The sequence below is a fragment of the Desulfobacterales bacterium genome, from assembly GCA_030066985.1.
GTDB lineage: Bacteria > Desulfobacterota > Desulfobacteria > Desulfobacterales > JAHEIW01 > JAHEIW01.
In genome coordinates, this window is sequence record JASJAN010000033.1 from 1 (window position 1) to 57,671 (window position 57,671).

Here is a 57,671-nt window from a genome sequence, read left to right on the forward strand (position 1 = left end):
TATCTGGTGCGGTCTTTGTTGCCCGCTCACCCCAGCCTGCATTTGCATGCCCATTTTGCCCATTCGCCGGCTTCAGTGGCCATGTTTGCCAGTATACTCAGTGGGTTGCCGTTTAGTTTTACCGCCCATGCTAAGGACATCTATACATCTGATCCTAGACAGCTGCGAGAAAAAATGGCGTTGGCCCAATTTGTCATTACGTGCACCGAATACAACCGCCGTTATTTAAAGGCGCTGGTTGATGGGGCCCAACGCCCGGTTTACTGCGTTTATCATGGCATCGATACCGAGCTGTTTTCTCAGATCGCTGATCATTCAACCAAAGCCAAAGAACCATATCAACTCCTGACCGTGGCGCGTTTGATTGCCAAAAAGGGGCTGCCAACGGTTTATCAGGCGCTGAAGATTCTAAAGGATAAAGGGATTTCTTTTGAGCATACCCTCATCGGTGATGGTGAAGACCGCCTAAAAATTTTGGCCCTCATAAAAGATCTGGATCTGGTTGCCCAGACCCGCTGGTTGGGCACTCAGCCCCATGAAGTGGTACAGCAGCATTACCGTCAGGCGCATCTTTTCGTGCTGGGCTGTGAAGTGGCACCCAATGGTGATCGAGATGGCATTCCCAATGTCCTTTTTGAAAGTATGGCCATGGGGGTACCGGTAGTGGCGACTCACATATCGGCCATTCCCGAGCTTGTGGATCATGAAAAAACGGGCTTGCTGGTTGATCCCGGGGCCCCTGAGGAAATGGCCGGGGCCATGCGACGACTGCTGACCGATGCGGACCTCAGGCATAAAATGATACCTGCAGCGCAACAGCGGGTGGTGCGCGATTTTGACAACCGATCCCTGATAAAGGGCTTGGCCGAAATTTATCGTAAAGAAATCAAGTCCTTTTGTCACGTGGGCAATGCGGAATCGCCGGATATGCCCTAAGGCAGTTCGGTCAACACTTTTTAACCCTGATGCGTCCAGCATAGGTGACGTTACCGGTTCCATGCGGGATGCCGGCGATACCATCTGCGAAAAGACAAACCATGGCTTGACATCTAAGTCTTCGATTTCTATACTTTTTGAAATAGATTGATTCTGACCGCCAACAGATGTTGATAGTTGCCTGCGCCGATGAATTGGAGTGGACAGGAGGATAAATGAGGATTCTATCGCTATTTTATGGACATGATGCCAACTGTGTTCTGCTGGAAGACGGAGAGCCGGTTGTTGCATTAGAAAAAGAAAGATTAACCCGCATAAAACATGACCAGGGGGTCATGGATCTCGAACCGATCCTGGAAACATACGGCTGGTCACCTGACAGCATAGATGTGGTCGTGATCAACCCCCAAACAAGACCGACTTTAGAAGGCCGGCAATTCCAATGGGAAATAGAGGACAAAACCTATCAAGACAATCCGCAATATCTCAAAGAAGGCTGGGTCGGGCCGGTTGAATACCGCTACAGCCAGCATCGCATCCGGCTGTTTGGCCGCTGGTACAATGGCTATGCCGTAGACCATCACCTGGCCCATGTGGCCGGCGCTTTGTTTACCGCCCCGTTTGAAGAGGCCTGTTTGTTGACTGCAGACGGGGGAGGGGATTTTAAAATGTGCGCCCTGGCCTATGGCAGCGGTAACAAAATCCCGCTGATCGAATACGGCTGGGGATATGAGGGTCTCGGCCGCCTGCAGCTCAACATCGGCCGAACTTGGGCCTCCATCGGTGAGTATAATTTTGGAATGAAACGTCTGGAAGGCGCCGGTAAACTGATGGGCCTGGCCAGTTACGGCACCCCGCGGCAGGAGATCATTGACGTCTTAAGACAGCAAATGCTCTATCATCCGTTTTCACCGTATCCAAGGGATGAATCCGGAGAACTGAGGGTTGTGCAGTTTGATCCAAAAAGTCCATTTGCGCAGGACCTGTGTGCATCTTTACAGGCGCTGACCACCGAATATTACCTGGAGGCGGCTGCGCGCGTTAAATCGTGGCAACCTTCCAAGAATATTATTTTAACGGGCGGTTGCTCGATGAACTGCATCGCCAATACCGCGGTGCATAAAAGCGGGCTGTTTGAAGATACCTGGGTGCCGGCCCAGCCCCACGACGGCGGGCTCGGTCTGGGCCAAGCCCTGTTTGTCTGGCACCATGTTCTGAATCGACCGCGGGTGCCGAAGGCATGGAGCCCGTATCTGGGCACCGATGCCGGCGAGCTGGGCACCGATGTGATCCCGGATATGATTCGCTTTCTGGAAGACGGGAAAAGTGTCGGTCTATGCTATGGGCGCGCCGAATCAGGGCCGCGCGCCTTGGGGCATCGTAGCATTTTGCTTGATCCGCGAATCCCTGATGGAAAAGACCGTTTAAACGACCGTGTCAAGCATCGCGAGTGGTACCGTCCATTTGCACCGATGGTGCTCGGGGATTGGGGTGTGCCCAGCAAGTACATGTCTTATATAGTGCCGACCGATGCCGAGCAGGTTCCGGCGGTGACCCAGGTGGACGGCACCAGCCGGCCTCAGATTGTCGATGCCCGGGACGACACCTTCATCTATAAATTGCTGACGGCCTGGCGCGACAAGACGGGCTGCCCGCTTCTATTGAACACCTCATTTAACTGCCAGGAACCGCTGGTAGATACCATCGAGCAGGCCCGGGCAACCTGGAAGCGCACCGAACTGGATGTATTGGTCACTCCCGAAGGCATCGAAGTGGACAAAACCGACGCTCATGAACTGTCGTCGGAAGCCGCCTTCAATAATGCCTCCCTGCGGGCTTCATCCGGATGAACATTTGCTATTATACACCGTTTAAACCCCTTTCGCATGCCCATCCATCCGGTGATTTGGTCACCGCAACGGGCATTTTTTCTTTTCTGAATAAACAGGGGCATCGGGTGATTCCAATGAGTGATTTTCGGTGCCGCTGGATTTACTGGAAACCGTTGCGCTGGCTGCAGCTGCTGCAGGAGATCCGACGGGTGGTGCGAAAAAACGCCGCAACCGGCATGGACCTGTGGTTTACCTACCACAGCTATTACAAAGCCCCGGATCTTTTGGGAATGGCGGCTGCTCAACGGATGGATATCCCCTATGTTATATTTCAGGGTATTTATTCCACCAAACGACAGCGCGCCTGGAAAACCTGCCCCGGATTTTACCTGAACCGGCGCACGTTGTGCGCTGCACGACATATTTTCACCAATAAAAAGCGTGATTTGCTCAATTTGAAACGTCTTATACCCGAGCAAAAAATTACCTATATTGCACCGGGTCTGATACCGGATGATTTTTCCTTTGATGCCGCTGCCAGAGCAGAACTCAGGCGCGCATTGAATCTTGGTGACGACCCGGTGGTATTTACGGCCGCCATGTTCCGGCCGGATGTCAAAACCGAAGGCCTGACCTGGGTGATTCGGACCTGCGGTGAACTTTACCGGCAGGGCCATCCGCTGTGGCTGGTTATCGCCGGAGATGGTAAAGAAAAGGAAAAATTAAAACAGCTTGCCGATCAATATTTGCCGCAGCGCGTTCATTTTGTCGGCCGCATCGAGCGCAAAGAGATGTACCGCTATTACAGCGTCGGCGATCTGTTTGTTTTTCCAGGGATCCGGGAATCGTTGGGCATGGTTTTTCTTGAAGCGCAGGCCTGCGGGCTTCCGGTGGTGGCCTTTGAAAATGCCGGTGTTCCGGAAGCGGTTCAAAACGGAAAAACCGGATTGCTGGTGCCCATGTATGCCAGCGGCCCGTTTGCCGAAGCCATCAGCCGGCTCATAAAAGATGCCCAGCTGCGCCGTCAGATGGGCAATGCCGCGCAATCGTATGTTTGGCAAAATCATGATCTGAATAAAAACTACCAGAAAATGGAAGGCGTGCTGAAAACCCTGATTCAAGCCGCTGATCAAACCCATTGACCATGCGCCTGTGTCCGACCCACGGGCCTTTGCAGCAATTTATAATTAGGAAGCGATTTGCCCGTGTTGAATTGAATCGCTTGGAAAGCTAATATTTCATGGATAACCGTAGCATAACGCGTCTGGGGCTCATACGACATGCTGAAACTGCCTGGAATCGGGAAGGCAGGATTCAGGGTCATCAGGATTCACCGCTGACGGAAAAGGGAAAAAAGGATGCCGATCGCTGGGGTTTAGAGTTAAGCCGCATTCCCTGGGACCGTATGATTATCAGTGATCTGGGCCGTGCTATTGATACGGCTGCCATCATCAATCATCACCTGCAGGTTCCTTTTGAGGCCGATCCGCGGCTCAGGGAACAGGATTGGGGCGATTGGACTGCCAAACCGGCTGAGAAAATAAAAACTGAAGAATTGCCAAAGCTGGCTGAATCCCAAAGAAGCGGCTGGCAGTTTTGTCCGCCGCAAGGCGAGGATCGCATCAGTGTGTGGCAAAGAAGCCATAATGCCCTGGTGGATGCGGCCCGCAGATGGCCCGGCAGCGCCATTCTGGTAGTCACCCACGAAGGGGTCATTAGAAATGTGATTTATCGTCTGTGCAACCGGCCCTATGAACCCGGTGAAGCGTCACTGATTGAATCCCGGCATTTACACTGGCTGGTTATCCATAACAGCGGCCTGCAACTGGATCAGATCAACGCCCTGACGTTACCGAAATAATTGCAATACGAAATGGAAATTCTAACGATTCACGACATCCGTAAAGCCTATTTTGACCTGGATCTGGACGTCTACCAGCTGACCTTTGATGATGGCCTTTTTTCCCAGTATTATTATTTTCAATTGTTTAAAGATCATCCCGTAACGCTGACCTATTTTATTACCACATCATTCATAAAACCCGGTACCGCCAGGCCCGTTTTTGGCGGTCAGTATCTGCCCTATATCAAATCCAAAAAATATATGTTCCGCACCTTTGCCGAGGGCCGCTTTGATCACTTTATGAACCTGGCCGAATTGCAGAAAATCAGCCGGCAGCCAAATGTTGAAATCGGGGCCCACAGCCATTTTCATGATGTGATTCTAACCCGCACCCAGCCACATAAGCGCAAAGCATTAAGCCCCTGGAAGCTTGAACGTATTCCCGCCGCGAAAGCCATGGACCGTGAAGCGTTCAGCATCCGCTCCAAACTGGCGTTCAAAGGCTTTGAACTGGATGGTGAAAAAGTGATTATCAGATCCCAGACCGCCTGGGAGGATTATATCAAATATGATACCGAACTTTGTCTGCGCTGGTTTGATCAGAATTTAAACATGCAGCCCAAAAGCTACGGCTTTCCTTTCAATGAGTACAGCGACACATATGTTCGCATTTTGAAATCCTTTGGCTTCGAGCAGTTTTTTGCTGCCCGGCCCAAGAATAAAGCGGAAATTACCGGCCGAATTGATATTGATAGTTTAATTAAATAGTTATTTTCTCAGTGACGCAAACCGATTCAGAAGTTGAGCATACACGGTGTGTGCCGGTCATGTTATTTTCTGCTCCCACACAGCGGGATCTTGCACCTGATGTTAAAAAATTAAGGTGCTCAAAAGGCTGCGATTTGGCTTTTTTGTAGTAGTATTTAGTTGAAGTTGGTCCGGTTGTTTATTTCTGAAATAAAAAAGGTGAACCCAAATTAAAAGAATGGATAAGGGTTCAGGACAAGACGTCGATTTGATTTAAAAGCGGAGCGTACACGTAGTACGTGAGCATTTTAAATCAAATCGCAACGCAGTCCTGGGCCCTTAGACGCTTTTTTAATTTGGGTTCTAGGTGAAGGTTGTGTCCGCGTCACAATAGCTGAAACTAATCTTGCCGACACAGTCGTCCAGCACACTTTCTTTCTTTTTGGGATAAAACAAATACAGACGCTGCTGTTCTTTAATCAACGGCTGCAGGTCGGGGTGGCTTTCAAAATAACCCAGCAGGCTGGCCGGAAATTCAAGCCGGTCGGCGCTGAATTTTTGGGCGTAAAGCAAGGCCAGATAAACCGCTATGTCGCCGTCGGCGGGATTTTTGAAGGCAAAATCCAAAATTTTAACCCAGGTCCTGCCTTTTTTGGTCAAGACCGATAGAATCAAAAATCCTTTGAACGCGTTGCTATCCGTTGAGTAGATTTCCAGGGCAATATAGTCGAACAGCTCGCTGACCAGCGAAAAATAATAGGGCTCGGCTTCTGTCTGTTCATGGGCGGCCGATATCAGCCAGCGATATTTAAGCATCCAGTTAATGGCTTCGATGCCGCGGAAAAATCGAGGGCCGTTCATCTGTTTGCGGATCGTCGGCTCTGCCTGTCGGCTGATTTGCGCAACGCTTTTATGTTCAAAAGGGTCTTTTTGCGGATGTAAATCAGACAACAACCGGCGGTAAAGAATGTTTTTTGACTGCTGATAAAGCGCGTCTGCATTGCTGCCGGCATCCAATGATGCTTGCGCATCTTGTCGTATGTCTTCCAGTTTGCGAACTTTTTCCAGCCTTAACTGGTAGTAGGTCAGATGGCCGAGTTCTTTAAACCCGGCTTTCAGATAGGCTTGCTGCGCGCCTGCGGTCATCCGGGTGACCGGAAAATCGATGTTGAGCTTTTTGATTTCCTCTAAAAGACGGCCGGCAACACCTGTGCCGCGATAATCGGGAGACACGAAAAATGCGCTTGACCAGTGAATTCTTTTCAGCTCGTTATGGTGGGACAATAATCCGGGAAGCAAACCCTGGTAGCCGATGCAGTTGTTGTCATGCAGGGCCACCAATAAAGACACATCTTCGGGGCGGCCGTAAGGATTATTTAGCTGGGATAACGCACGGCGTCGGGATATGGGCACCCCTGTCTGGTATGGCGTTTGCTTGAGCGCCTGACGCGCAAAATGGTCGATGTGCTGAAGTTTTATTTTTTCTATTTTAATTTGATCTGCTTTCAATTATGGTTTTCCTTTAAACCCATCTAAACTTTTCAGGAATTTTCATCTAAAATGTCGTCCAAAGATCAGATAAGGGCCTCATTTTTATAGCAGAGTTTGCCGTATTTAGGAAGATGGAATAAAATGCCGATCTGAACCGCGCATCACCTGGGAGGTTAAGAAAGCGTTGCCGATGAAAATTTTCGTTTATTGTCAGCATGTCCTGGGAATCGGGCATCTGTTCAGGTCCCTGGAAATTTGTAAGGCTTTGAGCGCGCATCAGGTTGTGCTCATTACCGGCGGCCCGCCCATGGCGGTGGATCTTCCCAAACACGTCCGGTCGGTTCATCTGCCGGAGTTGCAGATGGACAGCGGCTTTAAAGGCCTATTAAGTTCCGATCAGCAGTTGTCCGTCGCGCAAATCATCGAGCGGCGCAAGCAGGATCTGTTTGCGCTTTTTGAAGCGGAAAAGCCGGATATTTTTTTAGTCGAGCTGTATCCTTTTGGGCGCAAAGCATTTCGCTTAGAGCTGGATCCCATTCTTGAGGCTATCTCTGAAAAAAGAGTGGCTCCCTGCAGGGTGATATGCAGCGTGCGCGATATCCTGGTTGAAAAGGAGGATCAGCGGCGACATGAAGACCGGGCGTTAAAAACGCTGAATCAATTTTTTGATGCCGTTCTGGTGCATTCGGATCCGAAACTGATTAAGTTAGAGGAGACCTTTTTCCGCAGCGATGATCTTAAGATTCCCATTGTTTATACCGGCTTCATTGCCCAGCCGTGCCCGACAGGGGCGCGCAAGAAAACCCGAGCCCAATTGGGTCTGGATGACAAGCAAAAATTGATCATCGCCAGTGCCGGCAGCGGCAGCGTCGGCAGCGTTCTGCTTGAGACGGTTGTCAAGGCATTTCAGCAACTGCCCGATAGCAATGGAAACTGCCTGCGGGTTTATACCGGCCCCTACATTCCCGAAGAGGACTTTGAATCATTGAGGTGCCAGGCGAGCAAACGGGTGTTTGTTGGAAGGTTTAACACGGAATTTTTGCCTTATCTGGCTGCCGCTGATCTGTCTGTCAGTATGGCCGGCTATAACACCAGTATGAATATTTTAGCAACCCGTGTTCGGGCGCTGGTATGGCCATTTTCTCAAAATCAGGAGCAGGTCATGCGGGCCGACAAGTTGGCCGCAATCGGTGCGTTAAATGTGATCAACCAGCAGGATTTAACACCCCAACGGCTGGGGCAATTGATGGATCGCAGCCTTGCTCAGAACTCGTCGGCGTCGTTTGATGTTGACTTAGACGGTGCTAACCACACGGCCCGGTGGCTTGAGCGGTTGGTTTCAGGCGAGCATTGACACAAACCGCTATTTTTTGCCCGCCTAATAGTGATATCATGTCAAATCAGTTAATTGAAAAAACAAAAACAACCCATTGGGTGCCCATTTTACTGCTGGCCTGTGTCAGCGCTGTTATTTATGCTAATTCGCTGTCGAATGGTTTTGTTTACGACGATTTGGGCACCATAGTGGAAAATGTGCACCTCAAGCGTTTCGACAATTATCTGTCTTCATTTTATAATTCATCCTATTTTAAGATATCCGGCGGGGAAGCCAGTTATCGACCGGTGGCGACGCTGTCCTACTATTTGCTTTACGCCGTTTTTGGTTTGAACCCATTTGGCTACCATTTGACCAGTGTGATCCTGCACATGCTAAATGTCGTTCTGGTTTATCTGATGGCCCATGTTATTCTGGAGCATAAAAGACCGGCTGCGATCGCCGGTTTGTTGTTTGCCTGTCACCCGGTCAACACCGAGGCGGTAAACAGTATTTCATACAATGAAGACCTCATTACCGCTTTTTTCTTTTTTCTGGCCCTGTTGTTATATATGAAGTTGAAGACTTCAGCACCCAGGCGCAATGTCTTTTTCTTTTTTTTAACACTGCTTTTTTTTCTGCTGGGGCTGCTGTCAAAAGAAATGGCCATAACCTTGCCGGTCATCGCTGTGGTTTATGATCTCACCCTCAGAAAACCTTTTTCGCAAAACCTAACCTTAAGGTGGGTGCTGCAGGTCGTCAAGGAACGCTTAATCTATTATTTGGGGTTTATGGGGATCAGTCTATTTTATTTATGGCTGCGGTTTTTTGCCATTTATAATCTGGAGGAAGTTGAAACCCAGATCTGGGGACGCTTGGTTGACCGGATTCTCTATTTGCCCGTTATCTTTTTTAAATACATCAAGCTGAGCCTGTTTCCGCTCAATTTAAATGCCGATTATGTGTTTGCCTATCCCACCCGGTTTTTTGATCTTTTACCCCTAATCGCTTTAATCATTGTGGCGGCTGTGGTGATTTTCAGCTTTTTCATGTTTAAAACCTCAAGGGCGACTTCATTCGGGATATGGTGGTTTTTTCTGACGCTATTTCCCGTATTTAATTTAATTCAAATCTATAATCCCTTTGCCGAGCGCTATTTGTATATCCCGTTATTCGGCTTCTGTGTGGTCCTATCCATTTTTCTGGAATATGGTTTAAATCGTCTTTCTTTTACGCGATCACCGCTGATAAGGATCGCCATCGTTGTGTGTCTGGTGGTGTTTTGGGCCATTATTACTGTTGACCGCAACAGGGACTGGAAGAATGGTTATAGCCTCTGGACCCAGACGCTTGAAGTTGAGCCCAACAGTGTCAGGGCACACGGTAATTTGGCCCGGGTCTACCAGGAAAAAGGTATGATCGAAGCCTCATTGCGGGAAGTGAAAAAAGTGATGGAACTAAATCCTAAAGATTATAAGGCACATTACAACCTGGGCGTCATTTTAGATAAACAGGGTTTTGTTTCCGAAGCGATTTCAGCCTATAACAAAACAATCGACATTAATCCGCGATTTAAAAATGCGCATTTTAACCTCGGCAATATGTATAAAAAGCAAAATATGCTTGCAGAAGCCGAGCGGGCATATCAAATAGTCGTTGAGCTCGATCCTGATGATATCGAAGCTCGCAATAATTTAGGGGTGATCTTTGCCATGCAGGGTGATTATGATTCTGCCGTAGTTGAATGGCAAAAAGTGATGGCATTGGACCCGCAAAACCGAGACGTGCAAGCCAATATCGAAAAGGCAAAGAAGCTCTTACATCAACAATAATGAAAATCATCTTATACTGCCAATATGTCTGGGGGATGGGGCATTTGTTCCGCAGCCTGGAGCTTGCCCGCGCGTTTTCCGAGCATCAGGTCATTTTGATTGCAGGAGGCCGCGAGGTTGATGTTGATCTACCCGAACACATTTCGCTTGTCCGCCTGCCCGGTTTATACATGGATGAGCAATTTACGACCCTGATGGCCGAAGATGCAGATCAATCCGTTGCGTCTGTTCAGCGCCAGCGCCGAGAAATTTTAATCTCTTTGTTCGAACAACACCAGCCCGATATTTTTATGATCGAGCTGTATCCCTTCGGGCGCTCGGTTTTTGGTTTTGAGCTTGAGCCCCTGCTGGACTCGATCCACCAAGGCTGCTTCGGTGATATAAAGGTGGTGTGCAGTCTGCGGGACATTCTGGTTGAAAAAAGAAAGCAGGAATTTTATGAAGAGCGGGTCATCAATTCACTGCACACCTATTTTCATCTGTTATTGGTACACTCGGATGACCAGCTGCTCAGCCTCGATGAGACCTTCAGTCGAATGGATGACATCCGCATCCCAACGGTGTATACCGGTTTTGTTTGTCCAAAAGCCGACCCGGTGGCCGGTCAGCACTTGCGACACGAGCTGGGTATCGGTCCGGATGATAAGCTCATTGTCGTCAGCGCCGGTGGCGGCCGATCCGGCTATGCGCTTTTGGACTGTGTTCTGGAAGCTTACCCCTTGTTAACCCAAAAAGAACCAATCAGAATTGAAATGTTTAGCGGTCCTTTCCGCGAACCCGAAGAGTTTAAGCGCCTAACGGCCAAAGCCGTCAATGGCATTCGTGTTCGCTACTATACCAAGCGGTTTTTAGACTATTTATCTGCAGCTGATCTCTCCGTCAGCCTGGCCGGCTACAACACCTGCATGAACATCATGGCCGCACGGGTTCCTGCACTGATTTTTCCGTACGCAAAGCAGCAGGAACAACCGTTGCGGGTTGCCAAAATAAATAAATATATACCCATGCAATCACTACATGACAAAGATATTGAACCCACGGTTCTCAGCCGCTATATTCAAGAAATGCTGCTCGAGCCCCGGCCCACCCAACAGATACCGATTAATCTGGATGGCGCGGAAAATACGGCTCAATATCTTATGACCTGGCTGGGCGGCCAATTTAAACCTTAACCATCGAGAAGCGTCACGTGGCAAAAAATCAGGACACTCCAATCGACGAATACATCGCGGCGCATACCGATGCGCTTTCGCCGCTGCTGACCCAGCTTTTAGAAGAGACAGAGGCCCTTACCGGTCGCTCGCGCTGGAGTATCGGTCAGGTTGAAGGCCGCTTGATGCAATTTCTGGTTAAAGCATCGGGAACCCGCTTAGCTGTTGAAATCGGTACATTTACCGGCTTTTCGGCCCTGATGATTGCCGAGGCCTTGCCCGCTGACGGCCACCTGGTGACCTGTGAGGCCAGCAGAACCTATGCGGAAATCGCTTTACGCTATTTTGCCCAAAGCCCCCATGGCCGCAAAATTCGCCTGGAGTTGAAGCCAGCCCTTGAAACATTGCAAAAAATTGCCGCTAACTCTGTCGATTTTGTTTTTATCGATGCGGATAAACCGTCCTATGGGGTTTATTTTGACGAAGCGCTGCGCATACTGCATTCTGGAGGCCTGATTTTTGTCGATAACATCTTCTGGCGCCATAAAATATTTAAGCGTCCCATTTCCAATGAAAATGCAAAGGCGATCGCTGCCTTTAATCAAAAGGTAATGAACACCGAAGGCATTGAAAAAGTAATGTTGAGTGTGCGCGATGGTATATATTTAATCCGCAAGAAGTAAGGCGCTGTGCATGCTTTCTGACGACATCCTTTATGGGCCAAGAGGTTGTTTTCAATAAAAAATCGTTGTATTTATCAGGAACCATTCCTATTTACTAAAAAAGTCTTTTATGATACAGCTACTGCCTATTATATATTAAATGCATCCGATTTATAAAATGCGTTTCCCTTGAATCGTGAGACGTGAAGTCACTGTCTTCTGTGACGATGGCGCAGATTCTAAAAAGCGAAATTAACCATTGCCAATTTGCCGGCAAGGGGTTAATTGTGTTCATTGCCACTTCACCGAGTTGAATCAATGTTAATCGATCACCTGTCGCTGTCTTGCCGGATAAAAGGTTGCAAACATGGCTGAGCAACAAATCCCTTTGACTGGTAAAAAATCTCCCCAAAGCGTTGACCGCCAGATTGCTCTGCCATTTGCCAAATCCCTTGAAATTTCACTAAAAAGCATAAAAGTCCGATTCTTCAGATCCCTGATCACCACCATGAGTCTGGTGCTGGCGGTTTCCTTTTTAAGCTTTGTGCGCGTCAGCAACGATGTGGCCAATGGGCTGCTGGCGACCCAGGAACCCCAAATGCGTCAGGCGGTTATTCGCGCCGGCTATGATATCGGGCCTGAAGATACAAATGTGGGTGCCAGCCCGAAACAGCGCTGGATTATCATCCTGTCGCTGATGGTTTGTGTGGTCGGCATCGTCAATGCGCAGCTTATGGCGGTAACCGAGCGATTTCGCGAAATTGGTACGATGAAATGCCTCGGGGCTCTGGATCGATTCATTTTACGACTGTTTATTCTCGAAGCCGGCATGCAGGGCCTGGCGGGTGCAGGTGCGGGTGCGCTGGCAGGGGCTCTGTTTGCCCTGATCGGCGCCTTGTTGCGATTTGGCCCGGCTGCTTTGAGCGCTGTATCCTGGGTGGCGGTGATGGTTTCATTTGCCATTGCTGTTGCGGTGGGGTGTATATTGAGTTTGATCGGTGTTTTTTACCCGGCGATTGTGGCCGCCAGAATGCAGCCGGTTGAGGCCATGCGGGTGGAGCAATAACAATTGGTGCACGGCACAAGGCCAAAGGCGCAGGGCTGAGGCATAACATAACGAGGCCTCAGACAAGACATAACATGCGCCCTGGGCCCTGTGCCGTGCGCCCTGTATGGAGTGTATTATGGCAGAATCAACCAATATCGTGCGTGTGACCGATGTCTTTAAAACGTTTCAACTGGGAAAAGTTGAGGTTGAGGCATTAAAGGGGGTAAATCTTGAGATTGCGCGCGGCAATTACATTTCAATTATGGGTCCCTCCGGATCCGGCAAAAGCACCCTTTTTAATATGATCGGCGGTCTAGATAAGCCGACTTCCGGTAAGGTATTTATCGATGAGGTGGATATCGCCCAACTGGATGCCTACGAATTGGCCTGGCTGCGCTGCCGCAAGATCGGCTATATTTTTCAAACCTTTAACATTATTCAGGTTATGACCGCCCTGGAAAATATAACTTTGCCAATGGTGTTTGCCGGGATGAACAATGACGCTGCGGTCGAAAAAGGATTGCAATTATTAGAGCTCGTGGGATTGGGTGACCGTTTCAGCCATAAACCCTTTGAACTTTCCGGCGGCCAGCAACAGCGCGTGGCCATTGCCAGAGCCCTGGCCAATGACCCCGCCATTATTCTGGCGGACGAGCCCACCGGCAACCTTGACCTGACCACCGGAGAAGAAATTATTGCCTTGCTGAAACGCTTGAGCCAGGATCGCAATGTGACGGTAATATCGGCAACCCATGATTTTAAGATGCTCAATGTGTCCGATCAGGTGGTCTGGATACGGGATGGCACCGTTGACAAAATTGAAGATCGCGAAGAGTTGTCAATTTCGATCGGCAAGATCGATACCCGTCATTAGCATTTAGCCGTTGGCCACTGTTCACTGGCTGCTGGCAGACTGCTCCTAGCATCGTGTTTTAGGCAATTAATACGAAAATTTATTGTACATGGATTTTCAGCAATATGTTTTTTAACTGCATATCAAAGAACCATAAACACACGAATCCTGCGCCGGGGACGGGAATGCCATATTCCAACAACCAGGCACAAGTAGCCAGCAGCCAGGAGCCAGCTGCCAGTAGCCAGCAGCCAGAGACGAGCGGCCGGAAGCCAGTTGCCAGCAGCCAGCGGCGAGCAGTAAAATGGTCTTTTGCATTTGTTATATTGCTTTGCAGCTTGCTGTGGATCCCCGCGGCAGATGCAGTGACCGAAAATAATTTGCCGGATGCCTTCAGCGACGTCATCAGCCGGCTTGCCGAGTTGAAAGATCGCAGCACGGGAACTGCCGGGAATGCGGCTGCAGCCCTTTATCTTAAAGAGAGATTTGAAAAACTGGGATACGAGAATGTGGGATCCTACCGATTTTCAGTGCCGGTCATTCAGCATTCCCAAAGCCAGTTAACCCTGCCAGACCAAAAACGCCCTGTTGAACTGAACCCCATCCTTGGCAATGCCGTGACGCCGCAAACGGTTGCCTCGCCCGGAGTTTCAGGCCCGCTGATTTATGCCGGTCGCGGTGAGCTGGCCGAATTAAACGGCAAACAAATCCCAAATTCAATCCTAATAATGGAATTGGATTCAGGAAAAAATTGGCTGAATGCTGCCAATTTAGGCGCGCGGGCAATCATTTACGTTGATCGTGGAAATTCAACCAAATCGCTATTTGAAGAAAAGTTTGAACTGTCTCCTTTGCAATTTCCGCGTTTCTGGGTGTCGCTGGCGCGCGCCAGGGAGGTGTTCGGCGATTTTGAAAAGACACCCAACGGTCAGATTGCGGCCGAAGCCCGACTGGTCTCCCAGACGCGCTGGCAATTGGTGAGTTCGGAAAATATTTACTGTTTTATCGACGGTGTTGACCGAAACCTAAAGGAGCGATTGGTCATGGTGGAGGCTTTTTACGACAGCACCGCCACCGTCGCTGGGCTATCGCCGGGTGCCGATGAAGCGGTGGGTATTGCCACCCTGCTTGAATTGGCACGCTTTTTAAAGAAACATCCGCCCAAACGATCCGTGCTGTTGATTGCCAGCAGCGGGCATGCCCAGACCCTGGCAGGTTTTCGCGAAATGATCTGGAGCATCTCCGCCAGGTCAAAAGACATGCGCAAATTGCAAAAATCATTTAAGGCGCTTGTCAAAGAAAAGCGCAAGACGCTTAAACTGTTAAAAAACTTTTCGGTCGATCCAGGGGCCAAAAACGAAGCCCTGGATGAGGAGACCGGCAAAATACTGAAAAACGCCATCGACCAACGCCTAAAAACAGAAGCCGACAGGGTGTCACGCCGCCTGATGCAGCTGCGGCTGGAGCAGGAGACCAGGGCCAGCGCAAAGCAAATTCAGAACCTGACCGATGAAAGACTGACGCTCAGGCGCCTGATGTGGAGTCCTGATTTTTCGGATTTGAACGCTGATGATCGCCAGGCACTTGCCGGACTCATTCCCAAAGCCATTAGCGACCAGAAGGCCATTTTATCCGATGTGCGCCGACACGCCAGAGAGATCGGTGACGCGCGTGCCTTTAGAAGCGCGGTAAGAGCCTATGACCTGGATGCAGCCCTATCTTTGCACCTGTCCAGTCGGGGCGACGGTTTCGGCGCCTTCAACTATGGGTGGGCTTTTCCGTTTAGGCCCCGGATTAACCGCACCGCGATTTACAGCACCTTAGATGAGGTCCTGAGCCAGGGGGCATCGCGAATAGAAAAAGAGCTGGGCATCGTCGGTATGTATAAAGATAGCTTGCGCCCCAGTCGTAAACGCTCATGGCAAAGCTATTTTCTTGACAAGCCGCCGCTGGGCGGAGAGCTGACCGCGCTGGGCGGCATCCACGGGCTGACCTTTGTGACCACCCATGATGCCAGAGCGCGCTGGGGGACACCGTATGATACCCCTGAAAATGTGGATACGGCTTTTGCCCTCAAACAAAGCGCAGTCGTCTGTCGGTTGATTAAGCATCTGGCGCAAGTCCCCAAACTGCATGATGAAATTTTTCCCCGCTTTGGCTATTCCGCAATTATCGGAAGGGCTAAATTTTTGCGGCACGGTGAACTGTTTGCCGATCAACCGGCACCGGGAACCGTGTTGCTTTGCTACCAGGGCCCGGCACGCTTTTATGTGATGGTTGATCATCTGGGCAGTTTTTACCTCAGGGGGTTAGCGGATAAAAAGCACAGTTATCATAAAATCATTTTTGAAGGCTATAAATTTGATCCTGCAAGCGGCAATATTGTCTGGACCATCGATAAAAAGAAAACCGGCAAAGTCGCTTATCGCGTGAAAATGTACCGGCGGTTAATGGAAACTGATCTGGTGATGTTTGCCAGCAACGGAATCACTTTTTTTAACCTGCTGGAACCCCGAACATTCCGTCATCTGAGCAAGGTCAAGATTATTGACGGGCGCCGCGAATCCGATCCGCTGCGCTGGTTTATGAGCCGGCTCGACACCTGGATTTCGGATTACACCAATGCATCAACCATATCGACCACCTTTCTGGAGCCGGGCACCCCGTTAAAGTTAACCCTGTCCGATACGGTGCTGCGCAATAAACTGGTTCTGACCAATGCCAGCAAGGATAAATCCACCGGTGTCGGATTTATGGTGGGCCAGACGCCCTTTTTGCACCGCACGGCTTACCGCGTGGCCAAAGACATGTGGACCCTTTTGGAGCCGCGCATATCCAATTTAGAAAAGCGCGGGATATTCAACGAGCGCATCCGCTCACTTCAGGAAGATGGCCTGGGAGCGTTACAGACCGCCCAAACGGCTTTCGAGGACAAATTATACGATCGGGCATCCGAGGCCAGTATGCGCTCGTGGGCACTGGCCACGCGGGTATATGAGGATGTGGAAAAAACCCAGAAAGACGTTCTTTACGGAGTGTTATTTTACATCGCTCTTTTTGTTCCGTTTGCTTTTTGTATGGAACGTCTTTTGTTTTGTTATGCCAATATTTACAAGCGCATTATTGCCTTTATCATCATTCTCGTATTGTTAATTGCGCTGATCTACAATGTGCATCCGGCCTTTCGCTTGGCCTACAGCCCCATGGTGGTCATACTCGCCTTTTTCATCATGGGGTTATCTTTAATGGTGACGCTGATCATCTTTTTCCGTTTTGAAGGCGAAATGACCCAGCTGCAAACCCGCGCCAAACTGATCCAGTCTGAAGAACTCGGGCGCTGGAAAGCCTTTGTTGCGGCCTTTCTGCTGGGTGTTAGCAATTTGAGACGGCGACGTTTGCGGACTGCACTAACCTGCGCAACCCTGATTATTTTAACGTTTACCATTATGAGCTTTACGGCCGTCAAGTCCATGCGGCACCATGCCCGGCTGCTGTATGAACCGACGGCACCCTATAAGGGATTTTTGTTAAAAAATGTCAACTGGCGCGATTTGCCCCCTCAGGCTTTCGAATCCATCAGCAATAATTTCGCCCAAAAAGGAACCAGCGTTCCGCGGGTCTGGCTGGAGGATGCGGACAGAACGCGCACGACGCGAATTCCGGTTTATTACAATGGCCGATCCTTTGAAGCCCAGGGGCTGGTCGGTCTTTCACATCTGGAGCCGGATGTTTCAGGTCTCGACAAAATTTTGATTGGCGGGCGCTGGCTGGCTGAAAATGAACTCAACACCATCCTGTTGCCCGAACGCATGGCTCGGAGCCTGGGTATCGATGCGCAAAATCCGCAGGGGGCTGTGATTACCATGTGGGGTATGCCCTTTGAAGTTGTGGGCGTTTTTTCGGGCAAACAACTGCAGCAGCGAACCGACCTGGACGGCGAACCGCTGACGCCGGCCACTTTTCCTCGTGAAGTCTCTGGCGAGATGACCGAAGAAGAGCTCGAGGCCATGGAATCCGGTGATGATGTGCGAGAATTTCAAAGCCGCTACCAACACATCCCCGGTGATCTGACCATGATTATGCCCTATCGCAGTCTTCTGGCGGCCGGGGGGCATTTAAAAGGCGTGGCCATTGTTCCGCAGGCGAACATCTCCATTCAAAATGAAGCACAGAATTTGGTGGATCGCTTTGGTTTGTCGCTCTTCAGCGGAGAGCCCGATGGCACCTATCTTTATCATGCCAGCGATACCATGCGATACAGCGGTGTGCCCAACATTATCATCCCGATTATCATTTCGGTGTTTATCGTCTTAAATACCATGATCGGTAGTGTTTATGAGCGCAAGCGTGAAATCGGCATTTATACTTCTGTGGGATTGGCGCCCTCGCATGTATCGTTTTTATTTATTGCCGAGGCGATGGCTCTGGCCGTTATCAGCGTGGTGCTTGGGTATCTGTTGGCGCAGACGTCGGCCAAATTGTTTGCCGAAACAGCGCTGTGGTCCGGCATAACGGTCAATTACTCTTCCTGGGCCGGTGTGGCCGCTATGGTACTGGTGATCATCGTTGTGCTGGTGTCTGTCCTTTACCCGTCCAAGGTGGCCGGTAAAATTGCCATTCCGGATGTCAACCGGGCCTGGACGCTTCCCGAGGCAAAGGGAAATAGCCTCGAGGTAACACTGCCATTTTACATGAGTTATGCAGAGCATCGCAGTATCGGCGGGTTTTTGCTGGAATATTTCCAGGGGCACCTGGACGTATCCCATGGGCTGTTTTCCACGGGTGATATCGAATTTGGTTTTATCTGCCAGACGGCGCCCGGCTTAACCGGAGACGCTGAAGACTGCCCGGAACAACGCTGTGAATACGACGCCTGCCTGCAGATGTGGGCCAGCGTCTGGCTGGCACCTTTTGATTTCGGCATCAATCAGAAAGTCGAATTTCAATTTTGCCCGGCAGCCGACGAGCCCGGGTTTTTAGAGATCAAGGTGCGCCTGACAAGGGAGTCTGGCGAGGCCAATGCCTGGCATCGAATCAATAAAGGATTTTTGCATAATGTCCGCAAACAACTGCTGCTCTGGCGGTCATTTGAGGAGTCGACCAAGGAGCACTATGAGCAATTGCTGGCCGAAGCTGAAAAAGAAATGGGAATCGAATCAAGCTAAATATCGCCCAACGGGGTTTCGTGAATATATATTCTACCACGAAGCTCACGAAGGACTCGAAGTGAAAAACAAGAAAGCTTGCATTAATCTTCGTGCCGCTTCGTGTTCTTTGTGGTGAATTGAAGATCATAATGTTAACGTGCATAAGTTTTACCACGAAGATCACGATAAACAGGAAATGAAAAACACAAGCTTATCTTTCATCTTCGTGGAACTTCATGCCCTTCGTGGTGCACAACATCGCCATAGTGATACAAACAATCAATTATCGTGCGCGTTGGATATGAAAGTTTAGTCAGGAAACAGAGATAATGACCGAAAATCAGCAACCCGCATCCAATGAACCTCAGCCCTCGGACGTTAAGGGGGAAAAAATCGGAGAAAAAATCCGTTTACGGGCCATTGTGCTGGGGTCGATTTTTGCGCTGGTGATTTGTTTAATTACACCTTTTAACAATGCATTTCGCCAGGCAACACCTCTGGGCGGTGGTCATTTCCCGCTGGCACCATTTTATATTCTGGTATGGCTGATGGTCATGACGGCCGGATTACATTGGGTTTTCAAAGGTCGCAAATTGATGACCGGCAAAGAGCTGTTGGTGTCCTGGGCCCTGATGATGCTGTTGTCCGGAGTCGCCTGGACGGGTTTGGCGCGCACTTTCTTTATCAACCTTACCGCTCCTTTTCATTTTGCCACGGTTGAAAACCGCTGGTCAGAAGTGCTTCATCCGCTTTTGCCCGAAAGCTGGTTCCCCCAAAGCCGGGATGCCGTCGCCGGTATTTACAACGGTCTTGCGGGAGGGCGGCAACTGGGTTGGTTTGACGTCCTTAAGCAGATCCCCTGGGATGCGTGGTTAACCCCCCTGGTGACCTGGACGATTTTTGTTTTGCTGTGTTATTTTGTGATGGTGTGCATCATTAACCTGTTAAGCAAACAGCCCCTCTACAATGAACGCATGAACTTTCCGCTGTTACGGGTACCACTTATCATGCAAGAGGCTCTTGACAGCAGCCGTCTTGGCAAGTTCTTTACCAATCGTTTCCTGATAGCCGGCCTGATGGTCCCGGTTTGCCTGCATCTGCTCAATGGGCTGGCCTTTTACAATCCGTCCATCCCCCAAATTCCGACCCTGATTCTGGCCGGTAAATATTTTCCGAAGTTTGGGCTTCTGTCCGGATTTTTCAAGTTAAAAATATACATATATCCGGCGTTTATCGGCTTCGCCTTTTTAACCTCCAAACAAATTTCGTTTTCATTCTGGGTTTTTTTCATCCTGGGGATCCTGCTGTTTGGGTTGCTGAGCGTACTGGGATTAAATATTCCGGCGGCAGCCCTGGGTGTCACCTTTGGTCCCACCATCTCGCGCCCTGAAGAGACACAAATGATTGGTGCCTATATCGTTTTTTTCCTGTTTCTGGCCTGGCTGGCACGCTTTCATTTTATTCAAATTGTGCGCTATGGGGTTGGCTTCAAAAAAGATGACCATCCGGAAACAGAATGGATATCGACCCGTTTTGCCTTCTGGGGATTTGTTTTGGGAAGTTTGGCAATCGTTTTTTGGTGTCATTATTTCGGCATACCGCTGCTGTTTTCCTTCATGGTGGTCTTTGCTTTTTTTATGTTTACACTGGTTGCGGTGCGCGTCATTTGCCAGGGCGGGATTGCATATTTTACCTTAACCGCTGCGCCGATGGACGGATTAATGGCTTTTTTCGGGCCCAAGTTTTTCACCAGTGTCGGTATTGTGGTGGCCGCTGTTATTCAGAAAGTGCTGTTTGTTGATTTGCGGGAATCGCTCATGCCCTCATTGTTGCATACCCGCAAAATCACCGATAAAACGCGCAATAATCGATTGATTTTTTTGGGCATTGCCGTCACATTGGTTGCCGGTGTGCTGATTTCGTTTCTGGCCATGCTGGCTTTGAGTTACAAATTCGGCATGCGCGAATTGCAACTGGACTGGGCCACCCGGACCACGGTGGCCCTTTATGATAATGTTTACAGCCTGGTTGAATCACCGGTTAAACCGGGTGAGTGGGTGATGATTTTTTCGATTACCGGTGCAGTGGTCATGCTGGTTTTGGTCATCTGCTATCATCGTTTTTACTGGTGGCCGATTCACCCCATTGGCTACCTGACCGCTTACAGCTCTGCCATGCGCATTCTGTGGTTTAGTTTTTTTATCGGTTGGGCTTGCAATGCCCTGTGCATGCGTTATGGCGGAGTGCGCTTGTTTAAAAAACTGCGGAACTTTTTTATTGGACTGATTATCGGTGATTTTTTTATGGCCGGCACCTGGGCCATCATCGGACTCTTTAGCTATTCCAGTTATCTGGTGTTACCTGACTAACGTCAGTTATTGGTTAATAGTTATTTGTTATTCGTAGATGCGGTATTCTTACTATTTTTATTTCCAATAACCAATAACCAATAACAAATAACGGAATCTCTCCATGTACGAAGATAAAGAACTGCAAGAATATCGAGATCTGCTGGAAACCCCGACCGAGTTTGATGAGGGTTTTGACTGGAAGACGGTGGTCGGGGCCATTTTTATCGGTTTTTTGATGATGCCCGGCAGCATGTATCTACAGCTGGTTATTGGCACCGGTATCGGGCCCGCGGCGCGCTGGGTCACCATCATCCTTTTTGCTGAACTGGCGAAACGCTCTTACAGCGAACTCAAACAACAGGAAATATTCTTATTGTATTATATGGCCGGAGCGGCGTTGTCGACGCCCTTTCAGGGCCTGTTGTGGAATCAATATTTGGTGCAGTCCGACGCCGCCCGGATGCTGGGGGTTACCGAGTTTATTCCCACCTGGGTAGCGCCGGCCCCGGAATCCGCTTCACTGGTGGAGCGCACCTTTTTCCACCGTGACTGGCTGATACCCATTCTGCTGCTGGTAGGTACCCAGATCATTCAGCGCATCGATCAGTTCGGGCTGGGATACGCGCTATTTCGTATTACATCCGATGTCGAAAAACTGCCATTTCCCATGGCGCCGGTGGCAGCACTGGGAACGATGGCTCTGGCAGAGTCCACCGAGGATAAGAAGAAAAGCTGGAAATGGCGGGTCTTTTCCATCGGCGGTGTTATGGGGTTGGCTTTTGGGGCGATTTATGTGTTGCTGCCCACTGTATCGGGCCTCATCCTTATGGAACCGATCCGACTGATTCCCATTCCCTGGGTTGAGCTGACCGGTCATACCGAAGGGGTGCTGCCGGCGGTTGCCACCGGAATTCAACTGGACCTGGGATTGGTTTTTATCGGTATGGTGTTGCCCTTCTGGGCGGTGATCGGTGGACTGGTGGGAATCATCATTACGATTGTGGCCAACCCGATCCTGTACAAGAACGGGATCCTGACCCGCTGGCATCCGGGTATGGAAACCGTCGATACCATGTTTGCCAATAATTTCGATTTTTACATGAGCTTCAGTATCGGTTTGGGTCTGGCCATTGCTTTTGTGGGGATCTGGCATGTGTTGCGATCCTTTGGCAAACACGAGGGCACCAAGGGCCGGATGCGGGATCTGTTCCGCCCGCCGCCGGGTCGCGGGGATTTCAATTTTTGGATTTCCATCGGCATCTATGTTTTTTCCACCATTTCATACGTGTTGCTCTGCCTGTGGCTGGTTCCAAATTTCCCCTGGCCTTTTTTTCTGGCTTACGGCTTTATCTACACCCCGATCGTCTCCTACATTACAGCCCGGATGGAAGGCATTGCCGGCCAATTTGTCAGTTTGCCGCTGGTGCGAGAGATCAGCTTCATTGCAGGTGCCAAATATTTCGGCTATCAGGGGATCGAGATCTGGTATGCGCCCATTCCGATTCATAATTACGGTGAGGCCACTGTAAATTTTCGGCAAATCGAGCTGACCGGCACCAGCATTCGCGGTATTATCAAGTCTGAAATTGTGGTCTTTCCGATCGTCATGACGGCCAGCCTGCTGTTTTCGCAATTTATCTGGCGATTGGCCCCCATCCCCTCCAGCGCCTACCCCTTTGCTCAAGAAATCTGGCATCTGCAGGCCTTGAATACGCTGTTGATGCAAAGCTCAACTCTGGAAGGCAATGCTGCTTTTTACCAGGCGCTCAATATTGTATACGTGATCGCCGGTTTGGGGCTGGGGGTGATTACCTATACAATTTTGACCCTTTTTGGCCTTCCGATTATGCTGGTCTATGGTATGGTACGCGGACTGGGCCAGACCCTGCCGCATGCCATGTTCCTTGAGGTGGCCGGGGCCTTGTTGGGACGCTTTTTTTTCCTCAAGCGTTACGGAGCCATGTGGCGCCAGTACGCGCCGGTTTTGTTGGCCGGATTTTCCTGCGGCATGGGGCTGACCGGTATGTTTGCCATGGGGGTTACCCTGATCCTTAAATCATTAGGTCGACTGGCGTATTAGAAGCGGTATCAAAAACCTGTTTAATGTTGTGTCCCAACATATTTTGCAATATGATCGTCACTCCCGCACAAAGCGGGAGTCCAGTTTTAGGCCGACCGGATTTCCGCCTGCGCAGGAATGACGAGCGGACAGCACGCATCAGAAACAAAGAACATGTTAGATATTGATTCTGTAACAGCATACCAAACTGTTGTATTGAAAATATAATTTCCGATAAAATAATCTTCATGAATCCTGCCATTGAGCCCATAACGGTCCTTCTGGTCGCTTTGTATCGGTACCAGAATTTTCCAATTCGAATACTGCATTCCCTCCTTGAAAAAATTGAAGGCGTTGAACCCCATACTATTTTTTTTAAAAATCATTACACCAATGCAGTAACACCGCCAACCGTTAAAGAGGAAGCATTATTCAAGGAGAAAATAGCTGAGCTTCAGCCCAAAATGGTTGGTTTCAGCGTCTATTCGCCTTATGTTCCGATCGCCCGAAAATTAACCACCCTTGTCAAAGAACATTCCTCTGCGCTTGTGATGTGGGGTGGTATTCACCCGACGCTATCGCCTGAAAATTGCCTCGAACAATCTGACATCGTGTGCATCGGTGAAGGTGAAGGTGCCCTGGAGGATCTGGTTGTATGCCTAAGGGACGGCAAAGATTATCATTCGATCGACAATTTATGGATCCGCCAAAACGGTATGCGGCATAAAAATCCCCTGCGGCCCTTGATCCAAAATTTGGATTCCGTACCCTATCCGGCATATGCGCGGGATGCCTTTTATTTTATCGGATCCAATAACTTATCCCGTAAAGATCCGGCGATTGTCGATCCCATTTTAGCAACAATGCCTGCCCGGGGCTGTCCTTTTTCCTGTTCTTATTGCGTCAACAGTCTGTTGCGACCGCTATACCGGGGTCTGGGCTTTTATAATCGGCGGCGGTCGGCTGCCAACGTGATTGCTGAAATGCAGGAGATTTTAACGATACCCGGAAATAAAAAAGAGCAGGTCGAATTTCATGATGAAAATTTCGGAACAGATGAATCCTGGCTGAACGATTTTGAAGCGCTCTACCCCAAACAGATCGGTCTGCCGTTCAAGGTCCAGTATAATCCCAAACTCATCAAACCGGACTTGATCGCCCGGTTAAAACGATGCGGTCTTCATCGCATCAAGTTTGGCATCGAGTCCGGGTCCGATTATATTCGAAATCAGATTTTCAAAAGGCCGGGGAAAAATACCGAAATATTGAAACTGGCGCATCAAATTTCACAATATGATGTTAAAATCAGGTATGATCTGATTATTGATAACCCTTATGATACCGAACAAACGTTAAAAGAAACCATTGGTCTCTTGCTGAAATTGCCGAAACCGTTGCGGTTTAATCTTTATTCGCTGCAGTATTTTCCGGAATATCCGTTAACCCGCCAGGCGATCCAGGACGGTCACATTAGTGAGCAGGAGGCCAGTTTGGACCATCTGAATCAGAAAATGGCACGTAATTGGGCTTTTGTCCCCCGGTTGTTGCCATTGAACAAAAAACAAATGATGAATAATATTATCTGGTTGATGGTCTGCGGCCGTGCCAAAGATGCTGCTGTGCAGCAGGCCGTATTCAGCGATGGATATAGCGCCAGGGTAAAATTAGCCCGCCTGAGCGTCAAAGCTATTTTTTGGGGTAAGATTCAGGCCCTCCAAAGAATAATGCAGAAAAAAAGTTGAAAACAAAATAAAAACCAAATAATAATAAACAGATGCTGAACCTTTCAACAGATAAAGAGGAGCCCATGATTAAATTTCGGGTTGTCGTACTGACGGTGTTCTTTATTGGTTTGGCCGGTATGGCCCAAGCGGATGCGCCCAACCAGATCGGCGGTTTCGTGCTGGATCAGGATATTAAAAAATTTGAAGACCGGGTAATAATGGATACAGCCCTGCCGGTGCGTTATGCGGAAAATTTTGAAGAGGTCGAGATCAAGTTTACCCAGGGATTTAAGAGCGGGCTAATTACTTTTGGCAGCTGTGAGCGACCGGGTCATATCGTCAGGATCAAATTAAAATACGCGGATTCCAGCAAAAAATTCTACAACAAATTGCTCAAACGATTTAAACAGCGATTCGGTGAACCCGATGAGTACCGGGGAGATCCTTTTAAAATTGTGGATGCCTGGAAATGGTCTTTTGCGAATCAGCAAAACCAGAGCATCAGCCTGATCCTGCAGCACAACACAAAGGATGAAGCGGAAAAAAAGGGCAATGCGGTCAAGCTCACCAATAGCACCCTGATTGAAGAAGATCTTCTGTGTTATAAGCGCAAGCAACTCGACTACCGGGAAAGACTGCGACAGCGCGAGTGGAAGGCTGTCAAACCGCAAGATAGCGGTTGGGAGCTTTTTATACCGCGTTAGTGGAGGGGCATTGCAGAATCGATGGAAAGAGATCGCCTGGTACGGCATGCGCTTTAAAATCCCCGCCGACTGGCAGCTCAGCCAGATCGGGATCCGCTACTTGTCCATCGAAGATGAATTCGGACCGGTAATGGAAATGAAATGGGCACCGGTTAAAGGCCAATTTTCCCATTCGACCCACCTCAAACGATTAACCGCTCTGCAAAACAGACAGCTCAGAAAAGCGGTCAAGCCCGAGCCGCTCTCCTCTGAATGGGCCCAAGCCCTGTCCGATTTTAAAGCCAGCGAATTCTCCTGGCATTCCCGTTCAACTCGAGGCCGGGGCGTGTTGTTGTATTGCCCGACCTGCCGCACGGCTGCTCTGGTACAATTTTTTTTGAAAGACACAAATGGCCATCAAACTGCTATACGCGACATTTTAAGCTCCCTTCGGGACCATCGCACAGACGGTCAGATTCTGTGGGCGGCGTACGATATTCGCGCACTCATCCCCCAGAGCTACGAATTGAAAAGCTATCGCTTTGAGGCCGGTCAATACGAGCTCGATTTTGCAGAGGGCAACCAGCATGTGATCCTGTATCGTTGGTCTATGGCGTCTGTTTTACTGGCACAACAGGGTCTGGCGCAGTTGGCAAAAACGGTCGCGGATTTTGGCCGCACCGAACCGGCTGCCGGAACTATTGATGGACATGATATGATTGAGTGGAGCGCGTCGCCAACTGCTGACTGGCAGCGACGGCTGAGCCGTTTCAAACGCAAGGCATCCTATTGCTGGCTGGGGCTTTGGCATCTGAAAGCCAAAAATCGCATTCTGGGCGTCCGCGCTGAAGGAACCAGGCCCTTGGACACCAAGGTATTGGACCACATCTGCAGCCATTATGAAATTATTTAAGAAAAAACCGGAACGTCCATCCATCAGCCGGGCGGAAGCGCTGAGGCGAATTCCGTCTAAAAATCTTCAGATACGCGAAGAGCAACTGGACAGCGGTGAGGTGGTTATCCATTATCCGGTAACGATTCGGCCTTTTTTTGCCGGTCTGGCCAAGCGTTTTGGTGGGTCTGAGGCGCAAATACAGAGTAGAAAACTTCAACTGGATGCATTGGGGACGTCGGTCTGGGCCCTGATTGATGGAAACGCTTCGGTGCGGCAGCTGATCAATACGTTTGCCACAACCCATCAACTTGAGCCCCGGGAGGCCGAGGTGGCGGTCACTCAATTTTTAAGGGAGCTTGGGCGGCGGGGTTTGATCGGAATGCGTTAAACATGCTTGGCGGCAGCACCCAACCGCAAAATGATTAAAACCCCTGCAGGGCATCATCCATGGTGCCTACGATCGGCAGAAAAGAGTCAAAACCGGCAATTTCAAAAACCTCCTTAACGTAATCCTGCATGTCACACAGCATCATCTTGCCTTCTTCGCGTTTAAGTGCCTTTGTGGCCTTGAGAATAACGCGCAAACCAGCACTTGAAATGTAATCAAGGTCTTTGAAATCAATAATCATATTTTTGGAGCCATCATCGATGGCTTGAAATATCTTTTTCTCAAATCCTTGGGATGTATTGGAATCAAGACGTCCGTTGAGTTTAAATATGTTTATCCCGCCGTGGTTTTCTTCAATGATTTCCATTTACTTTCCTCCCAACCACCATAAGTAAATTAGCATTATTCAAGTCCTGCAGATAAATGCTGTGTTGCTGCGGTCTGCAGCTTTTTAAGTTGAGCCCTTTACCCTTTTTTTTGCGGGTTGAGCCTCTTCGATATTTTTTTTAAGCGTTAAAATGTTTTTGTCTTTACAGCGCTGATAACAAACTTCATCCATTAGGTTTTTGGCGAGATGAATCCCCAATCCGCCAATTTTGCATTCTTCAATTGTGCACCCCAGATCGGGTGAATCAACCTCGGTGGGGTTAAACGGAATGCCGTCATCTTCGATGTTAAAGATGAGTTCACCATCCTCAAGAGCGATCTTAACGGTAATGTGGTGAACTTTCTTGTCATTATAACCATAGGAGATAATATTGGTAAACAGTTCATCAAGCGCTAAATTAGTTTCGAAGATAAACTTGGGCGACAAACCGATCGACTCCCCAAAGCTTTCTAACTTTTGGCACAGGGTATCCAACTCGGATAAATTATTTTTAAGTTTAAAGCTTATTTTATTTTTGGCCATGAAGGTTTACCTCTAAGGCAAATAGCCTCAGTCGATCAACGAGCCCATTGTAGCGCAAAATGACCGGTCTTGAAAATAGTTTTTTTATGCAGGTCAAATAAGGCTGACTCCCAGGTTTTCCAGGCATTCTCCGCACATATCACCGCGACCGGACAAAAATCGCTCTTCCCAGGTATTGATATTTTTGGCCACGGCTTTGAAAATGCGCGGCATGATATCGGGAAATTGTTGCAGCGCTTTGCCAAATTTTTCGCGTTCCAACACAAGACAGATGGTGTCTTCGGTGGCTTTAAGGGAAAAGAGCCGGCGAACTTCTCCCATAAGAGTCAGGCTACCAATGAACTCACCGGCTTTGCAGTCCCTGATTTGTCTGGCATTGCTGTTATCGCTGCGCTCCAGACTGGCATTGCCGCTGATCAGGTAGAATGCGCGTCCATCGTCTTCATGTTGTTTGAAAATATATTCTTCTTTTTTAAACTTTTCTCTGGTGCAAAGATAAGCAAATATCTTAAGGGTTTCAAGCGGCAGCCCTGAAAAAAAGTACGTCTGCCGCAAGATTTCCAGATTTTCTTCTAACTCGCTGGACGGATTGGCATTATTTATTTCCGACGAGCTCATACAGCATTCCTTTCCGGGCCATCAGTTCGTCATAGGTGCCGATTTCAAGAATCTTACCGGCTTTCATGACGGCCACGCGATCATAGTTTTTAATGGTATCCAGGCGGTGAACTACAGAGATAACCGTGTTTCTTTTCTTCCAGCGGGTCTCCAGCAGGTTCTGAATCCGCGACTGCGACTTATTGTCAAGCGCGGATGTGGCCTCATCCATGATTAAAATCTTGGGGCGTTTCAAAAATACGCGGGCGATGGCCAGTTTCTGCTGCTGGCCACCGGAGAGTTTGTCGCCTTTGGCGCCCACCTGGTAGTTCATTCCAATTTCTATAATGGTTTCCAGCAGGTCTTCTTCAATCAGAAGCTGGATAATGCTTTGATTGATTTTCTCCTGTGCCTGGGGATTGGCTGTTTTGGTTTTCCCAAAAAAGATATTATTCAGGATGGTCTGCGAATAAATATACTCCGACAACTGATAAGAGGTAATCGCTTCAGCATCGTCGTCGGAAATTTTTTCACGAAACAATGCCCGGCCCTCCAATATAAGATTTTCTAAAAAAGCAGGTAAGGCCACCATCTTATGAATGCCGGGTACAAACCGTAATGCCAGATCCAGCAACTGCTCATGATGCTCAGCTGACAGCTCGTGCAGCTTTTTGCGCTTCAATCTTTCTACTACCAGCTTAAATTTGTCAAGCTCATCCGGTTTGATGGGGCTTTGCTCGAAGAATACCGCATCCGGCGGAAGGTTGCCGAGGATATCGACCGTCTGGCGTGCCAAATCTGCGCCCAGGCTGAGCAAGGGGCGCGTCAAATCGGCCTGCTTCATGAAGTTCAGAAAATAGGGATTCCTACTCAGTCGGGTGTGCACAAATTCGCTTTTATTTGGCGTGCCGAAAATTAAATTCTCGGCCACACTGGAGTAATAAAGATACTTATTCTCATCGAAAAATTCTACGTAATCTGCCAGTTCCTCGCCAAAATCGCGCTGGAAATTTTCACGGACCCGGATGATCACGTTAACTAAATCCTGGTTTTCATCGTGGGCCAAAATGGTATTCATGCCAAAACGCAAGACATCCACAAATATACCGGTCTGCTGGAGCACTGAAATGATATCGTCCAGGGTCGGCAGTTCGGTATCGCTTTGCCCGTTACCGTCAACTCTGGCCTTACAGGAATAAAGCAGGTTTTCTTCGATGGTTCCATCAAAAATGAAAGGACTCTGGGCCACAAAGCCCATATTGTTGACCATGTCTTTTTTCGTCAAATCGGCAACTTCTTTATCGCCGATCAAGACGTGGCCGCCGGTATATTTATAGAGCTGGCCGATGCAAAGGGCCAGAGTGCTTTTGCCGCTGCCGGAAAAACCCACCAGAGCCAGATGCTCGCCCGGATTTAAATGCAGGTTGATGCCGTCTAGCAGACGAATGCCGCTGTCGGTGACAAACGAAAGGTCTTTGACGTCAACGCTGGGCTCCAGATCGTATGCTTCGCGGTCGTCGGGCTCAATGGCATGATCGGGCATGACATCGAAGAATTCCATGGTGCGCTGATAGGTCACGGAACCGTCCTGATAAACCTGATAAAACTCAATCAATTCTTTCCAGGGATCATACAGGCGTTCCTGGGCCGATAAAAAGGCAACCAGCGCGCCCAACTGCAGTTGACCTTTGATGGTTAGGTAGCCGCCGAGCAAAAACACAATAAAGGGGCCCAGGCTGATAAAAAAACCATTGGATGTTTTAACGGCGAATCGGTATAAGCTCCAGACGATTCTAATTTTTAGCAGGCGATCCACCAGGCTGTCATATTTCGTATTTTCAATGCGGTAAGCGCCGTTGCCATGGACCTCATGAATGCCCGAAACGGATTCGGCGATGCGGCTTGACAATGTTCGTGCCGCATCGACGCGTTTTTTGTTGGCGCGGTTAACCCCTCTTTGAAGCACCGGTACCAGAAAAACGACGATCGGATAAATGCTAAAGGAAACCCCCGCCAGTAGGGGGTTTAGCCAGAACAGATAAGCGGCAAAGGCCAACAGCGTGAGTATGTTGGTCACCGGGGCGGCAATGGCCATACCCACAAAATTACCCGGCATTGCCAGCTCGGTGACCAGTGAATTAACTACTGAGCCCGGCTGGGTATTTCTAAAAAAGCCCAACGGCAGGGTCAGGATATGATGGTAGAGCTCTTTGCGCATGTTGGCGGTGGCACGCTGGGTAATCAGGGTTTGCAAAAGATTGGTCAGGTATTTAAGCCCGCTGAAAAAAATCACAGCCACCAGATAAATACCGCAATATAAAAGCAGCAAATCAATATCTCTTAAATTGATGGCTTCATTGACAATGCGTTTTTGCATCTCCAGCGGCAATACCCTGGCAAAAACCATCACGATGATGATGACCAGCAGTATAATTTGCAATTTGACATTGCCGGGAAATACCCAGGAAAAAAGCGATCGCTTTACGACCGGGATATCGGCTTTTTTCATTTCAAAGCTCCTTTATCGCCGTTTCCAGGATCGACTTTGTATGCAAACAGCGGAAGTTCTTGGAAGGAAAAGTGTCAAATGTGTACTATTAAAATAATCCTTTTGACAAGCAGATTTTTATGAGGTGACATCCCTGATCGTTTTCAAAAAGCAATCAATCAAATTCAAAACATGTTTGAATCATTTATATTTTTAATTTGGATGGGTTTTGTGATGTACCGTTTGGTGCCTGGGGTTTGTTCGCTTCAAGATTTCAAACAGATATATAAATAAAAATGGTTTTATTCAAAATATTTGGCAGACATGATACCAGCGTAGAAAACCGCCCGGGATCGCAACTGTATGAAAATTTCGCCAACTGCCATCAGCGCTCAAATCGCCGATCATGTTTGTGGCTGATTTGTTTTGACAAAAGAGATCGGAAAATATTATAAATACTAGTTTGAACATTCCGATAATTTGAAAAGAACTGCTTAATTTCATTATAAAAATTATAGTGGCGCAATTCTCCAGCGCGGAAAGTTATGAGGCAAACGTCGAATGGAATTCTTTTTATGCGTGATTGGAATGGTAATGATCGTTGAAGGATTGCCTTATTTTGCTTTTCCGGACAAAATGAAGACCTGGGTCAGTAGAATTATCGTTTCACCCAGCAGTTCCTTGAGAAAATTTGGTCTGGTGCTCATGGCATTAGGCTTGGTTTTGGTTTATATCGGGCGCATGTAACGGGTTAGATTGGCAAAACGCAGCTGGCAAACAAATCCGACATGGTAAATAACAATTATGTATGCTTTAAGCGCTTATAATTATCAACTCCCCGAAGAGCTAATCGCTCAGAGACCCGCAGACCGGCGGGATCAATCCAACCTTCTGGTATTGGATCGCCAAAGCGGGCGGGTGCTTCATCGCCGGTTCGATGTGCTGGGCGATTTTCTGAAGCCCGGCGATGTTTTGGTGGTCAACAACACTGCGGTGATACCCTGCCGGCTGCAAGGCAAAAAAGCCAGTGGTGGGCGCGTTGAAGTGCTGATCTGCAGTTTTAACGGCCAGGGAAACCCGTTGGCATCCAAACCTGAACCGGTTTTTGAATGTTTGATCAAAGCCGCCAAACCGCTGCGGTCGGGCAGTTCTTTATTCTTCGATGATCAGCTGTCTGCCCGAGTCCTTGAACGGCGCAATGGAACCTATCTGTTAGAATTTGACACGCATGAGGATTTTGAATCCATTTTAAATCGGATTGGAGAAATTCCCCTGCCGCCCTATATTCGTCGTTCAGCAGAAATGAAAGCACCCTGTGATGATCGGGAGTCCTACCAAACCGTATATGCAACCCAAAAAGGTGCGATAGCGGCGCCCACGGCTGGATTACACTTCACTCCCGAACTGTTGGCGCGCTTGAAGACACGGGGTGTCAAAATTGCTGCCGTTACGCTGCATGTCGGATATGGAACCTTTCGGCCGGTGCGCTCAGAGGATATTCGTTTACACCACATGCATTCTGAACAATATTTGATTTCCAGCGCGACCGCACATTTGATCAACTCCGCGCGAGCGGCCGGGCATCGCGTGGTTGCCGTTGGCACAACCAGTGTGCGCACCCTGGAATACGCCGCTGATGCCAGCGGTAAGATAGCGGCTGGCAGCGGCAACTGTAATTTGTTTATTTACCCGGGATACCGGTTTAAGGCAGTTGATACGCTGATTACCAATTTTCATTTGCCCCAATCAACGTTGATTATGCTGGTTTCGGCTTTTGCGGGTCGCGAAAAGGTGTTGCACGCCTATCAAGAAGCGATCAATCGAAGATACCGCTTTTACAGTTATGGAGATGCGATGCTCATCTTATAGCGTCAGTGGTCCGTTGTCAGTTGTCCGTTGCAACCAAACTGGCTAAACCTAAAAGCAGGCTACAACAGACGACGGACTAAGAACAACTAACGGATGATAACATCGCAGGAAGTTTAAATTAAACACCATGCTTGAATTTGAAATTATTGCCGAATCTACGACGACCCGTGCCCGCGCCGGCATTGTTCAGACCGCTCATGGCCAAGTAGAGACCCCGGTCTTTATGCCGGTGGGGACGCTGGGTACGGTCAAAGCGCTGACACCCGATGAACTGGAATCAGCCGGCGCTCAGATCATTCTGGGCAATACCTATCACCTTTATCTCAGACCGGGATGTGAGGTCATTGAACAGTTTGACGGACTCCATAAATTTATGAGCTGGAAGGGCCCAATACTGACCGACAGTGGCGGCTTTCAGATTTTTTCGCTGGCCAAGCTGGCCAACATCTCAGAAGAGGGGGTTACATTTCAATCCCATATTGACGGCAGCCGGCATTTGCTAACACCCGAAAAAGCGGTTGACATACAGACGTGTTTAGGATCGGATATCGTTATGTGTCTGGACCAGTGCATTCAACATCCGGCCTCCCATAACCAAACCCGCCGGGCGCTGGATATAACATCACGCTGGGCTGAACGTTGTAAGATTGCCTGGCAGGGAGGCACAAATGGTCACAGTGCTCTGTTTGGTATCGTACAGGGCGGTATGTTTAAAGATTTACGGGAACTGTCATGCGACGCGCTTGTTGCACAGGGGTTTGACGGTTTTGCCATCGGTGGCTTAAGCGTCGGCGAGCCGGTGGAGACAATGCTGGAAATCGCTGATTTTACATTACCCAAACTGCCCGATGCCAAACCCAAGTATATTATGGGCACCGGCACGCCCGAAGATCTGATTGAACTGGTGGCACTCGGCGCCGATATGTTCGACTGTGTTTTGCCGACCCGCAATGCGCGCAACGGACAAGTATTTTGCCAGCAGGGCACCCTGAACATCACAAACGCCAAATACCGACATGACACACGCCCGCTGGAGCCCGGCTGCGCCTGCTATACGTGCCAAAATTACTCCAGAGCTTATTTGCGCCACCTTTACATGGCCAAAGAGCTTCTGGCGTATCGTTTGAATACGTTGCACAATGTGTATTATTTTATAAACTTGATGAAGCAGATGCGCCTGGCAATTTTAGCAGATGAATATGAGTCTTTTCGCACGGGTTTTTATCGAAATCGTAACAACTGAATTAAAGGCAAACATTTAAGGACTCACCACGAAGCACACGAACCCGCCCGCCTCGCCTGAGCCCGCCTCAGGCGGACGATGGCGGGCGTGGGATGCACGAAGACACTAAGAAAAATAAAATTCCATTCTTCTTATCCTTCGAACTCTTCGTGGTAAAATTAAACTCATATATTCTCATTGATTCTAATAAACCTACGCAACCAAAGGAGATTGTATCATGAAAGAAAAAGTTGAGGCAGCCCTTGAAAAAATCAGACCCATGTTGCAGGCCGATGGCGGGGATGTAGAACTGGTCGATGTTCAGGAAGGTATCGTGACCGTTCGATTGCAAGGGGCCTGCGCGGGATGTCCCATGTCGCAAATGACCCTTAAAAACGGTATTGAAAAAATACTGAAAAAGGAAATCCCGGAAATCGTATCAGTGGAATCAGCGCCATAATTTCCTCTTGAGGAAATGTCATTTCATGCAATAGATTGACTTGCCATTCATTTATTGACTTGTCATTTATAGTCATACGTTCGCTTCGCTCACGTCATTAAAAATGGGTAAGGATGAAGCTGGATGATTTGCACGTATATCAACTCTCAATGTCGCTGGGAGATCGAATTTGGGACATCGTTGTTAAGTGGAATTATTTTGCAAAAGATATCGTTGGCAAGCAACTCGTGAAAGCAGCAGATTCAGTCGCTTCAAATATCAGTGAAGGATACGGAAGGTTTCATTATAAAGAGTCCAAACATTTTGAATATTATGCAAGAGGATCTTTGTATGAAACAAAAACCTGGATAACCAAAGCGCATAACCGTAGCTTGATCAATGATGCTGACTTTCATAATTTTCAAAAAGACATCGACGTGCTTGGAATCAAACTGAATAATTATATTCGTTTAATCGGCAAAAAAGGTTCAGCTAACCAGATTTAGGTAACAGCAAGCAAAACAGTCGTGGTATTCAAACCATAATGACAAGTGGTTAAATGACGCTCCCGAAGGGGCAAATGACAATCAAAAATGACAATAAAATAGGAGTATTCAATGAAAATCTTAAAAATTGATCACCTGGGTATTGCGGTTAACAGCATCGATGACGGCAAAAACTTCTGGACCGATGTTTTGGGTCTTGCCTATGAGGGATCGGAAACCGTGGCGGAACAAAAAGTCACGACGGCCTTTTTCCCGGTTGGCGAAAGTGAAGTGGAATTGCTGGAATCCACCGCGCCCGATGGGCCGATTGCCAAGTACCTTGAAAAAAAAGGCGAGGGGATTCAGCATGTGGCCTTTCGTGTGGAGAACATTGAAGAGGCTTTAAGTGAATTAAAGGAAAAGGGCATACGCTTGATTGACGAAACCCCGCGGATCGGCGCCGGTGGGGCCAAAATTGCTTTTCTGCACCCCAAATCCACCAACGGGGTGTTGGTGGAGCTGTGCCAGAGAGATTAGTTTGCGGTTGATACTTTCTACCGATTACAGCAATAAATTAGGTGCCAGGTGTCAGTGTTCAGGTGTCAGTCCTTATATTTGTCCCTGACACCTGAAACCCGACACCTGAACCGCCAACGGCGGAACTTTTGAGCCTGATACCTAAGTTATAATAATCTACTTATAATTGTTCTTACTACGGGAATAAAAGTTAGAAAAAGGAGTAAACGACCATGGCAAAACACCCGGATATTAAAAAATGGCAGGAGCTCGCCGAAAAAGGGTTAAGAGGCAAACCCCTGGAATCCTTGGATTGGAATACCCCGGAAGGCATACCTGTAAAGCCCTTATACACGGCTGAAGATCTCGCAAACATGGCGCATCTCAATACACTGCCGGGCCTGGAACCTTATGTGCGGGGTCCCCGGGCAACCATGTATGCGGGAAGACCGTGGACCATCCGGCAATACGCCGGATTTTCCACTGCCAAAGAGTCCAATGCTTTTTATCGCCGCTGTCTAGCAGCCGGTCAAAAGGGCCTGTCAGTGGCATTTGATCTGGCGACGCACCGTGGATACGATTCCGATCATCCCCGGGTCAGCGGGGATGTCGGCAAGGCCGGTGTGGCGGTCGACTCGATTGAAGATATGAAAATCCTGTTTGATCAGATTCCGCTGGATCAGATGACGGTATCCATGACCATGAATGGCTCCGTATTGCCAATCTTAGCCGGCTATATCGTTGCTGCTGAAGAACAGGGCGTCAGCCAGGAAAAATTGGCCGGAACGATCCAAAATGATATCTTAAAGGAATACCTGACCCGCAACACCTATATCTATCCGCCGGAACCTTCGATGCGAGTTGTTTCCGATATCATCGGGTATTGTTCAAGTCACATGCCCCGCTACAATACCATCAGTATCAGTGGTTATCATATGATGGAGGCCGGCGCCGACTCCGTTTTGCAGACCGCTTTTACCCTGGCAGACGGCCTGGAATATGCTCGGGCCGCCATCAACGCCGGGCTGGATATTGATGCCTTTGCGCCGCGCCTGTCTTTTTTCTTTGGGATCGGCATGAACTTTTTCATGGAAATTGCCATGCTGCGCGCAGCGCGGTTTTTGTGGCATAAAATCATCAGCCAGTTCAACCCCAAGGATCCGCGATCAACCATGTTGCGCACCCACTGCCAGACATCAGGCTGGAGCCTGACGGCCCAGGATCCGTATAATAACGTCATCCGGACCACGCTAGAATGCTTGTCGGCCGCTTTGGGGGGCACTCAGTCGCTGCACACCAATTCTTTTGACGAAGCCGTCGGGCTGCCCACTGATTTTTCAGCTCGGATTGCGCGCAACACCCAGCTGATTGTGCAGGAAGAATCTCAAATTTGCAAAGTCGTTGACCCGCTGGCAGGCTCCTACTATGTTGAGTCGTTAACGGACGGTATTATTCGCGAAGCCGGTAAAATTATCGATGAAGTTGAAGAAATGGGCGGCATGGCCAAAGCGATTGAAACCGGAATGCCCAAAATGCGGATCGAGGAAGCGGCTGCCCGCCGGCAGGCCCGTATTGATCAGGGCAAAGATGTGATTGTCGGTGTCAACAAGTACACGATCGAAGAAGATGTGGACCTTGACGTTCTCGAAGTGCCGGCAAGTGTTCGGGATGAACAAGTCAATCGTTTAAAAGAGCTCAAAGCCAACCGGGATGCAAAAGCGGTTGAGCAGGCGCTGCAGGCAGTTGTCAATGCTGCTGAATCCGATGGTAATTTGCTCGAAGCCTGCATTCCGGCAGTGCGGGCCCGGGCCACCGGCGGCGAAATTTCAGATGCCCTTGAAAAAGTTTTTGGGCGTTTTGTGGCCACCACCCAGTGTATATCGGGTGTGTATGCCTCGGAATACGGTGATAGTGAAATTATTGAATCCATCCGTAAACGGGCAGCAGAATTTAATGAAAAAGAAGGCCGGCGCCCAAGAATCCTGGTGACCAAAATGGGCCAGGATGGTCACGACCGGGGCATTAAAGTCATTGCCACCGCTTTCGCCGATCTTGGCTTTGATGTGGATATCAGCCCCATGTTTCAAACACCGGAAGAGGCCGCCCGAATGGCAGTCGAAAATGATGTTCATGTGGTCGGCCCATCGAGTCTGGCCGCCGGTCATAAAACACTGGTGCCGGAGTTGATTGAATCCCTTAAAAAAGAGGGCGGCGGGGATATACTGGTGGTGGTGGGGGGGATTATACCGCCATCCGACTATGAGGCCTTGTATGATGCCGGCGTGGTCGGTATTTTCGGCCCCGGTACACCCGTGACCGAATCTGCCAATCACGTGCTCAATGCTCTGGAGCAGAGAGGATAGCTAACCTCATAAAATTCGAAACCGGATAGGCGTTTAATCGGTATTCTTGATGCCATCACCCGAAACGCGAATCACGTGATTGGAGGATAAATATCCTAGATTGCAAAATTAACGAATGAATCCGGCTGATCCTAAAATATTGATTAAGGGTGTCCGTAAACAGGACCGCAGGTTGCTATCTAAAACCATCACCCTGATTGAGAGCTCACGCCCTGATCATCAGCAATTGGCACGCCACATCGTTGATGAGCTCTTGCCGCATACCGGCAAAGCGATTCGTTTGGGCATTACCGGTGTGCCCGGTGTCGGCAAAAGCACTTTCATTGAAAGCCTGGGCACATTGCTGGTGGAAGGCGACCATCGGGTGGCTGTTCTGGCGGTCGATCCCAGCAGCTCCAAAAGCGGCGGCAGTGTGATGGCTGATAAGACCCGCATGGAAAAACTGGCGGTTGAAAAAAATGCGTTTATACGTCCGTCTCCTTCCGGGGGTACCCTGGGCGGCGTGGCCCGCAAAACACGCGAAACCATGCTCGTCTGCGAAGCCGCCGGTTTTGATGTGATCATCGTCGAGACTGTCGGTGTAGGACAGTCTGAGACCACCGTGGCGTCAATGGTTGATTTTTTTCTGGTGTTGATGCTCGCTGGTGCCGGAGACGAGTTACAGGGAATAAAAAGAGGTGTCTTGGAACTGGCCGATGCCCTTGCCATTAACAAGGCTGATGGTGATAATATCAAAAAGGCTCAAAAAGCCGCCAAAATATATGCCGCCGCATTGCATATGCTGCTACCCGCATCTCCCAACTGGGAGCCGCCGGTATTGACCTGCAGTGCAGTGGAGATGACAGGTATTGATGACATCTGGCAAACGGTTATACAATTTCATAACCAGTTTAGCCGCAGCGGCGAATTGGAACAAAAACGCCAAAGACAGGCGCTGGACTGGCTGTGGTCCATGGTTGAAGATGAGCTGAAACAGAGGTTCTATAACAATCCTAAAATCAAACAAAGACTCGATCAGATTACCCGTGCGGTTGCCAGAGGTGACACCTCCCCGACACTTGCAGCTGATAAATTGCTTTTTTTTCTTGACAATAAGCCTCCGGTCTAGAAGATTTACCCTTTTATAATCACGATTCTGAGGTCGGTCATCCAATACCGCTAAATCAAGGTTGCATTCATCCCGTGAGTCATAAAATAGTGGCCTATTGGCATTTTACAGAGTGATATCCATTCTTAAACCAGTACTCCAGTCCGGCCTTCGTAGCCGAAGCACCTTAGGTGGAGGTGGCTACTCTAACACGCCAATGAAAGGATTTGAATAATGGGTGTTGTCGAAAATAAAATCAAAGAACTGAAGGAACGTGAAGCCAAAATCCTTGCGATGGGAGGCGAAAAAGCGGTTGCCAAGCAGCATGAAAAAAACAAGCTCACTGCCCGTGAACGGTTAAATCTCTTATTTGATGAGGGGACGTTTCGCGAAATTGATATGTTTGTCAATCATCGCTGTGTTAATTTTGGCATGGAAAAAGTTGACATCCCCTCTGACGGGGTCATCACCGGCCATGGAATGGTGGACGGCCGGCCCGTGTTTGCGTTCTCTCAGGATTTTACGGCCAGAGCCGGCAGTTTGGGGGAGATGCATTCCAAAAAGATCTGCAAGGCCATGGACTTGGCCTTAAAAGCCGGTGTTCCGTTTGTGGGGATAAACGACTCGGGGGGTGCCCGTATTCAGGAAGGTGTTGATGCCCTCTCCGGGTATGGCCAGATTTTTTTCCGCAATTCCGCCGCCTCGGGTGTCATACCGCAGATTTCAGCGATAATGGGCCCCACTGCCGGTGGCGCGGTGTATTCACCGGCCATGACTGACTGGGTGTTCATGGTCAAAGGCAGCAGCTATATGTTCATCACCGGACCTGAAGTTATCAAAGCCGTTACCGGTGAAGAAATTACCTTTGAGGATTTGGGCGGCGCTAAAACACATAATGAAAAAAGCGGTGTGGCGCACTTTGCCTGTGACAGCGATCAAGATGCTATTGATCGCATCAAACGGCTGTTATCCTATCTGCCTGCCAATAATATGGAAGATCCCCCAGTTGTGGATAGCGGTGATGATCCGCGTCGGTCCGATTCGGCGTTAAATTCGGTCATACCGGACAACCCCAACAAGTCTTATGATATCAAAGACATCATTCGTGCCATTGTTGACAACGGGGAATTTTTCGAGCCCCATCAATATTTTGCCCGCAATATGGTGGTATGTTTTGCCCGATTGAATGGCAGAAGTGTTGGCATTATCGCCAACCAGCCGAAGGTGCTGGCCGGCTGTCTGGACATCAATGCGTCGGACAAAGCCACCCGTTTCATTCGATTTTGCGACGCGTTTAATATTCCGATGCTGACCATCGCCGATGTTCCGGGGTATCTGCCGGGCAGCCAGCAGGAATGGGGAGGGATTATCCGACATGGTGCCAAGCTCTTGTGGTGTTATTCAGAGGCGACAGTGCCCAAGCTGCTGCTGGTCACCCGCAAAGACTACGGGGGCTCGTATCTGGCCATGTGTTCCAAAGACCTGGGAGCGGATATGGCATTTGCCTGGCCTACGGCGGAAATTGCCGTCATGGGTGCGGCGGGCGCGGCCAATATCATCCACCGCAAGGAAATTTCGCAAGCTGAGGATTCAGCCACCAAGCGCCAGGAAAAAATTCAAGAATATGAAGAGCTGTTTTCCAATCCTTACCAGGCAGCCAATCGGGGTTATATTGATGCGGTCATCGAGCCCAGCGAGACCCGGACGCGCCTGATCGATGCCCTGGAAGTATTATGCACCAAACGGGAAACCCGGCCACCGAAAAAACATGGCAATATCCCCATGTAAACGGTTTGCCGGTTGTCCGGTTTTGCCCGTTTAACTCGTTGTGGCCTCAAAGACCTCAGTTTTCCGGCAATACCGGAAAACGGGCTCAAACGGTTTAACCCAATAAAGGAGTTCAGATGGGAGATGATCAAAAAATTGCAGCGGCCATCGCCGCTGTGATGCAATATATTAAAACCGAAGAAGAAGCGATTGCCATGCAGGCCGCCATGCCGGCGGCTGCCCAGATGCCGCTGTTTGCCCAACCGCCTGCACCAACCATCAAGCCCTGGGGCATCAGTGGCCGGCAGGCGCAAATGCAGATGCGCAATTTGATGCAGCTGAGAACTTTTCGTAAATTATAAGGGGTTTTTTGTGTTTCGTATTTCGTGTTTCGTATGTTTTTCACGATTACGTTCTACCAAACACCAAACACTAAACACCTTGCTTCTAAAGCATATAAAAGGAGTGCCAAAAAATGAATGACGACATTCAAGTAAAAAACACGACAATGAATTATGACAAAGATCGGCCCGCGGCGGAAAACCCTATCAAGATAGAGGACCTCTCGCTTCGTGATGGCCATCAATCCCTGTTTGCGACCCGGGGTCGCACCGAAGACATGATTCCGGTGGCCGAAATGATGGACGATGTCGGTTTTTGGGCCATGGAAGTGTGGGGCGGAGCAACCTTTGACACCATGCACCGCTTTTTAAATGAAGATCCCTGGGAACGTCTTCGTACCTTAAAACGCTATATCAAAAAGACGCCGTTTTCGATGCTGCTGCGGGCCCAGAATCTGGTGGGTTATCGCAACTATGCCGATGATGTCGCCAAGGCCTTTGTTGAAAGGACCTGTGAAAACGGCATGGACGTCTTTCGCACCTTTGACGCCCTCAACGACTATCGTAACTTTGAAACGGTCGTTCCGGTGATTAAAGAGTACGGCAAGCATTTTCAAGGCTGTATCTGCTATACGATGACCGAGCCGCGCATGGGCGGAGAGGTCTATAATATCGACTATTACGTCAACAAGGCCAAAGATCTGGAAAATATGGGAGCTGACAGCATCTGCATCAAAGACATGGCCGGCCTGCTGGCGCCTTATGATGCGTTTCATCTCATCAAAGCACTGAAAGCGACCGTCAAACCGCCGATTCACCTGCACAGCCATTTTACCTCCGGAATGTCGCCGATGACGCACTTAAAAGCCATCGAGGCCGGGGTGGATATTATTGATACCGTTATGTCGCCCTATGCCTATCGGACCTGCCATGCGGCCATCGAGCCCCTGGTGATGACACTGCTGGGCACCAATCGGGACACCGGTTTTGACATCCGACTGCTGGCCCAGATCAATGAAATTCTTGAAAAAGAGGTCATGCCCAAATACCGGCATCTGCTGGATGATACCAAGGTGTCCATCATCGACATTAACGTGCTGCTCCATCAGACGCCGGGCGGAATGCTGTCCAACCTGGTCAATCAATTACGAGAAATGGATGCGCTCGATAAGATTGATCAGGTATATGCCGAATTGCCGCGGGTCAGAAAAGAGCTGGGGCAAATTCCACTGGTTACGCCCACCAGCCAGATTGTGGGCACCCAGACGGTCAACAATGTTCTGTTTGACGACGAAAAAGAACGCTATAAAATGATCACCGGCCAGGTTAAGGACCTGTGCTACGGTCTGTATGGTAAAACCGCTATACCCATTGATGGCGAAGTGCAGAAAAAGGCCCTCAAAGGTTATGACCGCGGAGAGGAACCCATTACCTGTCGCCCGGCGGAGGTGCTGGAGTCCGAGCTGGTAGAAGCCAAAGATAAGATCGGTGATTTGGCTGTTGATTTGGACGATTTGCTGATCTATGCGCTGTACCCGGTCACCGGAGAGCGATTTTTAAAATGGAAATACGGCAAAGAACAGGCCCCGCAGGATGTGCAGCCCAGAACGCTGGAGGATGCGGCTGCCGAGCAGGAGCTGATTAAAAAGGCCAAGGCCGGCCTGCTGGTTGAAAAAGGCGGTAAAAATGGTCCTGAAAGAAGCGAAAACACGCGCACCTTCAATGTCTTTGTAGGTGAAGATTATTTTGAAGTAGCGGTCGACGAAATCGGCGGCTCACCGGTGGTCAGCTATGTTCAACCAATGGCTGCGGGTATGCAGATGCCGGCTGCCGCTCCGGCTGCGCCTGCCGCCCCGGCAGCTGCACCTGCCGCTGCAAAACCGCCGGCCTCTGAAGCCAAAGAAGCCAAGGCCGAAGCGCCCGCTGCCGCCCCGGCAGCAGTCGTTGAAGGCACTCCGCTGACCGCACCGATGCCCGGCATGATTATCAAATACGCAAAACAAGAAGGCGATGCCGTCAACGAGGGTGAAACAGTGGTGATACTGGAAGCCATGAAAATGGAAAACGCCCTGCCGTCACCGGCAAGCGGCACAATTAAAAGCCTCAACTTCAGTAGCGGCGATTCGGTGGCCAAGGGTGATGTGCTTGCTGTGATAGGTTAAAAGGTTCAGGGTTCCGCGTTCAGGGTTAATCGGTTGCGCGTTACGCGTTGCGGGTTGCAGGATAAACTTGCCAACTGCTGGCATCCAGCAACTAGCTGCCATTGATCGTAACCTTGAACCTTTGAACCCTGAACCCTTGAATCAGGCGCCTTACGCCTGAGTTATTAAAATTTACCTCGGCGCTCGTAATAGCGACGGAGAAGACGAATATGAAGATCCACGAATACCAGGCCAAAGAATTGTTCAGAAAATATGGCGTCCCTGTACCGGAAGGGGGAATCGCTTTTACCTCAGCAGAAGTCGTTGACATTGCCAAAACGCTTGGCGGTTATCCGGTGGTTGTCAAAGCCCAGATTCATGCCGGCGGCCGCGGTAAAGGCGGTGGGGTTAAATTGGCCCAATCCGCAGAGGAGGTGGCCCAAGCAGCGGACGACATTATCGGCATGAACCTGGTGACCCATCAGACCGGTACCGGTGGCCAGCTGGTGAAAAAAGTGCTGGTCGAACAGGGTCTCAACATTGCCAAAGAGCTTTATCTGAGCATTATTCCGGATCGCTCATCGGCCCAGATTGTCATTATGGCCAGTGAGGCCGGCGGTATGGATATTGAAACAGTGGCTGCTGAAACCCCGGAGAAAATTATCAAAGTGCCGATAAATCCGCTGCAGGGCTTACAGGCCTATCATTGCCGTGCGGTGGCCTTTGGCTTAAATTTGAGCCCAGCGGTGATGAAACCGTTTGTGGCCATGCTGAAAAATCTGTACCGGCTTTTTATGGATGCGGATTGCTCACTGCTTGAAATCAATCCGCTGGTCATCACTGCCGAAGAAACGGTGATGGCATTGGATGCCAAAATAAATTTTGATGATAATGGCCTTTTCCGGCATCCGGAAATAAAAGAGTACCGTGATATAGATGAGGAAGATCCGCTCGAGGTTGAAGCCTCCAAATTCAACCTCAATTATATCAATCTGGACGGCAATGTGGGCAATATGGTTAACGGTGCCGGGCTGGCGATGGCCACCATGGACATCATCAAACAAGCCGGGGCGGAACCGGCCAATTTTCTGGATGTGGGTGGCGGTGCCAGTGCTGAAATGGTTGAAAACGGGTTTCGCATTATCTTAAGTGATCCGAATGTCAAAGGCATATTAATCAATATATTCGGCGGGATTTTGCGCTGCGATATTCTGGCCAATGGTGTGGTCGAGGCCGCTAAGAAGACCGGCATCAAAGTCCCGGTGGTGGTGCGCATGGAAGGTACCAACGTGGAAGCAGGGCGCAAAATTTTGGCAGATTCCGGCCTGAATTTAATCACCGCTGCTGATTTAAAAGATGCCGCCCAAAAAATTGCCGAAGTCGTTCAATAAAGCTGATAACTGTTCGATAGATACGGCTCACCGCAGAGGCCGCAGAGAATGTTTCATTTTGGCCTGTTTTTTTGAGAGGAAAAAACAGGCCAAACAATCTGCCAAATGTCGATAGTATATGCTTAAAGTGTAAACCGGATCAGGTGCTAATATCATCGGTTTACCACCGCGAAGCGGTTGAAGATTTTCATTTGCCGTCCCCTCAACGGCAAATGAAAGAATATTAACTTTGCGATCTTTGCGTCTTTGCGGTGAAAAATAAAACAGGGGAAAAATCGTGAGCATATTTGCGAATAAAGACACCCGGGTTGTGGTTCAGGGCATTACCGGAAAAGAAGGACAATTTCACACTCGGCACTGCATTGAATACGGTACCCAGATTGTCGCCGGGGTCACGCCTGGCAAAGCCGGACAAAAAATGGATGATGTACCGGTATTTAATACCGTGCAGAGTGCCGTTGAAGCCACCGGTGCAAACTGCAGTTTGATTTTTGTGCCGCCGGCTTTTGCCGCTGATGCGATCATGGAAGCTGCCGATGCCGGGCTGGATTTGATCGTCGTGATTACCGAGGGCATCCCGGTTCTGGATATGATGCGGGTTAAAAACTACCTGCAGTCAAAATCGGTTCGCATGATCGGGCCCAACTGCCCGGGTATTATTACACCCGGTGAGGCCAAAATAGGTATTATGCCGGGACCCATTCACAAGCCCGGCGGACCGATCGGGGTGGTGTCAAGGTCAGGGACTTTAACTTACGAGGTGGTCCATCAGTTAACCTTGCAGGGCATCGGGCAGACGACCTGTATCGGTATCGGGGGCGATCCGATCACGGGCACGAGTTTTATCGATTGTCTGGAAGCGTTTGAGCAGGATCCCGCCACCCAGGGTGTGGTCATGGTCGGTGAAATCGGCGGAACCGCTGAAGAGGAAGCCTCTGAGTTTATCGCCAATCAAATGTCCATTCCGGTTGTGGGCTTTATCTCAGGGCTTACGGCGCCCCCAGGCAGGCGCATGGGCCATGCCGGAGCCATTATCTCCGGCAGCAGCGGCACGGCCCAGGCAAAGATTGACGCCATGAAGTCCCATGGGGTTCATGTGTGCGAAGATCTTGGAAGCCTGGGAGAGTTCTGCGCTCAAGTTTTCAGTTAAGATGCAAATCGGCTCTTACATTCAGGGTCAGTTAGCCTTGCAAATGAGACATTAATACGCAGGTTATTGGTTATCTGTTATTCGTTATTCTAATAACCAATAACCAATAACAAATAGCTGCTCCAGCAGAGTCGGGGCGGTATTTTTTTTGAGACCGTAAAGGATTATTATATCGAAGCGATAGGCGACTGCGTATGCACGAAATGGGTATTGCCTTACAGATTGTGGAGATTGCCACCGCCTCCCTGCCGGCGGATTTAGGCAAAGCCCGGGTGGCTGCGGTTAATCTCAAAATTGGCAAACTGGCGGCGGTTGTGCCGGATAGCCTGCGGTTTTGTTTTGCCGTGGCCATCAAAGACACACCGCTTGAGGGCGCCAATCTGATCATTGAAGAATTGCCGGTGGTGGCAAAATGCAATGATTGCAATGCGCAATGGACCATCGATGCGCCTGTTTTTGTCTGCCAAAAATGTCAGAGCGGCTCGCTGGAAATTCTTTCCGGACGGGAACTCGATATCGAGTCCATCGAGGTTGTTGAAGAGGAAAAACATGATTCTGGATAATATCTCTCATATAAAACACTATTTTCATCATAAAGAATTTGACAAGCCCCACCATGGCCACACCCATCATTCAGCGGCGGATGTGAGTACCCAAAAAAGCGGCAGCCGCCAGATAAAGGTTGTGCGCCGGGTTCTGGATGTGAACGCCAAGATGGCCGAACAGAACCGGCGGCTTTTTGCCGAAAAAGGCATTTTTGTGCTCAATGTGATGAGCTCACCGGGTTCGGGTAAAACAACCACCCTTGAAAAAACCCTGGCGCGGATTATGCCTGAAATCAAAAGTGCCGTGATTGTGGGCGATATCTGCACAACCCACGATGCCGACCGGCTGGCCAATACCGAAGCGCCGGTGGTCCAGATTAATACCGATGAATTCGGCGGCGATTGTCACCTAGTTGCGCACGTGATTGAAAAAGCGGCCGTGACGCTGGATCTTGATGAGATTGAATTTTTGGTGGTTGAAAATGTTGGCAATCTCGTCTGCCCGGCGGAGTTTGACATTGGTGAGGATTCACGCGTGGTGATCTTGAGTGTCACCGAGGGCGAAGACAAGCCGGTTAAATATCCGCTGATGTTCCGGGAATGTGAGGCGGCCCTCCTAAACAAGATTGATTTGCTGCCTTATCTGGATTTTGACAAGCAAAAGGCGCTTGATTTCATCCATCAGGTTCATCCGCAGATGCCGGTTTTTGAAATTTCGGCCAAAACCGAAGAAGGCTTCGATGCCTGGATCGAATGGTTAAAGAGTAAGATTCGGCAGAAAGCTTGAGCAAGGTCTTCTTTTTACCGCAGAGATGCAGAGAGCGCAGAGAGAAAGTTATTTTTCATTTGCCGCTGAGATGACGGCAAATGAAAACCCCTCAACCGCTTCGCGGTTAAATAAATAATTCCGCGAACCAGCATCTATCTTGTTATTGATTGCCCGAAAGGCAGATAAAGTTGGGGCTATTTTTGGATACCTGTCCCGCGAAATGTGTCAAACATTTTGCGGGATCAGAAAAACAGGCACAATATGAATATTCTCTGCGAACTTTGCGTCTCTGCGGTGAATTTAACTTATTAAACCGGCAGTCCCCTCGAGTTACCCTTCCATAGCCTGCTTCCAGAAGGGCGACAGCTCTCTGAGTCGCTCGATGATCGGCGGCAGCGTATCGATGATCACATCCATTTCATCTTCGGTATTATAGCGGCTGAGACTAAAGCGGATGGAGCCGTGGGCCGCGGTGAAGGGAACGCCCATGGCACGCAACACGTGGGACGGCTCCAGCGAGCCGGATGTGCAGGCTGAGCCAGAAGAGGCGCAAATGCCGTGTTCATTCATCATCAAAAGGATGGACTCGCCCTCCACATATTCGAAGGCAATACTGGTGGTGTTGGGCAGGCGACTGGTCGTATCACCGTTGACCATCGCATTGGGCACCTTTGCCAGCAGGGCATGCTCGAGTTTATCCCGTAAACGGCTGATGTCTTCATAACCGTCTACTTGCACATGGCCATAGGCCAACTCGGCCGCTTTGCCCAGCCCGATAATCGCAGCCGTATTTTCAGTGCCTCCGCGGCGCCCACTTTCCTGGTGGCCGCCGATCATAAACGGGGAAAATTTGGTGCCTTTGCGGATGTATAGCGCGCCGACGCCCTTGGGCGCATGAAATTTGTGACCCGAAAGTGAGAGCATATCAATACCGCTTTCGCTAACGTTGATGGGGACCTTACCTACGGCTTGAACCGCATCGGTGTGGAATAAAATTCCCCGGTCTTTGACCTCACGCGAGATTTCTTCGATGGGAAAAAGCACACCGGTTTCGTTGTTGCCCCACATCAGGCTGACAACAGCGGTATCATCGCTTAAACTGTTATAAAAATAGTCTAGATCGAGTCGGCCCTTATCATCAACCGGAACGAATGTGGCGCGGTATCCTTTTTTAGAAAGGGTTTCATACAGATTTTTTATGGCCGGGTGCTCGACTCTGGAGGTCACAATATGTTTTTTATCCGGATAGGATTCGATGGCCGCGCGTATAGCTGTGCCGTCGCTTTCTGTTCCGCAGCTGGTAAAAACGATTTCTGAGGGCGACGCACCGAGCAGATTGGCAACATTTTCGCGGGCCGTCTTAATTGCCTCGCCAACATTTCCGCCAAAAGAATGCATGCTGGAGGGATTTCCGTAAAAATCACTAAAATAGGGCATCATGGCGTCCAGCACTTCCGGTGCCACCATGGTCGTGGCATTGTTATCAACATAGATGACCTTCATTACTGCACCTCCTCAACCACGAGGTCTGGTGAAACCAGCTCCCGCAACTTGGATTCAACATAGTGCTTCAACGTCACCGGTGATTTGACACAGGATGCACAGGATCCACCCATGCGGACCAGGACCCGATTCCCGTCGACATCGATCAATTCCAGCCGGCCGGCGTCTTTTTTCAGGGTGGGGTTGATTTCGCGCTCGATACTTTCCTCAATCAGTTTAATCTTTTGCAAGTTAGTTAAGGCCGGTGCTTTTTTGGGGGTGGGTTTTTCTTTGCCCAAAATCGTGTCGATAATTTCCTGGATGCGGTCGTGGCAATTGCCGCAGCCGCCACCGGCTTTGACGTAGTCGGTAACGCCTTCGATGGTCGAAACATGATTTTCCCGCACCACGCGTTCGATTTCCCTGTCGGTGACACCGAAACACTCGCATACGATTTCACCATCAACCTCTTTTTCGGGTTCATCCAGATAACAGCCAATGGCCTTTTCCAATGCATCGCGGCCCATCACTGAACAGTGCATTTTTTCTTTTGGCAGGCCGCCCAAAAATTCAGCGATGTCTTCGTTGGTGATGCTTTTCGCTTCCTCCAGGGTCTTGCCCTTGACCATCTCCGTCAGGGCTGAGGAAGAAGCGATTGCGCTCGCACAGCCGAATGTTTGAAAAGTGGCATCTTTAATTTTGCCGTCTTCATCGAGCTTAAAATAAAAAGTCAGGGCATCACCGCATGCAATCGAGCCGACCTCTCCTACCCCGTCAGCATCATCGATAACGCCGACATTGCGCGGATTAAGAAAATGATCTTTAACCTTATCGGTATACTCCCACATATCTGCCTCCCATGAAATTAGTATTTAACCAGCGAATTTATGCTGTCTGTGCCAAAGTTCCATTTATCATGTTAATCATTTTTTCTAAAAAAGGAAGCAAGCTGGACCGGTTTTTCGATTAAAAACAGATCAATATAATATGGCATCACCCAAGCTTGAACGCGCTTTTTAGAAAAGAGCATGGACAATTCATTTTGGATACTTTATAGTAACAAATCATTGATATTAATAGGTTACTTTAAAAGAGGCCCGTTTTATCGACGCCATCAAATCGCTTTAATCAACTGGCACTCGGCGCAAGACAAAGGGCATTAACCGTTTGCAGCAGGAACCCTGAGTGTAACAATTCGAATCTTCGCGCGCTTCTCCAGTACCAACCACATACGTCATGACGAACCCAGAACCCTAAGCCTCTTTCCTTGAACCTTGCGCCTGATATCAGGAGGACGGCCATGACACCCACTAAACTCAGAAGAGCTGTATTTGCCGGCAGCTGGTATCCGGCTAACGCGGCTGAATGCGAAAAAGAAATCGACGGTTTTCTGGCGGAGGGCCAGAAGCTTGACATTCCGGTCGGAAAGCGGGTCGGGGGTATTGTGCCCCATGCCGGCTGGTTTTTTTCCGGAAGCATTGCCTGCAATGTGATTAGCAGTTTAAGATCGGATGAACCGCCCGATGTGTTGGTGATTTTCGGAATGCATCTTCATCCAAATGACCGATGTGTAATGATGGCCGAAGGTGCCTGGGAGACCCCTTTCGGTGAAATTGTTGTTGAGGAGCAATTGGCCGGCGAGTTGGCAAAACAATTTTCCTTCACCCTTGAATCCTACAACCAGTTTAACCAGGACAATACCATCGAGCTTCAGCTGCCTTTTATTAAGTATTTTTTCAAAAATGTGCGTATCGTTGCCATGGGCGTGCCACCTGCTGAAAGCTCTTTAGCCATCGGCCAGGCGGTCGTCGAAATCGCCGCGCAGCTGAATCTAAATATTAAGGTGATTGGATCCACTGATCTGACCCATTATGGCCCCAATTATGGATTCGTATCCAAAGGCCCGGGGCCCGAGGCGGTTGACTGGGTGCGCCAGAAAAACGATCGCCGCATCATCGATATGATGCTGAGTATGGATGCAGAAAAGGTCATCACGGAGGCCTTAGCCAGCCAGAATGCATGCTGTGCCGGCGCCGCGGCGACTGCCATTGAGACCGCCAAGCATCTGGGCGCCAAACAGGCGGCGTCCATTGCCTATGCCACCAGCTACGATAAAAACCCGGCGGATAGTTTTGTGGGATACGTTGGCATCGTCTTCTGAATCTGGCGAAGCTCTTTTGCAAAAGTGGATAAGTGGTGAGTTCTCAAATATAGTGGGTCGTATCAACAGGTTGGCCGGTTTGGCCCGTTGAGCCCGTTAGCCCGTTTAGAAAGGAACCATATCTTATCTTGATCAACCGGCAAACGGGCTCAACGGGCTCAACAGGCTTAACCCTTTAGAAAGAATAGTCGGGGTGGCAGCCTAAGACTCTTTCCATGTCCTTCCCCTTTTGCGTCCACAACACATTCAAATCCGAAATCACCCCTACTTTAAAACCAGATCTGCTCTCCTCCGGCCGCGCTGATGGCATTCCCGTGCACATGGGAAAATAGGTAGCTGCGGCACAACAAAATCTTCAAGCTGAAAGACGTGCGCCATGGTTTCCGTTACATTGTCAGGAAAAAACATGGTGCCGGTGATTTCGAAATGGACACTTCAACCACAAAACTTTGGGAAATTGAATATTCGCTTTGCCAGAGTCCAACCGGCAAACCACCCCGAAATCGGATTTTGAATTTTCAGGATTTTATGAGAGGATACCACCTCCTCATCTGCTAAGGGTGGTACCATAATTCATCTCACAATTCAACAGTAAAGCGGGTTTTAAGCGCTTAAGCTATTTTTTCTGCTGCTGGGCCTTCAGAATTTTAGCCCAGGTGTCCCGCAAGGTGACAATGCGATTGAATACCGGAGATTGCTGAGCGCTATCTTTGGTATCGACGCAAAAATATCCCAGGCGTTCAAATTGATAGCGATCACCTGGATTGGCGGCGGTCAAGCTGGGTTCTATCATGCAATTTTCCAATATTTCAAGAGAGTTAGGATTTAAGTAGTCTACGAAATCCTTTCCTTCCTCGGCGGCATTGGGATTATCTTTCACAAACAGATGCTCATACAGGTTCACCTGAGCCTCGAGGGCATGTGCGGCCGAAACCCAGTGCAGCGTCCCTTTGACCTTGCGGCCATCCGGTGCATCCCCGCCACGGGTTTGGGGGTCATAGGTACAATGCAGCTCGGTAACTTCTCCGGTTGCCGGATCTTTAACCACATCGACGCAGGTAATAAAATAGGCATAGCGCAGCCGAACTTCGCGTCCCGGTGCCAGTCGGAAAAACTTTTTGGGCGGTTCTTCCATAAAATCATTCTGTTCGATGTAAATCTCCCGGGAAAATGGGATTTTGCGGGTGCCCGCATCCGGATCTTCGGGGTTGTTGATGGCATCCAGTTCTTCTTCTTGCCCTTCAGGATAATTGTCAATGATAACTTTTAATGGCCGCAGGACACCCATGACCCGGGGCGCCATTTTGTTCAGCTGTTCCCGGATACAGTATTCCAGCAGGGCGATGTCCACCATGCTGTCGGCTTTGGCCACCCCGATGCGCTCGCAGAAATTACGAATGGATTCAGGAGTATATCCCCGACGGCGCAAACCGGATATGGTCGGCATGCGCGGATCGTCCCAACCTTCAACATGGCCTTCTTCCACCAGGCGGATCAGCTTGCGCTTGCTGAGCACCGTATAGTTGAGGTTAAGGCGCGCGAACTCAATTTGCTGGGGATGGTAGACCTCCAGTTGGTCCAGCACCCAGTCATAGAGCTCGCGGTTGATTTCAAATTCCAGGGTGCAGAGCGAATGCGTGATGCCCTCGATCGAATCCGACAAACAGTGGGTAAAGTCATACATGGGATAAATCACCCACATACCACCGGTGCGATAGTGGGGGACTTTTTTGATGCGATACAAAGTGGGGTCGCGCATCAGCATATTGGGGGAGGTCATATCGATCTTGGCCCTGAGCACATGGGCGCCTTCATCGTATTGACCGGTCCGCATGCGTTCGAACATATCCAAGTTTTCTTCAATCGAGCGCTCGCGATAGGGGCTGTTTTTGCCTGCTTGCGTTAGGGTGCCGCGATACTCCCGGATCTCATCCGAACTGAGGCTGTCCACATAGGCCTTGCCTTTTTTGATCAGTTGGACCGCAAATTCAAAAAGCTGTTCAAAATAATCAGAGGCATGATAGAGGCGATCTTGCCAATCGAACCCCAGCCAGCGGACATCGTTTTTGATAGATTCCACGTATTCAACTTCTTCTTTGGCCGGGTCGGTATCATCAAACCGCAGGTTGCACAGGCCCTGGTATTCTTCAGCCAGCCCAAAATTCAAGCAGATGGATTTAGCGTGCCCGATGTGCAGATATCCGTTGGGTTCGGGCGGAAAGCGCGTATGGACGCGGCCGTCGTTTTTGCCGGCCGCGATGTCTTCGTCGATAATGTATTTGATAAAATTCGTCGGCGCTGAAAGATCGTCGCCGGTTTTCGCAGATACCGATGGTGCGGTTTTTTTATCCGGTGGCTTCATAGGGGTTATTCCTCAACAAAACAGGGGTTCACATGTATTATTGCCTAAATCCTGCATGAAAATTAATGCGAAGTTGAGATTGCCTTTAACGGCAACAAGTCAAGCAAATTTTAGAATTACAACTACATATCTATTAAGTACAATAAATGAAAATCATTTTATCGCATTAATTTTCACCCTTGGAACAACGCGGCGAGCCGGAGGCTTCCATCTGCTGCGTTATTAAGGACGAAGCATAGTTCACTATAGCTTCGCCCTTTAGTGCCTTGCATATGAAAGCCTCCAACTCGTGCAAAATTCAGGTATTAAATTAGAATGCATTTTTAAAAAAATCAAACGATTTGAAAGCAATCCGCCAGATTGCACCTGATCCGATCATCCCGGTCGACATTTTTGACAACCTGGGGTACCTTGGTTATTGGAATTCTGAGGAGGCAAGATTTCTTCTTGAAATATGCCGATTCATCCTCATGTTTAATCATCAATTTAATTCGCGACGCAGCGCCAAGGAGCGGATTCTGATGTGTTGCTGAATTACGATAGTGACTGACGAACTACCTGCAGAGAACATCCTTAAAAAATATAATCTTCGAAAGAACTAAAATTGAGCGCATCCGAGCATGATAAACAACCCGGTCTTTTTCGATCCGAGATGTCTTTGTGGATCGGCACTATCACTACCCTTGTATTTTTCTTTTATGGCAAAACCTGGTTGATGGATTTATCCTATTTGTTGAAATATGGCATCCTCTTTATATGGCTGTTTGCTGCAATGCTGTGGTTGGCGTTCAGCGTGGTGCGGCACGCCGATTGTTTAGCAATTATTCTTGGCGAGCCTTATGGTACGCTGATTTTAACATTGGCGGTCATCAGTATCGAGGTGATCATGATCGCAGCGGTCATGATCACCGGTGAAAATAACCCGACCCTGGCCCGCGATACCATGTTTTCAGTGTTGATGATCGTCTTAAACGGCATGCTGGGCCTGACGCTGTTGATCGGTGGCTTGCGTCACCATGAACAGGGATATAACCTGCCTGGCGCCAAGGCTTATCTGGGTGTGTTGTTCCCACTGGCTGTGCTGGGGCTTGTCGTTCCAAGCTATACGACCTCTGCACCGGGGGGCCAGGTCTCCACCTTATTGGCCATCTATCTTCTGATTATGTCTGCTGGTCTCTACGTAGTGTTTTTGTTGATTCAGACCACGCGTCACAGCCAATATTTTCAACAGCCGGTGCAACCCGATAATGAAACTGCCGCCGAAGACCATCATGAGCACGGCGATCTGATTGTCCGATCGGTGGGCTTTCATGCTGTTTTTCTGATACTAACCATGCTGCCGGTCGTGCTGCTGTCCAAGAGTATGGCCAAACTGGTGGAATACGGCATTACCAGCCTCCAGGCGCCCCAGGCTTTGGGCGGTTTCTTAGTGGCTATACTGGTCTTGTCACCGGAAGGACTGGGTGCCGCCAAAGCCGCCATCGCCAACAAACTGCAACGCACCGTCAATATTGCCCTGGGATCGGGTTTAGCCACTATTGGTTTAACCATACCGGCGGTGCTGGCCGTCAGTCTGTTTACCGGCCGTACCATCGAGTTGGGGCTTGAACCTGTGCAAATCATTTTGCTGGCCCTCACCCTGCTGGTGAGCGTCATCAACTTCGGCGCGGAGCGCACTAATGTCTTACAGGGAGCCGTCCATTTGATTCTATTTATTTCTTATATCATTCTTATTTTTGACTGAGCAGGTTTAAGGGTTTTAACGAAACCCGGAGGGGGAAAAATGGCAATTTCCGACAAACCCGATAACGGATCATGGCTGACCAATAAAACCTTTTTGGCCGTCTTTGGCACTCTGTTAGCGCTGATTATCATCACCTTGTTCAGCGTCATTAACATGGCCACTCAGGTGGAAGATATAGATGAGAAGCTAAAATATATTCCAACCCAGGTCAGCGCCTCTGAGATATTGGCAAAACCGGTGGTTGCCGGCCAGACGGTTTACGTACCTGTGTACTCGCATATTTACGCCCAGGGCGGAAAGCCCTTTCTGCTGGAAGCAACCCTCAGTATCCGCAATTCAGATCCGAACCAGCCAATAACCATCAGTGCTGTTCGCTATTACGATTCCCGCGGCCAGATGGTTCAGAATTATCTTGAAAAACCGGTAAGAATGTCCCCCCTGGCGACCGCCGAGTTCTTGGTTGGTCAGCAAGATATCAAAGGGGGCTCAGGGGCTAATTTTATAGTGGAATGGGTTTCCGACACGCCAGTAAATGAGCCGGTGATTGAAGCCGTGATGGTCGGCCTCAAGACTCAAGCGGGCATTTCATTTGTCAGACCAGGCGTTGCAGTCCAGAACAAATAAATCCCAATGAAAAGAGGCACTCAAATTATTTTGAGTACCTCTTTAATATGTCGAAATGGCTGGGGGACCAGGATTCGAACCTGGGTTAACGGGGCCAGAACCCGTCGTCCTGCCGCTAGACGATCCCCCAGCATCTTCAAGTCAACCTTAAATATATATCATCTGCCCACCCGTCAAGTCAATTTTTTCCGATTTCTGAATGGTTATTTTCCCGATGAGTGGCGTTCTTCGCGCCTTTTGACCCTCAACGTACGCACAGTACGCCGAAGGCCAAAAGCCTTGTGCGGCCTTGCTCATCAATAAAATCCCTCATCCAAAAATCGGAAAAACTACTTTTAATAATAAACTCTGCGAGCTCTGTGCTCTCTGTGGTAAGTTTTAATGCTATTCTTCTCTATCCTGAATAAACTGGATAGCCTTTTTCAGCCTTGCAATAACCTTGTCTTTGCCGATGATGGCGGCCACTTCGAAAATGCCGGGACTGGCGGTTCGACCGGTCAGGGCCACCCGCACGGGCTGGGCGATTTTACCCAGCTTCAGGCCGGTCTGCTCCATGACGGCTTTAAAAGCCGATTCCAGATTTTCTTCGGAAAAAGTGTCCAGGCGCTCAAACTGCGCCAACAGCAATTGCAGGGCTTCGAGCACCGTTGGCTTTAAAAATTTTTTAGCTGCCTTTTCCTCATATTCAATGTCATCTGCAAAATAAAACAAAGCGCTTTGCGCCATTTCGTCCAGGGTTCTGCTGCGGGCGTGCAGGGTCTCGATGACCTTTAGTAGAAGGTTGTTGTCCTCAACGGTTGTCTTGTAACGCCTTAGAAACGGTTTAAGGGCTTCCACGAGTTCCTCAGCGGGTGTGGCCCGAATATGGTCGGCATTCAGTGCCAAAAGCTTTTCAGCATCAAAAACCCCGGCGGATTTTCCGATATGCTCCAGGTCAAACACGTCGATCAGCTCCTGGCGGGTAAAAAATTCCTGATCCCCGTGTGACCAGCCCAGTCGAACCAGGTAGTTGAGCATGGCATCCGGCAGGTAGCCCAAATCGCGGTAGGCCGATACGGATACGGCGCCATGGCGTTTGCTGAAACGGCTTTTGTCGGTGCCCAGCACCATGGGTACATGGCCGTAAACCGGCAAGGGGCAATCCAGCGCTTTGTAAAGCAGGATTTGTTTGGGCGTATTCATGACGTGATCATCGCCGCGGATAACCGTATTGATCTGCATGGTCATATCGTCGATGACCACCGCGAAGTTATAAGTTGGAATACCGTCGCTGCGGCACACGATAAAGTCATCCAGTTCATCATTTTGAAAAACGATATTGCCCTTGATAACATCTTCAACCACAGTAGTGCCGCTTAGGGGCGCTTTCAGTCGTATCACGGCCTGCGGTGTTTTCGGCAGGCCTTTATTGCGGCAGGTGCCGTCATACTTGGGTTTGCCGCCGCTGGCCATTGCCTTTTTTCGCATGGCCTCAATTTCTTCTGGTGAACAGGTGCAGTAATATGCATGGCCCGAATCGATCAGACGGTCCAAATATTGGTGATAAATATCAAGCCGTTTGGTTTGATAATAAGGGCCTTCATCCCAATCGATGCCCAGCCACTCGAGGGCCTCGAAAATGGCATCGATGGCCTGCTGGTTGGAGCGTTCGGTATCTGTGTCTTCGATGCGCAAAACAAATTTTCCTTGCATACGACGGGCGTACAGCCAGTTAAAAATGGCGGTGCGTGCATTACCGACATGCAGGAAGCCGGTCGGGCTGGGGGGGAAGCGCGTCACGATCAGATCATTTGTTGATTCGATTTGCATATTAGCCCTCATCTCTGTCTGGGTTGTTCGGGGTTCAAAATGAGTAAATTTTAAGTAATATTTTCTTCAAATATTGCCGAAATTTTATAATAAACTATTGAATTTTATATATAAATAAATAAAAGGCCTGAGCCGGCCTGTCATTACCTAATTTAATTGTTTGACAAGTAAACCAATTCGGCTTAGTAATAGTTATCATTTCCTTTCGTTTGCCACAATTCCATCCGTCATCAATACCCGATTCAATTGACAAGGATCCCTAAAGTGATGATCTTCTCATATTATAAATTTAATGATATTAGAATCTTAAAAAGAACTTAAATTCATTTTTCCAACGGTGAATTTCAATATCACAGAAGGATAGCGAGTACAAGAGAACAAATTGCATAAAATTGACGAAAACTCTTGACAATCGCTTACAGATAAATTACTAGATGCCCACCTTTAAAAAT

The 57,671-nt window shown here is 49.2% G+C and carries 45 protein-coding genes and 1 tRNA gene; 36 read left to right on the forward strand and 10 right to left on the reverse strand.

All coding sequences use genetic code 11. The annotated features are described in order from the left end of the window. The 5 genes from QNJ26_16335 to QNJ26_16355 all read left to right on the forward strand — a co-directional run. On the forward strand, nucleotides 1-936 hold a 936-nt coding region (locus tag QNJ26_16335; protein ID MDJ0987111.1), incomplete at its 5' end, for a glycosyltransferase family 4 protein. Nucleotides 937-1,151: 215 nt separating this feature from the next. Further along, the gene (locus QNJ26_16340) at nucleotides 1,152-2,786 is read left to right on the forward strand and encodes a carbamoyltransferase C-terminal domain-containing protein (GenBank protein ID MDJ0987112.1); all 1,635 of its coding nucleotides are present in this window, start codon (nucleotides 1,152-1,154) and stop codon (nucleotides 2,784-2,786) included. A gap of 116 nt (nucleotides 2,787-2,902) precedes the next feature. Further along, on the forward strand, nucleotides 2,903-3,910 hold the full coding sequence (locus tag QNJ26_16345) for a glycosyltransferase family 4 protein (protein MDJ0987113.1): 1,008 nt from the start codon (nucleotides 2,903-2,905) through the stop codon (nucleotides 3,908-3,910). Between the two features lie 98 nt (nucleotides 3,911-4,008). After that, complete coding sequence (locus QNJ26_16350; GenBank protein ID MDJ0987114.1) at nucleotides 4,009-4,629, forward strand: histidine phosphatase family protein; 621 nt, start codon at nucleotides 4,009-4,011, stop codon at nucleotides 4,627-4,629. Nucleotides 4,630-4,641: 12 nt separating this feature from the next. Beyond that, complete coding sequence (locus QNJ26_16355) at nucleotides 4,642-5,379, forward strand: polysaccharide deacetylase family protein (GenBank protein ID MDJ0987115.1); 738 nt, start codon at nucleotides 4,642-4,644, stop codon at nucleotides 5,377-5,379. A 342-nt stretch (nucleotides 5,380-5,721) separates the two neighbouring features. On the opposite strand, the gene QNJ26_16360 is transcribed toward QNJ26_16355, so the two are convergent. Continuing rightward, nucleotides 5,722-6,867, reverse strand: a complete 1,146-nt coding sequence (locus QNJ26_16360) for a GNAT family N-acetyltransferase (protein MDJ0987116.1) — start codon at nucleotides 6,865-6,867, stop codon at nucleotides 5,722-5,724. Nucleotides 6,868-7,039: 172 nt separating this feature from the next. Between QNJ26_16360 and QNJ26_16365 the strand changes: the two genes are divergently transcribed. From QNJ26_16365 to QNJ26_16425, 13 genes are all read left to right on the forward strand, one after another. Continuing rightward, on the forward strand, nucleotides 7,040-8,203 hold the full coding sequence (locus tag QNJ26_16365) for a glycosyltransferase (protein ID MDJ0987117.1): 1,164 nt from the start codon (nucleotides 7,040-7,042) through the stop codon (nucleotides 8,201-8,203). Between the two features lie 38 nt (nucleotides 8,204-8,241). Beyond that, nucleotides 8,242-9,996, forward strand: coding sequence for a tetratricopeptide repeat protein (locus tag QNJ26_16370; protein MDJ0987118.1), 1,755 nt, complete (start codon nucleotides 8,242-8,244; stop codon nucleotides 9,994-9,996). Next, complete coding sequence (locus tag QNJ26_16375) at nucleotides 9,996-11,168, forward strand: glycosyltransferase (GenBank protein MDJ0987119.1); 1,173 nt, start codon at nucleotides 9,996-9,998, stop codon at nucleotides 11,166-11,168. The genes QNJ26_16370 and QNJ26_16375 overlap by 1 nt, the downstream gene beginning before the upstream one ends. 17 nt (nucleotides 11,169-11,185) lie before the next feature. Next, nucleotides 11,186-11,830, forward strand: coding sequence for an O-methyltransferase (locus QNJ26_16380; protein ID MDJ0987120.1), 645 nt, complete (start codon nucleotides 11,186-11,188; stop codon nucleotides 11,828-11,830). A gap of 346 nt (nucleotides 11,831-12,176) precedes the next feature. Next, nucleotides 12,177-12,875, forward strand: coding sequence for an FtsX-like permease family protein (locus QNJ26_16385; protein MDJ0987121.1), 699 nt, complete (start codon nucleotides 12,177-12,179; stop codon nucleotides 12,873-12,875). Between the two features lie 118 nt (nucleotides 12,876-12,993). Next, nucleotides 12,994-13,731, forward strand: coding sequence for an ABC transporter ATP-binding protein (locus QNJ26_16390; GenBank protein ID MDJ0987122.1), 738 nt, complete (start codon nucleotides 12,994-12,996; stop codon nucleotides 13,729-13,731). Nucleotides 13,732-13,895: 164 nt separating this feature from the next. Further along, nucleotides 13,896-18,875: a M28 family peptidase gene (locus QNJ26_16395; protein ID MDJ0987123.1), complete on the forward strand. Its 4,980-nt coding sequence runs from the start codon at nucleotides 13,896-13,898 to the stop codon at nucleotides 18,873-18,875. Nucleotides 18,876-19,186: 311 nt separating this feature from the next. Further along, nucleotides 19,187-21,226 carry a hypothetical protein gene (locus QNJ26_16400; protein MDJ0987124.1) on the forward strand — a complete coding sequence of 680 codons (2,040 nt, stop codon included), beginning with the start codon at nucleotides 19,187-19,189 and terminating at the stop codon, nucleotides 21,224-21,226. A 103-nt stretch (nucleotides 21,227-21,329) separates the two neighbouring features. Then, entirely contained in the window at nucleotides 21,330-23,288 is a 1,959-nt protein-coding gene (locus tag QNJ26_16405; GenBank protein ID MDJ0987125.1) for a peptide transporter, read from the forward strand. A gap of 227 nt (nucleotides 23,289-23,515) precedes the next feature. Beyond that, a complete protein-coding gene (locus QNJ26_16410) occupies nucleotides 23,516-25,009 on the forward strand; it encodes a cobalamin-dependent protein (GenBank protein MDJ0987126.1) in 1,494 nt (497 codons plus the stop codon). A 65-nt stretch (nucleotides 25,010-25,074) separates the two neighbouring features. Next, nucleotides 25,075-25,695 (forward strand): hypothetical protein, encoded by a 621-nt coding sequence (locus tag QNJ26_16415; protein MDJ0987127.1) that lies wholly within the window; start codon nucleotides 25,075-25,077, stop codon nucleotides 25,693-25,695. Nucleotides 25,696-25,705: 10 nt separating this feature from the next. Continuing rightward, entirely contained in the window at nucleotides 25,706-26,587 is an 882-nt protein-coding gene (locus QNJ26_16420) for a hypothetical protein (GenBank protein ID MDJ0987128.1), read from the forward strand. Continuing rightward, nucleotides 26,574-26,957, forward strand: coding sequence for a PqqD family protein (locus QNJ26_16425; protein ID MDJ0987129.1), 384 nt, complete (start codon nucleotides 26,574-26,576; stop codon nucleotides 26,955-26,957). The genes QNJ26_16420 and QNJ26_16425 overlap by 14 nt, the downstream gene beginning before the upstream one ends. Nucleotides 26,958-26,991: 34 nt before the next feature. Here QNJ26_16425 and QNJ26_16430 read toward each other — a convergent pair whose 3' ends face one another. From QNJ26_16430 to QNJ26_16445, 4 genes are all read right to left on the reverse strand, one after another. After that, nucleotides 26,992-27,324, reverse strand: coding sequence for an STAS domain-containing protein (locus QNJ26_16430; GenBank protein MDJ0987130.1), 333 nt, complete (start codon nucleotides 27,322-27,324; stop codon nucleotides 26,992-26,994). 84 nt (nucleotides 27,325-27,408) lie between these two features. Further along, a complete protein-coding gene (locus QNJ26_16435) occupies nucleotides 27,409-27,867 on the reverse strand; it encodes an ATP-binding protein (protein MDJ0987131.1) in 459 nt (152 codons plus the stop codon). Between the two features lie 93 nt (nucleotides 27,868-27,960). Then, nucleotides 27,961-28,485: a cyclic nucleotide-binding domain-containing protein gene (locus QNJ26_16440; protein ID MDJ0987132.1), complete on the reverse strand. Its 525-nt coding sequence runs from the start codon at nucleotides 28,483-28,485 to the stop codon at nucleotides 27,961-27,963. Then, nucleotides 28,463-30,973 carry an ABC transporter ATP-binding protein/permease gene (locus QNJ26_16445; GenBank protein MDJ0987133.1) on the reverse strand — a complete coding sequence of 837 codons (2,511 nt, stop codon included), beginning with the start codon at nucleotides 30,971-30,973 and terminating at the stop codon, nucleotides 28,463-28,465. Before QNJ26_16445 ends, QNJ26_16440 begins: the two co-directional genes overlap by 23 nt. Before the next feature lie 540 nt (nucleotides 30,974-31,513). Between QNJ26_16445 and QNJ26_16450 the strand changes: the two genes are divergently transcribed. The 15 genes from QNJ26_16450 to hypB all read left to right on the forward strand — a co-directional run bounded on the left by QNJ26_16450 (nucleotide 31,514) and on the right by hypB (nucleotide 47,055). After that, a complete protein-coding gene (locus QNJ26_16450) occupies nucleotides 31,514-31,699 on the forward strand; it encodes a DUF2065 domain-containing protein (protein ID MDJ0987134.1) in 186 nt (61 codons plus the stop codon). Between the two features lie 57 nt (nucleotides 31,700-31,756). Then, on the forward strand, nucleotides 31,757-32,821 hold the full coding sequence (gene queA / locus QNJ26_16455; protein ID MDJ0987135.1) for a tRNA preQ1(34) S-adenosylmethionine ribosyltransferase-isomerase QueA: 1,065 nt from the start codon (nucleotides 31,757-31,759) through the stop codon (nucleotides 32,819-32,821). A 127-nt stretch (nucleotides 32,822-32,948) separates the two neighbouring features. Continuing rightward, a complete protein-coding gene (gene tgt, locus QNJ26_16460; protein ID MDJ0987136.1) occupies nucleotides 32,949-34,064 on the forward strand; it encodes a tRNA guanosine(34) transglycosylase Tgt in 1,116 nt (371 codons plus the stop codon). Nucleotides 34,065-34,281: 217 nt separating this feature from the next. Continuing rightward, a complete protein-coding gene (locus tag QNJ26_16465; GenBank protein MDJ0987137.1) occupies nucleotides 34,282-34,503 on the forward strand; it encodes a NifU family protein in 222 nt (73 codons plus the stop codon). 113 nt (nucleotides 34,504-34,616) lie between these two features. Further along, on the forward strand, nucleotides 34,617-34,988 hold the full coding sequence (locus QNJ26_16470) for a four helix bundle protein (protein ID MDJ0987138.1): 372 nt from the start codon (nucleotides 34,617-34,619) through the stop codon (nucleotides 34,986-34,988). Nucleotides 34,989-35,099: 111 nt separating this feature from the next. Beyond that, nucleotides 35,100-35,504 (forward strand): methylmalonyl-CoA epimerase, encoded by a 405-nt coding sequence (gene mce / locus QNJ26_16475; GenBank protein ID MDJ0987139.1) that lies wholly within the window; start codon nucleotides 35,100-35,102, stop codon nucleotides 35,502-35,504. A gap of 212 nt (nucleotides 35,505-35,716) precedes the next feature. After that, entirely contained in the window at nucleotides 35,717-37,846 is a 2,130-nt protein-coding gene (gene scpA / locus QNJ26_16480; GenBank protein MDJ0987140.1) for a methylmalonyl-CoA mutase, read from the forward strand. Nucleotides 37,847-37,961: 115 nt separating this feature from the next. Beyond that, nucleotides 37,962-38,954, forward strand: coding sequence for a methylmalonyl Co-A mutase-associated GTPase MeaB (gene meaB / locus QNJ26_16485; protein ID MDJ0987141.1), 993 nt, complete (start codon nucleotides 37,962-37,964; stop codon nucleotides 38,952-38,954). A gap of 213 nt (nucleotides 38,955-39,167) precedes the next feature. After that, nucleotides 39,168-40,721, forward strand: coding sequence for a carboxyl transferase domain-containing protein (locus tag QNJ26_16490; GenBank protein ID MDJ0987142.1), 1,554 nt, complete (start codon nucleotides 39,168-39,170; stop codon nucleotides 40,719-40,721). A gap of 116 nt (nucleotides 40,722-40,837) precedes the next feature. Further along, nucleotides 40,838-41,062, forward strand: a complete 225-nt coding sequence (locus QNJ26_16495; GenBank protein MDJ0987143.1) for a hypothetical protein — start codon at nucleotides 40,838-40,840, stop codon at nucleotides 41,060-41,062. A 113-nt stretch (nucleotides 41,063-41,175) separates the two neighbouring features. Continuing rightward, complete coding sequence (locus QNJ26_16500) at nucleotides 41,176-43,203, forward strand: pyruvate carboxylase subunit B (GenBank protein MDJ0987144.1); 2,028 nt, start codon at nucleotides 41,176-41,178, stop codon at nucleotides 43,201-43,203. 209 nt (nucleotides 43,204-43,412) lie between these two features. Further along, complete coding sequence (gene sucC, locus QNJ26_16505) at nucleotides 43,413-44,573, forward strand: ADP-forming succinate--CoA ligase subunit beta (GenBank protein MDJ0987145.1); 1,161 nt, start codon at nucleotides 43,413-43,415, stop codon at nucleotides 44,571-44,573. 277 nt (nucleotides 44,574-44,850) lie between these two features. Continuing rightward, a complete protein-coding gene (gene sucD / locus QNJ26_16510; protein MDJ0987146.1) occupies nucleotides 44,851-45,723 on the forward strand; it encodes a succinate--CoA ligase subunit alpha in 873 nt (290 codons plus the stop codon). Between the two features lie 194 nt (nucleotides 45,724-45,917). After that, nucleotides 45,918-46,286 (forward strand): hydrogenase maturation nickel metallochaperone HypA, encoded by a 369-nt coding sequence (hypA, locus tag QNJ26_16515; protein MDJ0987147.1) that lies wholly within the window; start codon nucleotides 45,918-45,920, stop codon nucleotides 46,284-46,286. After that, on the forward strand, nucleotides 46,273-47,055 hold the full coding sequence (gene hypB, locus QNJ26_16520; protein MDJ0987148.1) for a hydrogenase nickel incorporation protein HypB: 783 nt from the start codon (nucleotides 46,273-46,275) through the stop codon (nucleotides 47,053-47,055). The genes hypA and hypB overlap by 14 nt, the downstream gene beginning before the upstream one ends. A gap of 312 nt (nucleotides 47,056-47,367) precedes the next feature. Here hypB and nifS read toward each other — a convergent pair whose 3' ends face one another. Together nifS and nifU are read right to left on the reverse strand one after the other, a co-directional pair. Further along, nucleotides 47,368-48,540 carry a cysteine desulfurase NifS gene (gene nifS / locus QNJ26_16525; GenBank protein MDJ0987149.1) on the reverse strand — a complete coding sequence of 391 codons (1,173 nt, stop codon included), beginning with the start codon at nucleotides 48,538-48,540 and terminating at the stop codon, nucleotides 47,368-47,370. Continuing rightward, nucleotides 48,540-49,367 (reverse strand): Fe-S cluster assembly protein NifU, encoded by an 828-nt coding sequence (gene nifU / locus QNJ26_16530; protein MDJ0987150.1) that lies wholly within the window; start codon nucleotides 49,365-49,367, stop codon nucleotides 48,540-48,542. Before nifU ends, nifS begins: the two co-directional genes overlap by 1 nt. Before the next feature lie 452 nt (nucleotides 49,368-49,819). On the opposite strand from nifU, the gene amrB reads away from it, so the two are divergent. Next, the gene (gene amrB / locus QNJ26_16535; protein MDJ0987151.1) at nucleotides 49,820-50,680 is read left to right on the forward strand and encodes an AmmeMemoRadiSam system protein B; all 861 of its coding nucleotides are present in this window, start codon (nucleotides 49,820-49,822) and stop codon (nucleotides 50,678-50,680) included. 616 nt (nucleotides 50,681-51,296) lie between these two features. Here the strand turns inward: amrB and QNJ26_16540 are convergent. Beyond that, nucleotides 51,297-53,042, reverse strand: a complete 1,746-nt coding sequence (locus QNJ26_16540; GenBank protein ID MDJ0987152.1) for a glutamine--tRNA ligase/YqeY domain fusion protein — start codon at nucleotides 53,040-53,042, stop codon at nucleotides 51,297-51,299. Between the two features lie 604 nt (nucleotides 53,043-53,646). Here QNJ26_16540 and QNJ26_16545 point away from each other — a divergent pair. Together QNJ26_16545 and QNJ26_16550 are read left to right on the forward strand one after the other, a co-directional pair. Then, a complete protein-coding gene (locus QNJ26_16545; GenBank protein ID MDJ0987153.1) occupies nucleotides 53,647-54,786 on the forward strand; it encodes a hypothetical protein in 1,140 nt (379 codons plus the stop codon). 39 nt (nucleotides 54,787-54,825) lie between these two features. Then, entirely contained in the window at nucleotides 54,826-55,410 is a 585-nt protein-coding gene (locus tag QNJ26_16550; protein ID MDJ0987154.1) for a DUF3124 domain-containing protein, read from the forward strand. Between the two features lie 56 nt (nucleotides 55,411-55,466). Here the strand turns inward: QNJ26_16550 and QNJ26_16555 are convergent. Further along, nucleotides 55,467-55,540, reverse strand: a tRNA-Gln gene (locus tag QNJ26_16555). 254 nt (nucleotides 55,541-55,794) lie between these two features. Beyond that, a complete protein-coding gene (gene gltX / locus QNJ26_16560) occupies nucleotides 55,795-57,219 on the reverse strand; it encodes a glutamate--tRNA ligase (protein ID MDJ0987155.1) in 1,425 nt (474 codons plus the stop codon). Nucleotides 57,220-57,671: the final 452 nt, after the last annotated feature.

What these genes read in the sequence shown, in the direction of transcription:
- QNJ26_16340 (MDJ0987112.1), top strand. Translation starts at nt 1,152, where the DNA reads ATGAGGATTCTATCGCTATTTTATGGACATGATGCCAACTGTGTTCTG.
- QNJ26_16345 (MDJ0987113.1), top strand. Translation starts at nt 2,903, where the DNA reads ATGAGTGATTTTCGGTGCCGCTGGATTTACTGGAAACCGTTGCGCTGG.
- QNJ26_16350 (MDJ0987114.1), top strand. Translation starts at nt 4,009, where the DNA reads ATGGATAACCGTAGCATAACGCGTCTGGGGCTCATACGACATGCTGAA.
- QNJ26_16355 (MDJ0987115.1), top strand. Translation starts at nt 4,642, where the DNA reads ATGGAAATTCTAACGATTCACGACATCCGTAAAGCCTATTTTGACCTG.
- QNJ26_16365 (MDJ0987117.1), top strand. Translation starts at nt 7,040, where the DNA reads ATGAAAATTTTCGTTTATTGTCAGCATGTCCTGGGAATCGGGCATCTG.
- QNJ26_16370 (MDJ0987118.1), top strand. Translation starts at nt 8,242, where the DNA reads ATGTCAAATCAGTTAATTGAAAAAACAAAAACAACCCATTGGGTGCCC.
- QNJ26_16375 (MDJ0987119.1), top strand. Translation starts at nt 9,996, where the DNA reads ATGAAAATCATCTTATACTGCCAATATGTCTGGGGGATGGGGCATTTG.
- QNJ26_16385 (MDJ0987121.1), top strand. Translation starts at nt 12,177, where the DNA reads ATGGCTGAGCAACAAATCCCTTTGACTGGTAAAAAATCTCCCCAAAGC.
- QNJ26_16390 (MDJ0987122.1), top strand. Translation starts at nt 12,994, where the DNA reads ATGGCAGAATCAACCAATATCGTGCGTGTGACCGATGTCTTTAAAACG.
- QNJ26_16395 (MDJ0987123.1), top strand. Translation starts at nt 13,896, where the DNA reads ATGCCATATTCCAACAACCAGGCACAAGTAGCCAGCAGCCAGGAGCCA.
- QNJ26_16400 (MDJ0987124.1), top strand. Translation starts at nt 19,187, where the DNA reads ATGACCGAAAATCAGCAACCCGCATCCAATGAACCTCAGCCCTCGGAC.
- QNJ26_16405 (MDJ0987125.1), top strand. Translation starts at nt 21,330, where the DNA reads ATGTACGAAGATAAAGAACTGCAAGAATATCGAGATCTGCTGGAAACC.
- QNJ26_16410 (MDJ0987126.1), top strand. Translation starts at nt 23,516, where the DNA reads ATGAATCCTGCCATTGAGCCCATAACGGTCCTTCTGGTCGCTTTGTAT.
- QNJ26_16415 (MDJ0987127.1), top strand. Translation starts at nt 25,075, where the DNA reads ATGATTAAATTTCGGGTTGTCGTACTGACGGTGTTCTTTATTGGTTTG.
- QNJ26_16425 (MDJ0987129.1), top strand. Translation starts at nt 26,574, where the DNA reads ATGAAATTATTTAAGAAAAAACCGGAACGTCCATCCATCAGCCGGGCG.
- QNJ26_16430 (MDJ0987130.1), bottom strand. Translation starts at nt 27,324, where the DNA reads ATGGAAATCATTGAAGAAAACCACGGCGGGATAAACATATTTAAACTC.
- QNJ26_16435 (MDJ0987131.1), bottom strand. Translation starts at nt 27,867, where the DNA reads ATGGCCAAAAATAAAATAAGCTTTAAACTTAAAAATAATTTATCCGAG.
- QNJ26_16440 (MDJ0987132.1), bottom strand. Translation starts at nt 28,485, where the DNA reads ATGAGCTCGTCGGAAATAAATAATGCCAATCCGTCCAGCGAGTTAGAA.
- QNJ26_16445 (MDJ0987133.1), bottom strand. Translation starts at nt 30,973, where the DNA reads ATGAAAAAAGCCGATATCCCGGTCGTAAAGCGATCGCTTTTTTCCTGG.
- QNJ26_16450 (MDJ0987134.1), top strand. Translation starts at nt 31,514, where the DNA reads ATGGAATTCTTTTTATGCGTGATTGGAATGGTAATGATCGTTGAAGGA.
- queA (MDJ0987135.1), top strand. Translation starts at nt 31,757, where the DNA reads ATGTATGCTTTAAGCGCTTATAATTATCAACTCCCCGAAGAGCTAATC.
- tgt (MDJ0987136.1), top strand. Translation starts at nt 32,949, where the DNA reads ATGCTTGAATTTGAAATTATTGCCGAATCTACGACGACCCGTGCCCGC.
- QNJ26_16465 (MDJ0987137.1), top strand. Translation starts at nt 34,282, where the DNA reads ATGAAAGAAAAAGTTGAGGCAGCCCTTGAAAAAATCAGACCCATGTTG.
- QNJ26_16470 (MDJ0987138.1), top strand. Translation starts at nt 34,617, where the DNA reads ATGAAGCTGGATGATTTGCACGTATATCAACTCTCAATGTCGCTGGGA.
- mce (MDJ0987139.1), top strand. Translation starts at nt 35,100, where the DNA reads ATGAAAATCTTAAAAATTGATCACCTGGGTATTGCGGTTAACAGCATC.
- scpA (MDJ0987140.1), top strand. Translation starts at nt 35,717, where the DNA reads ATGGCAAAACACCCGGATATTAAAAAATGGCAGGAGCTCGCCGAAAAA.
- meaB (MDJ0987141.1), top strand. Translation starts at nt 37,962, where the DNA reads ATGAATCCGGCTGATCCTAAAATATTGATTAAGGGTGTCCGTAAACAG.
- QNJ26_16490 (MDJ0987142.1), top strand. Translation starts at nt 39,168, where the DNA reads ATGGGTGTTGTCGAAAATAAAATCAAAGAACTGAAGGAACGTGAAGCC.
- QNJ26_16495 (MDJ0987143.1), top strand. Translation starts at nt 40,838, where the DNA reads ATGGGAGATGATCAAAAAATTGCAGCGGCCATCGCCGCTGTGATGCAA.
- QNJ26_16500 (MDJ0987144.1), top strand. Translation starts at nt 41,176, where the DNA reads ATGAATGACGACATTCAAGTAAAAAACACGACAATGAATTATGACAAA.
- sucC (MDJ0987145.1), top strand. Translation starts at nt 43,413, where the DNA reads ATGAAGATCCACGAATACCAGGCCAAAGAATTGTTCAGAAAATATGGC.
- hypA (MDJ0987147.1), top strand. Translation starts at nt 45,918, where the DNA reads ATGCACGAAATGGGTATTGCCTTACAGATTGTGGAGATTGCCACCGCC.
- hypB (MDJ0987148.1), top strand. Translation starts at nt 46,273, where the DNA reads ATGATTCTGGATAATATCTCTCATATAAAACACTATTTTCATCATAAA.
- nifS (MDJ0987149.1), bottom strand. Translation starts at nt 48,540, where the DNA reads ATGAAGGTCATCTATGTTGATAACAATGCCACGACCATGGTGGCACCG.
- nifU (MDJ0987150.1), bottom strand. Translation starts at nt 49,367, where the DNA reads ATGTGGGAGTATACCGATAAGGTTAAAGATCATTTTCTTAATCCGCGC.
- amrB (MDJ0987151.1), top strand. Translation starts at nt 49,820, where the DNA reads ATGACACCCACTAAACTCAGAAGAGCTGTATTTGCCGGCAGCTGGTAT.
- QNJ26_16540 (MDJ0987152.1), bottom strand. Translation starts at nt 53,042, where the DNA reads ATGAAGCCACCGGATAAAAAAACCGCACCATCGGTATCTGCGAAAACC.
- QNJ26_16550 (MDJ0987154.1), top strand. Translation starts at nt 54,826, where the DNA reads ATGGCAATTTCCGACAAACCCGATAACGGATCATGGCTGACCAATAAA.
- gltX (MDJ0987155.1), bottom strand. Translation starts at nt 57,219, where the DNA reads ATGCAAATCGAATCAACAAATGATCTGATCGTGACGCGCTTCCCCCCC.